The organism is Streptomyces sp. NPDC051214, assembly GCF_040682375.1.
In the GTDB taxonomy this organism is placed as follows: domain Bacteria; phylum Actinomycetota; class Actinomycetes; order Streptomycetales; family Streptomycetaceae; genus Streptomyces.
In genome coordinates, this window is the sequence record NZ_JBFBAT010000023.1 from 1 (window position 1) to 54,988 (window position 54,988).

58 protein-coding genes and 2 pseudogenes (1 of these 60 cut by a window edge) are annotated in these 54,988 nt (G+C 70.2%); 36 read left to right on the top strand and 24 right to left on the bottom strand.

Going from position 1 to position 54,988, the window contains the following annotated elements:
• Positions 1–113: 113 nt before the first annotated feature.
• Positions 114–287, bottom strand: a complete 174-nt coding sequence (locus tag AB0M70_RS39230) for a CsbD family protein (RefSeq protein ID WP_363212974.1) — start codon at positions 285–287, stop codon at positions 114–116.
• A 248-nt stretch (positions 288–535) separates the two neighbouring features.
• Between AB0M70_RS39230 and AB0M70_RS39235 the strand changes: the two genes are divergently transcribed.
• Positions 536–706, top strand: coding sequence for a hydrophobic protein (locus AB0M70_RS39235; RefSeq protein ID WP_365828114.1), 171 nt, complete (start codon positions 536–538; stop codon positions 704–706).
• 259 nt (positions 707–965) lie between these two features.
• Here AB0M70_RS39235 and AB0M70_RS39240 read toward each other — a convergent pair whose 3' ends face one another.
• Entirely contained in the window at positions 966–1,355 is a 390-nt protein-coding gene (locus AB0M70_RS39240; RefSeq protein ID WP_365828116.1) for a DUF6415 family natural product biosynthesis protein, read from the bottom strand.
• Between the two features lie 286 nt (positions 1,356–1,641).
• Between AB0M70_RS39240 and AB0M70_RS39245 the strand changes: the two genes are divergently transcribed.
• Positions 1,642–2,361, top strand: coding sequence for an XRE family transcriptional regulator (locus AB0M70_RS39245; protein ID WP_365828118.1), 720 nt, complete (start codon positions 1,642–1,644; stop codon positions 2,359–2,361).
• Positions 2,362–2,537: 176 nt separating this feature from the next.
• On the opposite strand, the gene AB0M70_RS39250 is transcribed toward AB0M70_RS39245, so the two are convergent.
• Entirely contained in the window at positions 2,538–3,287 is a 750-nt protein-coding gene (locus AB0M70_RS39250) for a class I SAM-dependent methyltransferase (RefSeq protein WP_365828120.1), read from the bottom strand.
• Between the two features lie 180 nt (positions 3,288–3,467).
• On the opposite strand from AB0M70_RS39250, the gene AB0M70_RS39255 reads away from it, so the two are divergent.
• The gene (locus AB0M70_RS39255; protein WP_365828122.1) at positions 3,468–4,007 is read left to right on the top strand and encodes a GNAT family N-acetyltransferase; all 540 of its coding nucleotides are present in this window, start codon (positions 3,468–3,470) and stop codon (positions 4,005–4,007) included.
• 74 nt (positions 4,008–4,081) lie between these two features.
• Here the strand turns inward: AB0M70_RS39255 and AB0M70_RS39260 are convergent, their stop codons facing one another.
• Both AB0M70_RS39260 and AB0M70_RS39265 read right to left on the bottom strand, forming a co-directional pair.
• Positions 4,082–4,753 carry an AIM24 family protein gene (locus tag AB0M70_RS39260; RefSeq protein WP_365828124.1) on the bottom strand — a complete coding sequence of 224 codons (672 nt, stop codon included), beginning with the start codon at positions 4,751–4,753 and terminating at the stop codon, positions 4,082–4,084.
• Between the two features lie 102 nt (positions 4,754–4,855).
• Positions 4,856–5,287, bottom strand: coding sequence for a hypothetical protein (locus AB0M70_RS39265; protein ID WP_365828126.1), 432 nt, complete (start codon positions 5,285–5,287; stop codon positions 4,856–4,858).
• 314 nt (positions 5,288–5,601) lie between these two features.
• Between AB0M70_RS39265 and AB0M70_RS39270 the strand changes: the two genes are divergently transcribed.
• Complete coding sequence (locus AB0M70_RS39270; protein ID WP_365828128.1) at positions 5,602–5,862, top strand: hypothetical protein; 261 nt, start codon at positions 5,602–5,604, stop codon at positions 5,860–5,862.
• Positions 5,863–5,978: 116 nt separating this feature from the next.
• Here AB0M70_RS39270 and AB0M70_RS39275 read toward each other — a convergent pair whose 3' ends face one another.
• Positions 5,979–6,827, bottom strand: coding sequence for a helix-turn-helix transcriptional regulator (locus tag AB0M70_RS39275; RefSeq protein ID WP_365828130.1), 849 nt, complete (start codon positions 6,825–6,827; stop codon positions 5,979–5,981).
• A 117-nt stretch (positions 6,828–6,944) separates the two neighbouring features.
• Here AB0M70_RS39275 and AB0M70_RS39280 point away from each other — a divergent pair, with 117 nt between their 5' ends.
• Positions 6,945–8,009, top strand: coding sequence for an aldo/keto reductase (locus AB0M70_RS39280; protein WP_365828132.1), 1,065 nt, complete (start codon positions 6,945–6,947; stop codon positions 8,007–8,009).
• Between the two features lie 41 nt (positions 8,010–8,050).
• Here AB0M70_RS39280 and AB0M70_RS39285 read toward each other — a convergent pair whose 3' ends face one another.
• Complete coding sequence (locus AB0M70_RS39285; RefSeq protein WP_365828134.1) at positions 8,051–8,365, bottom strand: hypothetical protein; 315 nt, start codon at positions 8,363–8,365, stop codon at positions 8,051–8,053.
• A 188-nt stretch (positions 8,366–8,553) separates the two neighbouring features.
• Between AB0M70_RS39285 and AB0M70_RS39290 the strand changes: the two genes are divergently transcribed.
• The 4 genes from AB0M70_RS39290 (at position 8,554) to AB0M70_RS39305 (ending at position 11,622) form a co-directional block, all read left to right on the top strand.
• Positions 8,554–8,874, top strand: coding sequence for a hypothetical protein (locus AB0M70_RS39290; protein ID WP_365828136.1), 321 nt, complete (start codon positions 8,554–8,556; stop codon positions 8,872–8,874).
• A gap of 53 nt (positions 8,875–8,927) precedes the next feature.
• A complete protein-coding gene (locus AB0M70_RS39295) occupies positions 8,928–10,100 on the top strand; it encodes a cupin domain-containing protein (protein WP_365828302.1) in 1,173 nt (390 codons plus the stop codon).
• Positions 10,101–10,110: 10 nt separating this feature from the next.
• The gene (locus AB0M70_RS39300; RefSeq protein ID WP_365828138.1) at positions 10,111–11,007 is read left to right on the top strand and encodes a sucrase ferredoxin; all 897 of its coding nucleotides are present in this window, start codon (positions 10,111–10,113) and stop codon (positions 11,005–11,007) included.
• A gap of 102 nt (positions 11,008–11,109) precedes the next feature.
• Positions 11,110–11,622 (top strand): hypothetical protein, encoded by a 513-nt coding sequence (locus tag AB0M70_RS39305; protein ID WP_365828140.1) that lies wholly within the window; start codon positions 11,110–11,112, stop codon positions 11,620–11,622.
• Positions 11,623–11,723: 101 nt separating this feature from the next.
• On the opposite strand, the gene AB0M70_RS39310 is transcribed toward AB0M70_RS39305, so the two are convergent.
• From AB0M70_RS39310 to AB0M70_RS39320, 3 genes are all read right to left on the bottom strand, one after another.
• On the bottom strand, positions 11,724–11,963 hold the full coding sequence (locus tag AB0M70_RS39310) for a chaplin (RefSeq protein ID WP_361834940.1): 240 nt from the start codon (positions 11,961–11,963) through the stop codon (positions 11,724–11,726).
• 167 nt (positions 11,964–12,130) lie between these two features.
• Positions 12,131–13,375 (bottom strand): cytochrome P450, encoded by a 1,245-nt coding sequence (locus AB0M70_RS39315; protein WP_365828142.1) that lies wholly within the window; start codon positions 13,373–13,375, stop codon positions 12,131–12,133.
• A gap of 11 nt (positions 13,376–13,386) precedes the next feature.
• Positions 13,387–13,566: a hypothetical protein gene (locus AB0M70_RS39320; protein WP_365828144.1), complete on the bottom strand. Its 180-nt coding sequence runs from the start codon at positions 13,564–13,566 to the stop codon at positions 13,387–13,389.
• A 341-nt stretch (positions 13,567–13,907) separates the two neighbouring features.
• Here AB0M70_RS39320 and AB0M70_RS39325 point away from each other — a divergent pair, with 341 nt between their 5' ends.
• The 5 genes from AB0M70_RS39325 (at position 13,908) to AB0M70_RS39345 (ending at position 17,481) form a co-directional block, all read left to right on the top strand.
• Positions 13,908–14,105, top strand: coding sequence for a hypothetical protein (locus AB0M70_RS39325; RefSeq protein WP_363212987.1), 198 nt, complete (start codon positions 13,908–13,910; stop codon positions 14,103–14,105).
• A gap of 281 nt (positions 14,106–14,386) precedes the next feature.
• The gene (locus tag AB0M70_RS39330) at positions 14,387–15,295 is read left to right on the top strand and encodes a phospholipase (protein ID WP_365828147.1); all 909 of its coding nucleotides are present in this window, start codon (positions 14,387–14,389) and stop codon (positions 15,293–15,295) included.
• Positions 15,296–15,370: 75 nt separating this feature from the next.
• A complete protein-coding gene (locus tag AB0M70_RS39335; RefSeq protein ID WP_365828149.1) occupies positions 15,371–15,910 on the top strand; it encodes a GNAT family N-acetyltransferase in 540 nt (179 codons plus the stop codon).
• A 90-nt stretch (positions 15,911–16,000) separates the two neighbouring features.
• A complete protein-coding gene (locus AB0M70_RS39340; protein ID WP_365828151.1) occupies positions 16,001–16,627 on the top strand; it encodes a TetR/AcrR family transcriptional regulator in 627 nt (208 codons plus the stop codon).
• Positions 16,624–17,481: an alpha/beta hydrolase gene (locus AB0M70_RS39345; protein WP_365828153.1), complete on the top strand. Its 858-nt coding sequence runs from the start codon at positions 16,624–16,626 to the stop codon at positions 17,479–17,481. Before AB0M70_RS39340 ends, AB0M70_RS39345 begins: the two co-directional genes overlap by 4 nt.
• Positions 17,482–17,577: 96 nt before the next feature.
• On the opposite strand, the pseudogene AB0M70_RS39350 reads toward AB0M70_RS39345, so the two are convergent.
• Positions 17,578–17,914 (bottom strand): annotated as a pseudogene (locus AB0M70_RS39350) (hypothetical protein).
• A gap of 134 nt (positions 17,915–18,048) precedes the next feature.
• Positions 18,049–18,576 (bottom strand): STAS domain-containing protein, encoded by a 528-nt coding sequence (locus tag AB0M70_RS39355; RefSeq protein ID WP_365828155.1) that lies wholly within the window; start codon positions 18,574–18,576, stop codon positions 18,049–18,051.
• Positions 18,577–18,704: 128 nt separating this feature from the next.
• Here AB0M70_RS39355 and AB0M70_RS39360 point away from each other — a divergent pair, with 128 nt between their 5' ends.
• The 4 genes from AB0M70_RS39360 to AB0M70_RS39375 all read left to right on the top strand — a co-directional run bounded on the left by AB0M70_RS39360 (position 18,705) and on the right by AB0M70_RS39375 (position 22,253).
• Positions 18,705–19,103, top strand: a complete 399-nt coding sequence (locus tag AB0M70_RS39360) for a helix-turn-helix domain-containing protein (protein ID WP_365828157.1) — start codon at positions 18,705–18,707, stop codon at positions 19,101–19,103.
• A 135-nt stretch (positions 19,104–19,238) separates the two neighbouring features.
• A complete protein-coding gene (locus AB0M70_RS39365) occupies positions 19,239–19,985 on the top strand; it encodes a peptidoglycan-binding protein (RefSeq protein WP_365828159.1) in 747 nt (248 codons plus the stop codon).
• Positions 19,986–20,260: 275 nt separating this feature from the next.
• The gene (locus AB0M70_RS39370; RefSeq protein ID WP_365828161.1) at positions 20,261–21,232 is read left to right on the top strand and encodes a DUF3500 domain-containing protein; all 972 of its coding nucleotides are present in this window, start codon (positions 20,261–20,263) and stop codon (positions 21,230–21,232) included.
• Positions 21,233–21,359: 127 nt separating this feature from the next.
• Entirely contained in the window at positions 21,360–22,253 is an 894-nt protein-coding gene (locus tag AB0M70_RS39375; RefSeq protein WP_365828163.1) for a hypothetical protein, read from the top strand.
• Positions 22,254–22,332: 79 nt separating this feature from the next.
• Here the strand turns inward: AB0M70_RS39375 and AB0M70_RS39380 are convergent, their stop codons facing one another.
• Complete coding sequence (locus AB0M70_RS39380; RefSeq protein WP_365828165.1) at positions 22,333–23,001, bottom strand: hypothetical protein; 669 nt, start codon at positions 22,999–23,001, stop codon at positions 22,333–22,335.
• Between the two features lie 76 nt (positions 23,002–23,077).
• Between AB0M70_RS39380 and AB0M70_RS39385 the strand changes: the two genes are divergently transcribed.
• The gene (locus AB0M70_RS39385) at positions 23,078–23,908 is read left to right on the top strand and encodes a class I SAM-dependent methyltransferase (RefSeq protein ID WP_365828167.1); all 831 of its coding nucleotides are present in this window, start codon (positions 23,078–23,080) and stop codon (positions 23,906–23,908) included.
• Here AB0M70_RS39385 and AB0M70_RS39390 read toward each other — a convergent pair.
• Positions 23,815–24,720, bottom strand: coding sequence for a helix-turn-helix domain-containing protein (locus AB0M70_RS39390; RefSeq protein ID WP_365828169.1), 906 nt, complete (start codon positions 24,718–24,720; stop codon positions 23,815–23,817). The two genes, AB0M70_RS39385 and AB0M70_RS39390, sit on opposite strands and share 94 nt — an antisense overlap.
• Before the next feature lie 378 nt (positions 24,721–25,098).
• Here AB0M70_RS39390 and AB0M70_RS39395 point away from each other — a divergent pair, with 378 nt between their 5' ends.
• Together AB0M70_RS39395 and AB0M70_RS39400 are read left to right on the top strand one after the other, a co-directional pair.
• Positions 25,099–26,397, top strand: coding sequence for a lipase family protein (locus AB0M70_RS39395; protein WP_365828171.1), 1,299 nt, complete (start codon positions 25,099–25,101; stop codon positions 26,395–26,397).
• A gap of 198 nt (positions 26,398–26,595) precedes the next feature.
• Entirely contained in the window at positions 26,596–27,411 is an 816-nt protein-coding gene (locus tag AB0M70_RS39400) for a methyltransferase (protein ID WP_365828173.1), read from the top strand.
• A 13-nt stretch (positions 27,412–27,424) separates the two neighbouring features.
• Here AB0M70_RS39400 and AB0M70_RS39405 read toward each other — a convergent pair whose 3' ends face one another.
• The 4 genes from AB0M70_RS39405 to AB0M70_RS39420 form a co-directional block, all read right to left on the bottom strand.
• Entirely contained in the window at positions 27,425–29,386 is a 1,962-nt protein-coding gene (locus tag AB0M70_RS39405) for a glycogen debranching N-terminal domain-containing protein (protein ID WP_365828175.1), read from the bottom strand.
• Positions 29,383–30,768, bottom strand: coding sequence for a trehalase family glycosidase (locus AB0M70_RS39410; RefSeq protein ID WP_365828177.1), 1,386 nt, complete (start codon positions 30,766–30,768; stop codon positions 29,383–29,385). Before AB0M70_RS39410 ends, AB0M70_RS39405 begins: the two co-directional genes overlap by 4 nt.
• Positions 30,765–31,565: a sugar phosphate isomerase/epimerase family protein gene (locus AB0M70_RS39415; RefSeq protein WP_365828179.1), complete on the bottom strand. Its 801-nt coding sequence runs from the start codon at positions 31,563–31,565 to the stop codon at positions 30,765–30,767. Before AB0M70_RS39415 ends, AB0M70_RS39410 begins: the two co-directional genes overlap by 4 nt.
• Before the next feature lie 97 nt (positions 31,566–31,662).
• Complete coding sequence (locus tag AB0M70_RS39420) at positions 31,663–32,709, bottom strand: zinc-binding alcohol dehydrogenase (RefSeq protein ID WP_365828181.1); 1,047 nt, start codon at positions 32,707–32,709, stop codon at positions 31,663–31,665.
• Positions 32,710–32,845: 136 nt separating this feature from the next.
• Here AB0M70_RS39420 and AB0M70_RS39425 point away from each other — a divergent pair, with 136 nt between their 5' ends.
• From AB0M70_RS39425 to AB0M70_RS39445, 5 genes are all read left to right on the top strand, one after another.
• Positions 32,846–34,252, top strand: a complete 1,407-nt coding sequence (locus tag AB0M70_RS39425) for an extracellular solute-binding protein (RefSeq protein WP_365828183.1) — start codon at positions 32,846–32,848, stop codon at positions 34,250–34,252.
• Positions 34,253–34,315: 63 nt separating this feature from the next.
• Entirely contained in the window at positions 34,316–35,299 is a 984-nt protein-coding gene (locus tag AB0M70_RS39430) for a sugar ABC transporter permease (protein ID WP_365828185.1), read from the top strand.
• Between the two features lie 80 nt (positions 35,300–35,379).
• Positions 35,380–36,246, top strand: a complete 867-nt coding sequence (locus tag AB0M70_RS39435) for a carbohydrate ABC transporter permease (RefSeq protein WP_365828304.1) — start codon at positions 35,380–35,382, stop codon at positions 36,244–36,246.
• Positions 36,247–36,365: 119 nt separating this feature from the next.
• Positions 36,366–37,586, top strand: a complete 1,221-nt coding sequence (locus AB0M70_RS39440; RefSeq protein WP_365828187.1) for an ROK family protein — start codon at positions 36,366–36,368, stop codon at positions 37,584–37,586.
• Positions 37,587–37,698: 112 nt separating this feature from the next.
• Entirely contained in the window at positions 37,699–38,601 is a 903-nt protein-coding gene (locus tag AB0M70_RS39445; protein WP_365828189.1) for a Gfo/Idh/MocA family oxidoreductase, read from the top strand.
• Positions 38,602–38,630: 29 nt separating this feature from the next.
• On the opposite strand, the gene AB0M70_RS39450 is transcribed toward AB0M70_RS39445, so the two are convergent.
• Together AB0M70_RS39450 and AB0M70_RS39455 are read right to left on the bottom strand one after the other, a co-directional pair.
• Positions 38,631–38,885 (bottom strand): hypothetical protein, encoded by a 255-nt coding sequence (locus AB0M70_RS39450; RefSeq protein WP_365828191.1) that lies wholly within the window; start codon positions 38,883–38,885, stop codon positions 38,631–38,633.
• Positions 38,886–38,981: 96 nt separating this feature from the next.
• Positions 38,982–39,536 (bottom strand): hypothetical protein, encoded by a 555-nt coding sequence (locus tag AB0M70_RS39455; RefSeq protein ID WP_365828193.1) that lies wholly within the window; start codon positions 39,534–39,536, stop codon positions 38,982–38,984.
• A gap of 113 nt (positions 39,537–39,649) precedes the next feature.
• On the opposite strand from AB0M70_RS39455, the gene AB0M70_RS39460 reads away from it, so the two are divergent.
• Entirely contained in the window at positions 39,650–40,333 is a 684-nt protein-coding gene (locus tag AB0M70_RS39460) for an alpha/beta hydrolase (protein WP_365828195.1), read from the top strand.
• Between the two features lie 52 nt (positions 40,334–40,385).
• Here AB0M70_RS39460 and AB0M70_RS39465 read toward each other — a convergent pair whose 3' ends face one another.
• Positions 40,386–41,297 carry a LysR family transcriptional regulator gene (locus AB0M70_RS39465; protein WP_365828197.1) on the bottom strand — a complete coding sequence of 304 codons (912 nt, stop codon included), beginning with the start codon at positions 41,295–41,297 and terminating at the stop codon, positions 40,386–40,388.
• 239 nt (positions 41,298–41,536) lie between these two features.
• Here AB0M70_RS39465 and AB0M70_RS39470 point away from each other — a divergent pair, with 239 nt between their 5' ends.
• The 7 genes and pseudogenes from AB0M70_RS39470 (at position 41,537) to AB0M70_RS39500 (ending at position 48,310) form a co-directional block, all read left to right on the top strand.
• A complete protein-coding gene (locus AB0M70_RS39470; protein ID WP_365828306.1) occupies positions 41,537–42,511 on the top strand; it encodes a fumarylacetoacetate hydrolase family protein in 975 nt (324 codons plus the stop codon).
• A complete protein-coding gene (locus tag AB0M70_RS39475; RefSeq protein ID WP_365828199.1) occupies positions 42,508–43,470 on the top strand; it encodes a cyclase family protein in 963 nt (320 codons plus the stop codon). Before AB0M70_RS39470 ends, AB0M70_RS39475 begins: the two co-directional genes overlap by 4 nt.
• A 41-nt stretch (positions 43,471–43,511) precedes the next feature.
• Positions 43,512–44,645 (top strand): FAD-dependent oxidoreductase, encoded by a 1,134-nt coding sequence (locus AB0M70_RS39480; RefSeq protein ID WP_365828201.1) that lies wholly within the window; start codon positions 43,512–43,514, stop codon positions 44,643–44,645.
• 62 nt (positions 44,646–44,707) lie between these two features.
• Complete coding sequence (locus tag AB0M70_RS39485) at positions 44,708–45,742, top strand: amidohydrolase family protein (protein ID WP_365828308.1); 1,035 nt, start codon at positions 44,708–44,710, stop codon at positions 45,740–45,742.
• Positions 45,743–45,746: 4 nt separating this feature from the next.
• Complete coding sequence (locus AB0M70_RS39490) at positions 45,747–46,682, top strand: VOC family protein (protein ID WP_365828203.1); 936 nt, start codon at positions 45,747–45,749, stop codon at positions 46,680–46,682.
• Positions 46,683–46,706: 24 nt separating this feature from the next.
• Positions 46,707–47,708 carry a fumarylacetoacetate hydrolase family protein gene (locus tag AB0M70_RS39495; RefSeq protein ID WP_365828205.1) on the top strand — a complete coding sequence of 334 codons (1,002 nt, stop codon included), beginning with the start codon at positions 46,707–46,709 and terminating at the stop codon, positions 47,706–47,708.
• Positions 47,705–48,310 (top strand): annotated as a pseudogene (locus AB0M70_RS39500) (SDR family oxidoreductase). Before AB0M70_RS39495 ends, AB0M70_RS39500 begins: the two are co-directional and overlap by 4 nt.
• Before the next feature lie 25 nt (positions 48,311–48,335).
• Here AB0M70_RS39500 and AB0M70_RS39505 read toward each other — a convergent pair.
• On the bottom strand, positions 48,336–49,346 hold the full coding sequence (locus tag AB0M70_RS39505; protein WP_365828207.1) for an NADP-dependent oxidoreductase: 1,011 nt from the start codon (positions 49,344–49,346) through the stop codon (positions 48,336–48,338).
• Between the two features lie 111 nt (positions 49,347–49,457).
• Here AB0M70_RS39505 and AB0M70_RS39510 point away from each other — a divergent pair, with 111 nt between their 5' ends.
• A complete protein-coding gene (locus tag AB0M70_RS39510) occupies positions 49,458–50,024 on the top strand; it encodes a TetR/AcrR family transcriptional regulator (protein ID WP_365828209.1) in 567 nt (188 codons plus the stop codon).
• Between the two features lie 89 nt (positions 50,025–50,113).
• Positions 50,114–50,653 carry an SMI1/KNR4 family protein gene (locus AB0M70_RS39515; RefSeq protein ID WP_365828211.1) on the top strand — a complete coding sequence of 180 codons (540 nt, stop codon included), beginning with the start codon at positions 50,114–50,116 and terminating at the stop codon, positions 50,651–50,653.
• Between the two features lie 8 nt (positions 50,654–50,661).
• On the opposite strand, the gene AB0M70_RS39520 is transcribed toward AB0M70_RS39515, so the two are convergent.
• Together AB0M70_RS39520 and AB0M70_RS39525 are read right to left on the bottom strand one after the other, a co-directional pair.
• On the bottom strand, positions 50,662–53,643 hold the full coding sequence (locus AB0M70_RS39520; RefSeq protein ID WP_365828310.1) for a BTAD domain-containing putative transcriptional regulator: 2,982 nt from the start codon (positions 53,641–53,643) through the stop codon (positions 50,662–50,664).
• Positions 53,644–54,662: 1,019 nt separating this feature from the next.
• Positions 54,663–54,988 carry the 3' end of a trypsin-like peptidase domain-containing protein gene (locus tag AB0M70_RS39525; RefSeq protein WP_365828213.1) on the bottom strand. The gene runs 505 nt beyond the window's last position, so 326 of the gene's 831 nt are visible here — the last part of the coding sequence; the start codon falls outside the window, past its right edge — the gene reads right to left on this strand; it ends in the stop codon at positions 54,663–54,665.

Sequence of the window (54,988 nt, forward strand, 5' to 3'; positions counted from 1 at the left end):
TTCCCCCCACACCGCCCGGCCCCACATTGGGGGGGGGCTCACTTCCACCCCCCCGCGGGGGGGGCGCCCCCCCGGGGGGGCCCCCCCCGACGGCGATTTCTGGCGCGGGCGTGTCAGTGCTTGCCCATGTCCTTGGTCTTCTCCTTGGCCTGGCGTGCGTCGCCCTTCATCTGCTGGGCGCGTCCCTTGGCGGCAAGGCTTTCGTTGCCCGTGGCGCGTCCGGCGGCTGCCGCGGCGGCACCGGTTGCCTGTTCGAACTTTGCCTTGGCCTTCTCGTTGGTGGCCATGCTCCGCTCACGCTCCTTGGCATCGACATCATGTGCTGTCACTTCGCCTGGCCGCTCAGCCTCCCGGCAAACATCATCACCGCGATCGGATCTCGCGGCCGTCCGGTGTCGCGGCTGTGCGCATGACCGGGGCGGAAGGGGGTACTCCGCACTGCGGACGCGTGCCCTCCATTTTGTGTGGAAAACGCAACTTTTATGTGTTTGTGGAGAAGATCTGGGAGCACCAGAGTGGCTGGAGGTTGATAACAATGGTTCCCCTGATTCTGGTGCTTCTTCTGGCTCTGCTTCTCTTCGGTGCGGGTTTCGCGCTGAAGGCGCTGTGGTGGATCGCGGTCATCGTGCTCGTGATCTGGCTGCTCGGCTTCGTGCTCAAGCCCGCCGCACGCGGCGGCCGCAGGGGCCGCTGGTACCGATGGTGACGCGAGCCTGATAACAGCACATGCCTGATGCCGACACATGCCTGACTGCGGCACAGAGCGGCACGACGCCACGGGCGGTGGCGTAGGTGCCTGAGGGTGGGCCCGACCTGGGACGGCCGGGCCCACCCTCTTGCGCGTCGCGGCGCCCATCCCGCGGGACGCGCTCTTGACCCTCACGTGGCGTCGCGCCGCATGGCCGGTGCCGTGGAACAACATCTGACAGGTCGGATAACCCGTCCTCACTGTCGGCTGTGCGACGTCACGCCCGAGCGCCCCCGAGATTCTCGGAATGATCCACCAGCGCGTTCAGCACGCGCGCGAGCCTCTGCGCGTGCGCAATGCCGGCGGGCAGTCCGGGACGGGGTTCTGTACCCAACTTCATCCGGGCTTCGCCGATGCACGCGAGAGCGCACGCACGAGGGATGTCGTCCTCGGAAAGCTTCCAGGCCGCTGACTCCACCTCCGGGATGGTCAGCATGATGTGCCCCCGGAGCGTCAGGGTCAGGGTGTCGAGTTCCTCGGGGGTCGGCACGTCGGCGTCTTCCCCGACCAGTCGGCGCGCAGTCGCGCGCATGGTCGCGACGTCGAGTGGGATCGGTCCCGAGCCCGGATGCCCCGTAGAACGGGAGGTAGCGGTACGGTGCGCCATGGTCGACTCCTGGCTAGTCGGCTAGCCGCCGGATCACGCTGCATGTGGTCCGGCGGCGCTGCGTTGGAGGCCAGGCACAGGCAGGCTACGGGGTCCGGGTAGCCTCGCGCCCGTGCGAAGGCCGCCTGCTGAGGGTCGACCCCCTGAAGGGACGTATCTCGCCCCCGAACAGCGACAGTTGAGCAGTACGGGCGCTAGCCTGAAGAAGGCCCAAATGTCGGGGGGAGAAGCCTTGAACGCAATGCTTCGTCAGGCTATGGATGCGGCTCATCAGTCGCCACGACGCTTGGCTGCACGCATCGGGGTTACGAGCAAGACGGTTGAGCGATGGTTGGCAGATGAAGATCTAGTGCCACATGCTCGGAACAGGGAAGACGCTGCCCGCGCGTTGGGAGTGGATGAAGACATGCTCTGGCCAAAAGCCATCAAGGAGAGGCTGAAAACAGGAGGCGACCTGGAGATCGTTGAGTCGTTCCCCTACCGCTCAGCGGCTCCATCTGCCCTCTGGGCTTCCTTGATCGAAGAGTCCCAGAACGATCTTTTCTTCAGCGGCTACACCAACTACTTTTTCTGGACCCATGTTCCCGCGTTCTCCCAAGTGCTCCGGCGCAAGACCAAGCAGGGTGTTCGGGTGCGCTTCCTCCTGGGGGACCCGGACGGTGAGGTCACCCGCCAGCGAGAGACCATCGAGGACGTTGCTCTGACGGTCTCTACGCGTATTCACATGACCCTTGAGGAGCTGAAGCGCGTCGGGGGCCTGGAGGGCCTGGAGGGCCTGGAAGTCCACTTCAGTGCGCCAGAGGACGCCGTGAACCATGTGAGCCTGAGCGTCTTCCGGTTCGACGAACAGGAGTTGGTCACCCCGCACCTGGCGAGGCTCGTGGGTCACGACTCCCCCCTCATGCACCTCCGGAGGGTCAAGGAAGGCGGCATGTTCGATCGCTTTGCTGAGCACGCCGAAGAGCTGTGGTCCAGGTCCAGGCCGGTGCCTGAGTCACTCAACTGAGTTCGGACGACGAAAGAGGCCTGCCGCCCTCCGGTAGGCCTCTACCTGGCGCTCGCAGATGGGCCCGTTCCGTCCCTAAGACTCCTCCCGCCACGACCTCGAGCACCTGCGGTTCAGGGTCCTGCCTCGTGGCCTGAACCGTCGCCCGGCGGTCCGGTTCTCTGCCCGTCGGGTCGTCAGGCGCGGCAGCGCAGCATTTCCAGCGGAGGGTTGGCGTGGAAGTCCGCCCAGTGGGCCGCGCCGAACGCACGCACGCCGGCTTCAGTGACGGTTAGCGACACCCAAGCCAGGTCGTTGAAGCCGGCCGCTTGCAGGCACTTCTCGTAGACCTCGCGGCGCGGCAGGTTGGCGACGAACGAGACCGGTTCCGGGTCGAGCAGCGCTGTGGTCCGCACCTGGCGCCCGGTCTCCACGACCTCGCCGGTGAGTTCGGTGCGGAAGCCGTACTTGTCGGGGCCCGGCCCGTCGAAGCGGAAGTCGGGCGACTGGTTGAGCAGGAACAGCTCGCCGCCCGGCTTCATGCTCCGGTGGATGTTGCGGCACATGCGTTCCGTCGTGGCGATGTCCGAGGCGTAGTTGAGCAACTGGACGGCCAGCGCGATGTCGAAGCGGCGGCCGGCCGGCCGCAGTTCGGCCACGTCGCCGACCTCGTAGCGCACGCCCAGCGGGTCGCGCTCCTCCAACTGCTGTGCCACCGAGACCATTTCCCCGGAGATGTCGATGCCGAGGACATCGGTGGCACCGCGCCGCTTGAGCTCGCGGCTGTAGAAGCCGGTGCCGGAGGCCAGGTCGAGGACCGCCTTGCCCCGCACGTCGCCGACCATCGCCAGGAAGCCGGGCACCACGGCGTACTGCTCGAGCGGCAGGGCCTTGAAGCCCTCGTACGCCTCACCGATCTTGTCGTACTGCTGCTGCTGCGCGCTCATGGTGCGGTCCTCCGTAGGTATGCCCGTAGACGCGGATTCCCGTCACGGGGACAAGCCGCGACTCCCTCTTGTCCGGCAGTCTCTACGGGGCCCGGCGCACCCCCGTATTGGCAAAAGCCACGAAGATCCGGGCCTCGTCCCGGCTCCGGGCACAAGTGCGCCGCTGGCTACGCTTCCGGCGTGAACGACACCACACATGGCATACGGATCAGACCGGGCGGCCTGGCCGACTCCCCGGCGGTACTGCACATGCTCGACTCCGCGGTGGGATGGATGAACGAGCGCGGCAACACCGAGCAGTGGGGCACGACGCCGTACTCGCAGAAGCCCGGCGGGGTGGCGCGGGTCGAGCGGTACCTGACCGAGAACGTCCCCTACATCGCGGAGCTGGACGGCACGCCCGTCGGAGCCCTGGTGCTGGACTCCGGGCCGAGCGCTCAGATGCCGATCGCACCGGCTGAGGAACCCGAGCGGTACGTCCGGCTGCTGGTCTCCGACCGGCGACATGCCGGTCTTGGTGTCGGGGCTGTGCTGTTGGCCCATGCCGCTGAGGAGACTCGGCGGGCGGGAGTGGAGTTGCTGCGGGTCGACTGCTGGGCGGGTGGCCGTGGCGAGTTGGTTGCCTTTTATGAACGCAACGGCTTCATCCCCACGGAGCGCTTCGTGTCCGGGGGGTCGGGGCCCTGGCCGGGGCAGGTGCTGGCGCGACGGGTCGCCTGACGGCATGGCGAAGGGGGCCGCCCCCCAAAGCGGCCCCCCTCGGCTCGTTCGAAAGCGGCGTACGGCAGGGACGCTCAGGATTGCGGGGCTGGCTTGGGCTCGCCGGGGTTGACCACCGCGATGCCTTCCCCCTCCAGCTTCAACTGCACGGCCTCGCCCGAGCCGCCCTTGATCATCGAGCCGACGCTCTGGGAACGGTGCAGCGACGCGCGCAGCGGGGGGCTCCAGGCGACGACGGCGTCGGTGTCCACGTAGACGGGCGCTTCCGGGGTGACAGGCAGTACCAGCGGGATGCCCGCACTGGTCAGTGCCAGGCGCCCGGTGCCGGTGAACGTGCAGTTGAACAGGCCGCCGCCTGCCATCCCCGCGCCCTTGACGGTGGTGATGTCATAGTTCAGCGAGGCATCGAAGCACAAGATGTTCTTGCCGTTGACCGTGAGGCCGCGGTTCTCGTCCACGTCGACGAGGAAGCAGTGCGCCGCGTCGGAGGCGAACCACGCCTCGCCCTCGCCGCTGACCGTCATCAGGGCCAGGCCCTCACCGGTCACCGCGCGCTTGAGCAAGTTGCCCACGCCCTGGCCTTGCCGCTCGAACTCCAGCGAGCCCCGCCAGGCGACCATCGTCCCCTGCCGAGCCCGTGCCTCGCCTTTGACGGTGTAGCGAACCGTCATGGGGTTGTCCTGCGTGAGCCCGGGGGCCGACGCGGGTTGGATGAGATTCTCGGGATCGAAGAGATTTCGCTGCATGCATCCTCCCGTACCCCGCCAAGTCGCCCTCAGGCGCGCGGAGTTGGGCGATAGGCCATTCCACGCAGCTCCGTGCCCGACCCGCCGTGGATCGCGGGGAGGCTACGCGCCGAGTCCCGCCTTCTTCGCGTCCTCGATACGCGTCCTGCGGCCCCAGGAAGTGAACGGGGGCCGCGCGTACAGCAGTTCGTCCCCGTCGGGACGGACGAGGACGCCGCGGCCCCCGGGACCCGGGCACCACCACACCGAGTTGTCCTGCTCCGCGACGACGTGCCTGGCTCGCTGCCGGGTCGCGAGGACGAGGAGCGGGCACAACTCGCCGGACGGGTCACGCAGGACGATTCCGGCGCCCTTCCAGCGGCTGGGCGGGAACTGATGGGCGCGCCGGGAGAGCCACGGGCCTGCCTTCAGGATCTGCCGCATGCGGGCATTGGCGTACAGGCCACTCGCCCCCAGGCAGACGCACACGACACCGCCGGCGGCCAGTCGGCTGCCCACGCCTTCGATCCAGTCGATGCCTCGGGTAGCGCCCATCCAGGTCGCGACCACGCACACGGCGGTTGCGACGACGCCTGTCACCAGCCACCGTAGGCTGTGGCCCCGGTGGCGCGCCAACGCACGGTCGGTGCGTGGAGTGTGGAGTGCGGGTGGGTCCGTCTCCGGCTTCACGCGCGTTGTCTCTCGGCCCTCTGTGCGCTCGCTCATGGTTCTCCCACCATGTGTCACTGCGGAGGCGTCCAAGTGACTCCCGGTTACCCGGTCTCGCGTGCTCCAATCGGGGTTGTGTGGTCGCGCGGTCTGCGGGTACTTGCTCGGGCCAGGACCCGAAGGGCCAAGGAGGAGACACAGTGAGCGATCGGATTCCGGCTTCCCCCGGCGAAGACGGCAGCACGCCCATCCCCCGGGACACCCCCGACCAGCAGGCGACGGGTGAGCCGGACGCCTGGGACCTTGACGTGGGCAAGGCCGCCAAGGAGGCCGAAGGCGGCGACAGTGACACAACGGCCGACGTCCCCGACACCAACGAGGGGGGCACCGCCAGGCGCGGCGAGTCCCGGGCCCTGGAGAGCCACGCGGAAGAGCCGGTGCCGGACGAGCCCACGGGGTGACGTCAGACTCCCTGAAGGGGAGGCTGCCAGACGGGGATGCTGCCTGACGGGGAGGGCTGACTGAAGGCGGAGGCTGCCCGCAGGGATGGAGCTGAGGCCCGGTCTCGACCCCGGCCTCAGCCTTCCCCGCCCCCGCAGCTGGCGAGCCGGTCCAGCGCCACCCGGCTCCCCTCGTCCGCGGCGCGGTAGATCACCAACTGCTGGTCCGGGTCCTGGAGCGGCAGCAGCGTCTCGAAGAGCACAGCGATCTCACCGACGACGGGATGCCGCATCACCTTGCGTCCGCGGCCGTTCACCTTGACGTCTCTCCGGCCCCACAACCGCGCGAACTCCTCGTCGCGAGCCATGCACTCGGCGATGAGGTCGGCCAGCACCTGATCCTGCGGATGTGCGGCCCACGCGGTGCGCAGATGGGCGATCCCTTCCCGTACGACGCGTTCGCGGTCGACGTAGAACTCCCTCATCTCCGGACGCAGTAGGCACAGCCACATCACATTGCGCCGCTCAGGCGGCAGAGTGTCGAAATCCAGCAGCAGCCGGGCCATTTGGGCGTTCCAGGCCAGGATGTCGTAGCGGTGGTTCATCACCATGGCCGGGAGCGGCGCCAGGTCGGCGACCAGTTGGGCCAGCGGCGGCGCAGCGGCGGTGGCGGGCTTGACGGTGTCACTGCGGCGCTGTCGGGTCAGGTCGAAGAGGTAGCCGCGTTCGTCGGGGCCCAGACGAAGCGCCCGGGACAGCGCCTCCACCACGTCCAGCGAGGGCCGCAGCCCGCGGCCCTGCTCCAGCCGCACGACGTAGTCGACGCTCACCCCGGCCATTTCGGCGACCTCCTCGCGGCGCAGTCCCGGTGTCCGGCGCGCCCGCCGACGCGAGGGCAGGCCGAAATCCTCGGGGTCAAGCCGTTCGCGTCGGGTCCGGAGGAACGCGGCCAGCTCCTGTGTCGCGTCCATGTCGCGGGTCGTCATGTTCGATCCAACAGCCAGGGTAGGACCGCTGTTCCCAGGACATCACGTCCCTTACCCCTGCCGCGCGGCGGTCGCAGGCTTGTCCTCCGTAACGGATCACCAGCACAGGAGGACATCATGTCGCTCACCCTCGACACCTACCGGCTCCTCGGCCGCTCAGGGCTGCGGGTCTCGCCGCTGGCGCTCGGCGCGGCGACCTTCGGCACCGAGTGGGGCTGGGGCGCCGAGCCGGACGAGGCGCGCAAACTGTTCGACCTGTACGTCGAGCGAGGCGGCAACTTCATCGACACCGCCGACACCTACACCAACGGCAGCTCCGAACGCCTCCTCGGCGAATTCACGCGCGACCACCGCGAAAGCCTGGTGCTTGCGACGAAGTACTCGACGCTGCGCCGTCCCGGTGACCCCAATTCCGGGGGAAGCCACCGCAAGAATCTGTTCGCCTCGGTGGAATCGAGTCTGCGACGGCTGAACACCCACTACATCGACGTGCTCTATCTGCACCTGTGGGATGTCACGACGCAGGTCGAGGAGGTTCTACGCGGCATGGACGATCTGGTCCGGCAGGGCAAGGTTCTCTACGTGGCCGTGTCCAACATCCCGGCCTGGCAGGTGTCGCGCATGCAGGCGGTCGCCGATCTGCGGGGCTGGTCGCCACTGGTCGCGTTGCAGATCGAGTACAACCTGATCGAGCGCACCGGGGAACGCGACCTGATCCCCATGGCACGCGAGATGGGGTTGGGAGTGATCCCGTGGTCACCGCTGGCCGGGGGAGTGCTCACCGGCAAGTACGGCCGTGAAGACCTGACCGCGACCGACGTCGCGTCCGACGACGGCACCCGCAAGAGCCTCACCGTCGCGGGTGGCGCGCTCACCGAACGGAACCACGCCATCGTGGACGTCGTGAAGGAGATCGCCACGGACATCGGCCGCACACCCGCCCAGGTGGGCCTCGCCTGGACCCTGCGGAACCCGGGCGTGACAGCGCCGATCATCGGCGCCCGCACCCTGACGCAACTGGAGGACAACCTGGGCGCCCTGGAAGTCGACTTCACCGACGCCCAACTGGAACGCCTCGACGAGGTCAGCGCGATCGCACTCGGCTTCCCGCACGACCTGCTCGCCGGCGAGAGGGTCCGCACGCTGATCCGCGGCGACCGGAAGCTGGAAAGCCGCCACTGACACGCGCACGACCGAGGGAGGGCGGGTCCGTGTGGCACGCGTCAGGAATGGCTGTCTGCCTCCAGTCGGCGCAGGCAGTCCTCCCAGCGCTCACGTCGTTCGGCGGGAGTCTGCTCCCACCAAGGCGTGCCGCGTTCTCCCAGCCCTGTCTTGGCGAGCTGCACGCGGGCTCGGGCCGCTTTTCGTGCGTCCTCGTCCTCACCTGCGGCGCCGACAGCCCTGCGGGCCGCCATGAGGTGGTGCGTCAGACGCGTTTCGATGTCGTCGGGCAGATGAGGATCAGTGGCCCGCCAGCGTCGTCCCTTGATGACGATGAAATGGCCGTCCTCGGTGTACTGCTTCTTGTCCGTCGCCACGTGGCCATCATGACCCGGAGTCGGTGCCACGTGGGCCCCGCCAAGCGGCCGTCCCGTCACTCCTTCAGGTTGCCGACCGGAATCGCGTGAGCGAGCTTGGTGAAAGCAGAGAGGGCTCTGCTTGAAGAAAGCAGAGAGGGCTCTCGAGGGTGTGCCCGATCCCAGCCGTTCGATTCTCAGGAGGAACGATGACCAACCCCGAGCAGGATCCGAACCAGAACGAGGGTCCCGCCGACGGCGGTGCGGCGGGCACGCCGGGTGTCCACGACGGTGGCGCCGACGGCGGGGCCGAGGGCCCCGCGGACGGCGGCGCCGCCGGCACGCCGGGTGTCCACGACGGTGGCGCCGACGGTGGAGCCGAGGGTCCCGCGGACGGCGGTGCGGCGGGCACGCCGGGCGTTCACGACGGTGGCGCCGACGGCGGGGCCGAGGGTCCCGCGGACGGTGGCGCCTCAGGTACGCCGGGCGTCCATGACGGAGGTGCCGACGGCGGAGCCGGCGGCTCTTGAGCATCCCCGCGACCGAGCTCCAGGACGCCGACGCCACAGCAGGCGTCGGCGTCCTGAAGCCACTTGTGAAGCCACTCCTGGAGACACGGCTGACCGGCCTGAGTCAGGACGAGTTCGCCCGCGACATCTGGGCGCGCACCGCGCTGCTCACACGCCGTGCGAGCGACTTCTCCGACCTGTTCTCCGCCGAAGCCGTGGACGAACTGATCTCGCGTCGCGGGCTGCGTACGCCCTTTCTGCGCGTTGCCAAGGACGGCGCCACGCTCCCTGAGGCGTCCTTCACCTCGTCCGCCGGTGTGGGTGCCACCGTCGGGGACCAGCTGGACGACACCGCTCTGTGGCGCCTGTTCGCCGACGGCGGCACCCTGGTCCTGCAGGCTCTGCAGCGCACCTGGGGGCCGGTCGCGGACTTCAGCGCACGGCTGAGCACGGAGCTGGGCCATCCCGTACAGGCCAACGCCTACGTCACTCCGCCGCAGAACCGCGGGTTCGACGACCACTACGACGTACACGATGTGTTCGTCCTGCAGATCGAGGGCACCAAGCGCTGGCTGATCCGCGAGCCCGTCCACCCCGACCCGCTGCGCGACCAGCCCTGGACCGACCGCCGCCGCGCCGTCGCCGAGGCGGCGAAGAGCGAGCCCTGCATCGACACCGTTCTGGAGCCCGGCGACGTCCTCTACCTGCCGCGGGGCTGGCTGCATGCCGCCCAGGCGCAGGGCGAGGTCTCGATCCACCTGACGCTGGGAATCCACAGCTGGACGCGTCATGCCCTGGCCGAGCAGCTCGCCCAGGCCGCGCTGGCCATGCTGCGCGAGGACCCCCAGATGCGCGGCACCCTGCCCCTGGGCGTGAACGGGCCGGAGGGCGAGATCGACATCGTCCGCGAACGCCTGGTCGCCGCCATCACCCGAGCCGATCCCGCTCCGCAGTTCCACCGCACCCGTCGGAGCCATGGACGACCCGCGGCGCTGGGACCGCTGGCCCAGCTCAAGGCCGTCGACGGCCTTGGACCCCTCTCGCGGGTGAGGCTGCGCGGGGAGCTGGAAGCGCGGCTGGAGGGCGGGCGGCTGTCCACGCGGGTGGGCTGGCTGGAATTCGCGGAAACGGATCTGCCGTCGGTGGCCCGCATGCTCGACGGTGAGGTCCGCACCGCCGATGATCTCGGTGTCGAACTCGTTGAGAGACTGCTGCGCGCGGGCGTACTGGTACCCGCGGAACAGTGACGTGGCCCCGGTGACAGCGGCAGAACGCTTCTTCTGCGCTGAGGCCGCGCGAAAACGCGCCGACGCACTCGCTGGCACGGCGCCGTACGGCTCCGTCTGGGTCCTCATCGAATACCGGGGCGGCTGGCCCCCCAACGGCTTTGACGGCCTCGACCTCGACCCATCCACCAAGAAGCTCGTGTTCTCCGCCGCCCAGGCGGTACGGGCGCGTGTCCTGCTCATCAGGCGGCCCGGACGCCGCAACCACGACGGCCCAAAACGCTGGGCCGTGCTGCGTCACGAGAACTCCGGTGCCCACCGCCAGAGATGGGGCACATGGAGCCACGACCAGGACCTGGCGGACATCGCCGACGCCCTCAACACCCCTGGGGAACTCGGCTGCCCCCCTGTCGTCCTCGTCTGCGCCCACGGCCAGCACGACACCTGCTGCGCCGTGCGCGGCCGCCCGGTGGGAGGTGCTCTCGCCGAGCGGTGGCCGCAGCTGGTGTGGGAGTGCACCCACGTCGGCGGCGACAGATTCGCGGCCAACGTCGTGGTCGCTCCCGACGGCGTCTACTACGGCAATCTCGACGCCGCCTCATCGGTGGCGGTGACCGAGCAACACCTGGCCGACCGGATCGACGCGAAGCATCTGCGCGGCTACACGGACCTCTTCCCGCCGCAGCAGGCTGCTCTCTCCGCCGTGCTCGAACGCTTCGGCCCGGCCGGCCGGCACGACTACGAGGTCGTCGACACGGCCCGCGAGGACAACCACTGGCGCATCCGCTTCACCGGCCGCCCACCCCATCCGACGACCATCGACGTCGAGGTCCACTCCCACCGCACACCCCCGACCCAACTCACCTGCCGCGGCCTGTCCATGAGCTCCGCCGCCGTCTATGAGGTCACTTCAATCGACGTGGGCTGAGCTGACTCCCGCCGAGGTGCCCTACTGGGCCGGTGGTGTGGCGTGATGGGGCGCCGGGGTAGGGAGGTGACGAAATAGAGGTACGGCGGTGGGGGGTTCCTGGTGGATATCGCGGCCTTGGTGGTGTCGCTGCTGGCCTTTGGGGTGTCGGGCCTGGTGTCCCTCCGACAACTGCGGCTTTCGCAGCACGCCAACGCACTGCCTGTGATCGTGGACTTGTTCCGAGAACATCGCAGCCTGCGGCTGGCTCGAGCGCGGAGCTTCGTACATGAGGACCTGCCCGCCTACGACCTCTCCCTTGGCTTGGCCGGGCTTCCGCAGGAAGGCCGTGACCTGGTGCGCGAGCTGGGCTGGTACTACGACAACCTCGGCGCCCTGGTCACCCACGGGGTGGTGGCCATAGAGCCGGTCTCCGGCTACCTGGGAGGGTCGGTGCTCTCGGTGTGGGAGCACATGGAGCCACTGGTGAGGGCGGAACGGGCTCGGCGTGCACGAAGCGCCCTGCCAGATCCCGATCGGTGGCAGGCGTACTTCGAGAATCTCTATCACCTGGTCCGCGAGATGCCCGCGGAACGAGCACGGTCACAGGCCCCGTTGTGGTGCCCGCCCAGCTGACCGGGGACGAGCAAGCGAGCGTGCCACCGAAAAGGAGGGTCGGTGGCACGCTCGCTCGGGCCGTTTCGAGCCGGTGGGCTCTTACGGTGTCACGCGGCTGGTCAGCGGTTGACGCAGGTGTTGCCGAACGCCGGGTTGAGCAGGCCGATGACGTCGACGGTGTTGCCGCACACGTTGACCGGGATGTGGACCGGGACCTGAGCCTGGTTGCCCGAGAGCACGCCCGGCGAGCCCACGGCAGCACCCTGGGCACCGGCGTCAGCGGATGCCAGACCAGCAGCGCCCATCACGAGGCCACCGGTGGCCAGCACCACGCTCATCGTCTTCTTCATGGCAGACATACTTCTTTCTCCTTGGGTTCGATCAGACACAAGGCGCCAAGCCAGCCTCAACAGACATCGCGCGGCCGGAGCACCCCGCTTCTTTGGCGCCTGCGCTGGTCAACGCCCTGACCGGACCGCGGACACGCCCATTCCCCCAAATGCCGAACCCGAGGCTGAATCGTTCGTCAGTTCCCGTCGTCGGGGCGCAGGATGACCGGCAGTTCCCGGTGGCCGTTGGAGATGAACGACTCTCCGGGGCGCAGCGTGGACGCGGGGGCGGCCAGGGCGAGATCCGGGTAGCGCGTGAACAGGGCCCGCAGCGCGGTCTCGGCCTCCATCCGCGCCAGGGCGGCCCCGAGGCACACGTGGACGCCGTGGCCGAAGGCGAGGTGGTTCTTGCTGACCCGGGTCAGATCGAAGGTGTCGGCGCTGGGGCCGTGCAGGTCGGGGTGACGGCCCGCCGCCGCGTAGGAGGCGAGGATGGCGTCGCCCTGACGGATCGTGAGTCCCTGCGTCAGCGCAATGTCCTCGACCGCGAACCGCATGGGCAGGTGTGCGACGGGCGCCTCATAGCGCAGCGTCTCCTCGACGACGTCCGTCCACGTGCTCGTGCCCTCGCGGATCAGGGCGAGCTGTTCGGGGTGGCTGAGCAGTGCCGTGATGGCCTGGTCAAGGAGGTTGACGGTGGTCTCGTAGCCCGCGCTGATCACGAGGAGGAGAGTGTCGAGGAGTTCCTGTTCGGTCAGTGCCGAACCGTCGCCGTCCTCGCTGTCGTCCCGGGTGGCGATGAGTACGGAGGTCATGTCCTCGCCGGGCTCGGCGCGCTTGGCCGCGACCAGGTCGGCCAGGATCGCGTACAGCTCCTTGGTGTTGGCGGCGGCCTGATCAGGGCTGAGCGTGGTGTCGAAGACCCCGTCGACGGTACGGCGGAAGTCCGGCTGGGAGTGGTCGGGGAGCCCCATGAGCTCGCTGATGACCCGGATGGGAAGCGGATAGGCGAAGCGGTCGCGCAGGTCGACGGGTTCTCCGGCGGGGATGGTGGCGAACTCGTCGAGCAGTGCGTGGGATATCGCCTCGATGCGCGGCTGCAGGGCGGCGATGCGGCGCGCGGTGAAGGCCGGGCTGACCAGCCGCCGCAGGCGTCGGTGGTCGCCTCCGAAGGCGGTGAACATGTTGTCGACGGCCACCCACAGCGCGAGCGGCCAGGTGCCGAGGATCTTGTCGGGGAACAGTGGCCAGTGCTGCCGGGGGTCCTTGGAGACCCGCGGATCGGTGAGCAGCTGTTTGAGCAGGGCCGGGTCGGTCACGGCCCAAGCCTCGACCCCCAGGACGTCGACGCGGGTGGCCGGGCCGCGTGAGCGTAACTCGGCGTCCTCCGCGTGCCGGTCGCTGCCGGTGGCGTCCAGGACGAGGATCTGGTGCGGGTCCATGCGGGAGCTCCTCAAGGTGTGGGGGACAGGGTGATGCGCGGCGGTCGGCGGCAGGGGATGGCTAGCTCCATCTCGGCTGGTACGTGGTGGAGTTGCTCGATGGTGGCGGCCTGACGGATCAGCTGCCGGTCGGTGGTCTGGGCCGGGCAGGAGACACAGTAGTTGTCCATCTGCGGGCGGGTGAAGGCCACTTCGGGGCGGGTGGCCTCGGGCGGTCGCGAGTGGCTCCGGAGGGCGCGGGTGGCTCGGGTGGTGGGGATGCCGCGGCGGTCCGGACCACCCCTGGCCGACGACTCGGGCGTAGCGGCCGAATGGCGGCGTCCTGCAGGTCGGTCGTGCAAGAGATCGAATCGCTGCGGCGCGTTGACCGGCGAGGGCACACGGTGCCGGTGGATCATCGGAATGTACGGCGCATGCTCGAGCCCCCTGGTCACCTGGGAGGCGCTGGTGGAGGAGCGCCACGAGAGGGAACAGGAAGAGAGCTGCGAGCGCGCCGAGCGCGACCGTCGCCGCGCGGAGGAAAGAGACTGCAATGACCGACGCCATCGTCCTGCTCGGAGTGGTCATCGGATTGTCTGTGCAGATCCAAGCGGTGTGGGACCTGAGCCGTGCCCCTCGCGAGGGGGAGGACGCGGATGCCGTGCAGGCTCAGGCGATCCTCCTGGCCATGGCGGGAGCGCTGTGCGCGGTCGTGGCGCTGGGTGTGGCGCTTTTCGTCCCGGCTTACTGAGCGCTCGGCTTCTGCCGGTGTGCTGGTGCTGTCGTGTCACGGAACGCACCCCCTGTCACCCCCTATTACCCACGGGTAACTTGACGTAAGGTGCTGCGGGCGCGGGCAGCAGGCCCGCGGGCTGTACAAAAGGCAGCCACCGCACGGCAGACGGGCTGCGCACTACGCAGCCCGGGGAACAGAAGGGACCCGTCCTCATTACCGCATCACGTCGGCTTCGCGCCGCAGCGCTCCCACTGGCCCTGGTCGTCTCCGCAGTCGCCTTGGGCACCGGAGCCGCAATGGCCGCACCGCAGGACGAGACCTCCAAGGCCGCACCGAAGACGGCCGAGCAACGCCCCACCTGGGCCATCGCCCACCGGGTGCTGACCACGGGCGGGGTGACCACGGCGCTCTCCAACGGGGCCAACGCACTGGAGATCGACGCCACGGCCTGGCGCAAGGGCTGGTGGGCTGACCACGACGGCACCCTCACCAGCGCCGGCGACACCATGTCGGACATGTTCGACCAGGTGGCGAAGGAGCACGAGGGCGGGCGTCGGGTCTCCTTCGTCTGGCTCGACATGAAGAACCCCGACTGGTGCGACAGCAGTGACCCCGAGTGGCGCCACTGTTCGGTGGCCGCGCTGCGGGACATGGCGCGCGAGAAGTTGGAGAGCAAGGGGATCCGGGTCCTCTACGGCTTCTACGGCACGGAGGGCGGCAGCGGTTGGAAGAGCCTCCTCGGTGACCTGAGGCCCAAGGAGGCGGTCAGCTACAGCGGCGACTACGCGTCGGTCCGCGACGGCTTCGCCGAGCACGGGCCCGATGTCCCCGGCAAGCAGCGCGTGATGGACAACGGCCTGTTCAACATGGCCCTGAAGTTCGGCGGCATCCGCAAGGAACTCGAGGCCGGCAGGCCGGCAAGGGATGCCGGAGACCTCGCGCAGACCGTGGGCTGGACGGTGGCGAAGGGCGACAAGGAGCGCGCCGCCACGCTGCTCGACTCCGCCGACGGCGCCGCCGCCGTGGACAGCCTGATCTACGGCAACCGGATGTCGTGCTACCCCGACGGTGTCAACGGCCCGAAGGGCTGCGGCACCGACGACAGCGCGGTGCGGGAGTCGCTCTCGTACATCACGGACTACGTCAAGGACCACCCCGACACCCGCCGCATGGCCACCCGGAAGGACATCCCCTTCGGCAGCTGACGGCGACGGGCCAAGGGGTTGCTCGGGCCGAGCAACCCCTTGGACGGCTATCGGCGGAGAGATCATCATGTGGGGATGCCTGAGAACAACGCATCCTCGACAGCGCCGACCACAGTGCGGCTCGCGCGGTACACCAAGACGGAACAGAGCGAGATCCTCGGCGACGGGGACGACCCCTTCGGCGTGGCCGAGACCGGCCTGACCTGGCTGCCCAAGGAAGAACACTTCGGGGTCAGACTCGGCGAACGGCTGGTGGCCCACACGGGCTTGTTGCGGCTGCCGATTGCGGTCGGCGACGTCCGGACGGACGTGGTGGGTGTGGGCGGCGTGGCCGTCGCGCCGGACATGCAGGGCCGGGGGCTGGCCAGACTCGTCGTCACCGCGGCGCTCGACCATGCGCGCACCATGGGCCCGCAGCACGCGCTCCTCTTCTGCCGGCCTCCCCTCGTACCGCTGTACCAGCGTCTGGGGTGGCGTCCCATCGACGAGGACGTCCTCGTCGAGCAGCCCGAAGGCCGCCTGGTGACCATGCCGTTGCGGACGATGGTGATACCGCTGCGCGAGGGCGCGTGCTGGCCGTCGGAGTCGGTGCGTCTGTTCTCGCTGCCTATGTGAACAGTCTTGCCCGCGCTTGGAGACACCCCTAAATTTAAAGACATCTCTAAGTTCGATTCGAGTGGTGTCGACTAGTGGGGGTGGGGCGGCATGGCGCCGGGGAACGACGGGGGACTGCGGGAGCGGCACAAGGCGCGGCGGCGCTCACGGATCGTGGAAGCGGTGCGTGAACTCCTGCGTGAGGGGCCGAAGTCGGGGATCAGCGTCGAGCGGATCGCCGAACGCGCGGAGGTGGCTCCGGCGACCGTCTACAACCTCATCGGGCCGCGCGAGAGGATCTGGGAGGCGCTCGCGGCCGGGTTCATGGAGGAGCTGGAGCACCGCCTTGCGGGGCAGGGGACCGGGGACCCGCATGTGGTCGTGCGTACAACGGTGCAGCTCTTCGTGGCCGATCCGGTGGTCTCGCGTCGCATGGTGCGCGCGTGGGAGGCGAGCGGGCTGGTGCTCGACCGCAGTCCGCTCACCCGGCTTCGCGACGCGATGGAGGAAGCACGGGCACGGGGAGTGTTGCGCGCGGAGGTCGACGTCGACGCGCTGGCCGCGGTGGTCGCCGCCGCATGCGTGGGCGCGCTGCATCAGTGGGTGGCCGCCCTCATCGATGACGACCGGTTCCTTTCGCGCGCCGTGTTCGCACTGGATGTCGCGCTGGCCGCGGCGGCCGCGGACCCCTGCCGCGAGGAACTGCTGGAGCCGCTGCGACGCCGGAGCACGCGGTGACGCCGGGCGCGCGGCCGCGGCCCCACAACTTCATGGGCGGCGGCGGGCTCGTGCTGACGGCGGATGTGTGGGGCGAGGAGTCCCGGCCGCCTCTGGTCCTGCTGCACGGTGGTGGCCAGACGCGGCACGCCTGGGCCCGGACCGGTCCTCGGCTGGCGGCGCTGGGCTGGCGGGTCGTCGCCCCGGATCTGCGGGGGCATGGGGACAGCGGATGGTCGCCCGACGGTGACTACGATCTGGGCCTGTTCGCGCAGGACGTACGGGCGCTGGTCGCTGCGATCGGTGGCCGACCGGTGCTGGTCGGCGCCTCGCTGGGCGGCCTGAGCGCGCTGCTAGCCGCCGGAGAAACACCTGGGGTGGCGGTACGGGCCCTCGTGCTGGTCGATGTCGCCCACCGCCCCGACCCTCGCGGCTTTCGCCGGATCGTGGAGTTCATGCGCGGCGCCCCCGAGGGTTTTTCCAGCCTGGAGGAGGCGGCTGCGGCGGTCGGCGCCCATGTGCCCCAGCGTCCGCGTTCGGTGGCCCGCCCCGGCCTGGAGAACAACTTGCGGCGCCAGGGCGATCGGTGGATCTGGCACTGGGATCCGAGGATGCTGGACAGCTTCGAGGGCCGGATGGACCCGCCGGGCATGGCGGAGCGCCTGCTGTCGGCCGGCCGCAACGCCGGTGCGCCGCTCCTGCTCGTCCGGGGCCAAGTCAGCGATGTCGTACGCGAGGACATCGCCGAGCAGTTCTGCGACCAGGTCCCGGGCGCGCGGCGCGTGGAGGTGGCAGGCGCGGGCCACATGGTGGCCGGCGACCGAAACGACCACTTCCTGGACGCGATCATCCCGTTCCTGGAGGGCGTCGGGTGAGCGTGCACCTGGGGGAGGGCGCGTGGGCAAGGGACGGCGGTGAAGGGGGCGTCGGCGAGTACCTCGGCGCTTGCACACATGGTCTGGCAGATGCGGTCACGCGGCTGCCCAGGTGCGGGAGGCGAGCTCAGGGAAGGCGTCCTCCCAGACAGTGCGCACGGTACGACCGATGAGGGTGCGCGTCGTGCAGGCCCTCGTGCAGGACAGTGCGGTAGAGGCCCCTGAGCTGGCGCGGTTTGCCCAGATCGTACGAGGTCATGCCGGACCAGGCCAGGTATAGGGGCAACTCCACGAAGCCGTGAGTCGGCCCACCTAGCTTGTCCAGTGCCTCCGGCAGGCGGCGTCGGAACTTTTCCCGGTACAGCGCGAGATCCGCCTCGTCTGAGCCCGAGAGGTCTCTCGGCCCGGGTTCGGTGTGCGGATGGGAGGCCATGCCCCCATTGTGGCGGCCGCACAGCGCTGAGGCCTGTGGCTTCGTCAATGGCCCCAATGTCACTGCCTGTTGCTGGGCTCGGCCTCGGCCACGCGGACGGCTCGTGTACCGAGCGCGTGGCCGGGGTGGACGGTTCAGGTGACGCCCGGCGGAGGTGCCGGAGGCGTCGCTGTGGTGGCCGGGCTCGGCTGCGGTACGGCGCCGGGCTGTACTGCCGGTGCCGGTCCTGGCTGGGGCGGGATGCCCGGCCCGTGGTCGGGGGGCTCGCTCGGCTCGAAGAGGTCTCGGATGGCAGTCAGTGCGAACACCCGGTCCACCGCGGGGCTGCTGGAGAGCACCGTCACGGACTTGCCCTGTCGCAGCGCCAGTCGGCGCAGCTCAAGCATCAGGTTGGTCCCCGAGCAGTCGCAGAACGCCACCTCCCGCAGATGCAGGTCGATGCCTTGGGCCGAGCGACTCAGGGCACGGAGCAGATCGGGCCGGAGCTGCTGGCAGGTATCCAGGTCAAGTTCTCCGCGCACGATCACGGTCACCCGGTGGCCGTCCGGCACGGTGTCGACCGTGGCCGGCAGCTGAAGCCGGGGCAGCAACGGATGGGTGTCCCATGCGTGCTCGGCAGCCTCCCCGCCGAGGGGCTGCTCTGAATATGCAGGCTCCGGCATGGCCTCTCCCTCTCGTCTTGCCCAGCGCCGCTCCTAGGCTGCACTCCACAGCCCAAGCACGTCAACTAATACCTGAAAAGGAGTACGTGTTTTTGAAAACGTGTACGCGCGGTCGCTAGAGTTGGCGCATGGATGAAGTGCCCGAGCCTCACACCGGATGGACGTTTCTCACCAACCATGCGCGGGTCCTGGCGGCCATCGCCGACAATCGCAACGCCCGCATCCGTGACATCGCCGCGCGCTGTCGGCTCACCGAGCGCGCCGTCCAGAAGATCATTTCCGACCTGGAGCAGGACGGATACCTCTCCCACGTCCGACGGGGACGCGGCAACACCTACCGGATCGCGCCCAGCGAGGCACTGCGCCACCCGGCCGAGTCCGGGCTGGCCGTGGCCTCGCTCCTGTCCCTGCTGCTGCGGGACGAAGACGGCCGCGCCGTGTCCTCGGACGCCGAGGAGCGGCATGAGGGGCGACACGAAGGCTGGAACGAGGGCCGGGACGAGGGCCGACGTCGCGTCAGCGCGTGACGCGGGCGACGAGCGACCAGTCATCACGGGTTCCGCTTATCCGGTCCTCAGACGGCGATCAACGCAACCTTAAGGATCACGGCCCGAGGCCGTGAACGAGGGATCGGCGGCGCGCTGACGTCTATGTTCGGTCGTGTGAGTTCCGAAGCAACCGTCCCAGACCCGTCCATGTACCCGGCGCTTTCCTCCTACCTGACGCGGACGACGGACCACCGTCCGCACACGGCGTTCGGGGTTGCGCGTGCGGCGGGCGTACCGACGTACACGACACCCTCGAGCGATGTCGCGTCGTCCCCTCCCGGCAGAGAGCGCCGAGGCCGCCATCGTGCGGCCGCCGCCACGCCGCGCCAGCCGCGCCCGCGCGCCTCCCGTCATGGCGCGCCCCGGACCCGACGGAGCATCCCACCGTTCTCGTACGGCTACGCGTCCGCGGCTCTCTTGACCCTCACCGCCGCGCTCCTGGCCCAGTCCCACGGCCCCGCCCAGGTCAGGCCGCACGCCGCGCCGCCCGCGGAGCAGCCGGAGGCTCCCAGCCACCAGCCTCCACCCGCGCCCGACAAGGCACCCACCACACCCAACCCGCCCGGCGACGCCACCCCGCACCGGAGCTCCTCGGCGGGCACCGACGCCGCGCCCCGCCACTCAAGGGCCTCGGCCAACAGCGCATCCAGCGTGCTGCGCGTGGGCAACACGGGTAGCTCCGTGCGGCAGTTGCAGGAGCAGCTGCGTCAACTGCGGCTCTACACGGGACCCGTGGACGGCTATTACAGCCACGACGTGGCAGCCGCGGTCGCGCGCATGCAACAGGCTCAAGCCATCCCCGAACCACTCGGCGTCTACGGCCCCGGCACCCGCACCGCCATCAGGACCGCGGCCATGTGAGGCTATGGCGAACGCTGCTGAACAGGGGGACCGGCGATGAGCATGTACTTCGATGTCGGTGACGAGTGGCCGACGCGCTGCACACGCGGGCAGTGCAGGTGGACCGCGCGATGGCCCGCTGAGGGTGCCTGGGGATGCCGGCGGGTGCCGGTGAGTGCTGGCGGCGGCGGGCCGGGACCCGGTGTCGCGGTGTGGCCGGATGGCGCATCATGGGCCCCAGGGGGCGACATCGCCTTGCGGGAGCGCCGGGGACGTGCCGTGGGGGAGGAGGAACGGTGGACGTATATCGGTGGGAGGCGGCGGCCGCGGAGGTACGCGAGGCCGTCCATCAGCTGTTGCGCGTGCTGGAACCGGAGCAGGTGCGTGTGCTGCGCGCCGTGCCTGCCCGCCTGGACGCACCCGAGCTGCGGGAGTGGACGTATCTGCCGGGCTCGCGCCCCGGATTGTCCACCGAGAACCTGGACAGCCATCAGCGCGCTGCCGTCGACGCCGTGCTGACCGCGGCGCACAGCGCTGCGGGGGCGGAGCTGGCGCGCGGGGCGATCGAGGTGGAGCGGTATCGCCGTGCGTCGGTCGGCGGCACGGGCGGTGACCGGTACTGGGTGCGTCTGTTGGGCGACCCGGACGACGGCGCCCCTTGGGGGTGGCGGATGAACGGCCACCACCTCGCCGTACACGTACTGATCACGGCGACGGGGATGCGGGTGACACCGCACTTCATCGGTTCGGAACCGGCACGCGTCCCGGACGGTCCGCAGGCGGGCCGCCGTCTGCTGGGGCCGGAGGAGGACCTGGCCCGACAGCTGGTGACGGACCTGGACGACGGGCGTCGGGGCAAGGCCGTCTTCGCCACCGCACCGCCGGACGACATCTTGACCCGCGATGACCCCTTCGCCGATCCGGACCGGCTGCCGACCGGCCTGACGTACGGCGACATGACCACCGGGCAGCAGGACATGCTCGAGCGCCTGGTGCGCCGATACCTGGACCGCGCGCCCGCCGCGTATGCGTGGGAGTGCTGGTCCGACACGGTGGCGCACGGACTGGACGCCCTCTCGTTCGCCTGGGCCGGAGGCCGCGAGCCCGGCGACCAGCACTATTACTGCGTGCGGGCCCCGGACTTCCTCATCGAGTACGACAACACCCAGGACGACGGCAACCACGCGCACTCGGTCTGGCGGCACATCCGCCACGACTGGGGCGCCGACCTGCTCCGCGCGCACTACACGGAGCAGCACAGGCCCTGACCGGAGCCGCCGTTCTGTCTACTGCAGGGAGCGTAGAAAGATCCACCGCATGCGTGGGGTGTCATGCACGGGGCACCTGGGCGCAGACCTGACACAGGCTCAGTACGTGTATCGAGGGGTGGATTCGATGATCAACGCTACGTCCCGTGCTTCCCGTCTGGCACTTCTCGGCTCGGCCGGACTGCTGGGCGCCACCGCTTTGACGGGCTGCGGTTCCGGAGACGACGGCGACGAAAGCTCACGATCGGCGGGTGAGGAGCGGGCGAAGTCCCCGGCGCAAGTGGTGCAGGCCACCAACGACAAGACGTCCGAGGCGGGTTCGGCCCAGGTGAAGGTGGTCACGACGGCCAGTTCGGGCGGCCGCAGCGAAACCGTCGAGGGATCGGGCGTGATGGACTTCGGTGACGGGAAGAGCCGCATCGAGCTGGGTCAGCAAGGCCAGCGGATCGAGCAGCGGATCGTCGACAAAGTCCTGTACCAGAAGCCGCCCAAGGGCAGCGGCGGGCTGCCTGGGGGCAAGACGTGGATGAAGATCGACCTCAAGCGGGTGCAGGCCGCGGGCGGGACGGGCGGAACCGAGGTCAGTGATCCCGCGGACTCCTTCGCCTACACCAAGTCGCTGTCCGAGAAGGACGTGAAGAAGGTCGGCCAAGAGCAGGTCGGCGGCGTGAAGACCACGCATTACCGGGTCGCGGTCGATGTGGAGAAGCTGGCCAAGGGCAGTCCGGAGCAGCAGAAGATGCTCCGGCAGCAGCTCGGCGACACCCTCCCGATGGACCTGTGGATCGATGGCAAGGGTCTGACCAGGCGTCAGCAGATGGAGCTCTCGATGACCGGTGAGGGCGGAGGCGGCGCATCGAAGGCGTCCTCCGGCGGGAAGGTCTCCGAGGAGAAGGTCAAGGCGAAGGTGGTCATGGACTTCAGTGACTTCGGCACCGACGTCGCCGTCAAGGCGCCCGAGGCCGCCGACACGGTGGACATGACCAGCAAGGTCATCAAGCAGGGGAAGCAGAAGGCCTGACCGGCGAGGAACCGGCGGCGAGCCAGGAGGGTGCGACCCGGTGAGGCCGGGGGTCAGTTCTGGCGTCCAGCTCTGGTGGTCAGTTCTGGTTCACCGGCCAGACCGCGGCCGGGTCGCAGTGGGCCGGACACGCCAGCAGGTAGATCTCGTTGCCCAGGAACAAGGCATCCGTGTCGCCGCCGAATTCCATGCCTTCGGGCACCTGGCAGACGTACACGAGCTCGGCTCCGCACGCACACGTGTAGTGCTCGGGTTCCTGCGCCCAGGACGGCGTACCGCCGACCTTGAACGTCTGGGATCCGAGCCCGTGGGAGTCGGGGGTGTCGACGAAGGCCGTGAGTGTCAGTGGCAGGGCGATGAGTGAGGGTTCCGTCTCGGCCACCGGCTTGGCGGCACGCTGGAGCAGTACGCGCCAGAACGGACGGGGGTGGGGCGGCTGCGGGGCGTCCCAGTACCGGGGCACGAGCCGCCCGGCGGACAGCTGGGGGTCGGACGGGTCGTTGTGCGTACGGCAGTGGAAGACCAGCAGGTGGTCTCCCGCGAAGTGCTCCACGTCCAGGGGTATGTCGAGCTGGAAGAACAACGCCATCCGCTCGCCGCAAAAGCACTCGGGCCATGGCTGGGCCTCATCGAGGAACGGTTGGCCGCCCACCGAGTTGCGTGTCGGCCGGTCCAGCGGCTCGGCGCCGACGTCGATCGCGTGGGCGGGCAGCACTGTCGGCGATGTCTTCGTGTCACTTTCAGCCATGGGGACACCTTAAAGCGAGGCGAGTGTCGTGTTCCTAGCCGCCGGTGGCCCAGGCGATCGTGCCAGGATGCTGCGTATGTCGGGTCGCGCACTGAGCTTCGGATCGATGGCGGAGGCGTACGAGCGGTTTCGGCCGGGGTATCCCCTGGAGCTGTTCGACGCGGTGCTGGCGTACGCGGACGGGCCGGTGCGCACCGCCCTCGAGATCGGCGCGGGGACAGGCAAGGCGACCCGTCTGTTCGCCCAGCGGGGCGTCGCGGTCACCGCGAGCGACCCCGATGCCGAGATGCTCGCCGAGCTGCGCAAGCACGTCCCGGCACATGTCCGAACGGTGCGGGCCGCGTTCGAGGACTTGCGACCGGGCGGCACATACGGGCTGGTGTACGCGGCAGCGGCCCTGCACTGGACGCACCCGGAGGGTCGCTGGTCACGCGTGGCCGCGTTCCTGGAGCCGGGTGGCGTGTTCGCCTCGTTCGGCGGGCCGATCCGGGTGGCGGACCCAGCCGTGAGGGAGGCCGTCCGGGTGGCGCGAGCGCCCTTCCTGGAGAGCGAGGAGGTTCCGTCCCCGGACGGGACGCCTCCGGAGCAGGACATGCAGTGGCCGGGTACGGAGCTCCAGCACACCGAGTTGTTCACCGACGTACGGCAGTCCACCCTCCGCAGGCGCATGACGATGAGTGCTCGCGACTACGTCGGCCAACTCTCCACCGTCTCGGCTTATCTGATGCTGTCGCCCTTGGAGCGCAAGCAGGTCCTGCGGCACATCGCACGGGTTTTGCCCGAGACGGTCGAGGTCGCCGCCGACCTCACTGTTCATCTCGCCCGTCGGTGCTCCGGGCAGCCCGCCGCCGGCAGCGGTTCGAAGACGAGGAAGAAGAAGCGTGCTCCGGGCGAGGCGTCGGGCTGAGCCGTGCACATCGTCACGTTGCCCAGTTGTGAGGGAGCGTGTCGGTCGCAGCAGGGGTCCCGCAGGTCGGTGGAGCCTTCCGGGGCGGTGAAGCCGGCGTGCCGCATGGGTCGTTCGGCCCCGTCGTGCTGAACGTAAGTGATGTTGTGATCGTGGTAGATCGGACCCGCGACCGGGTCGTCGCTGACCTCTTGGGCAAGGCGCCGGAGGTTTTCGTTGCCGGGGTGTGCGGCCACCGTCGTGCGCAGCTTCGCGGCCACCGGTTTGGCCCACCGCTCCTCCCAGTCCACCAGGTGGTGCTCGCGTGCTTCCTCGCGCAGCAGCATCCACCGCATGAGGTTGCGTTCCGGCAGGCGGGGCGGCTTGCCCGGTTCCTGCGGGAACATCCGCATGAAGTCGTCGTTGGCCGCCAGAATGTTCCACGCGATGTCGTTGATGTAGCAGGGCTGCCCGGTCACCTTGCGCACGGCCTTCTGCCAGGCGCTCGGCACGCTCGTGCCCGCCGCGGGGTCCATGGAGGTCGGCGGCTCGTGCCCCAGGGCATAGACGTACAGGGCCGACCGCTCGCGGTCCTCCATGCGCAGCACGCGCGCCACGGAGTCCAGGAGCTCCGGAGTGGGGGAGGCGATGGTGCCGCGTTCGAGAGCCGCGTACGTACGCTCCGACACATGCAGGGCCTGCGCGACCTGGACCTGCGAGAGACCCTTGGCGCGGCGTCCTCGTCCGGCCCGCTGTGGCCAGCCGAGCTCGACTGGGTCTATCGCTTCGCGTCTGCGGCGCAGCAGGTGCTGCTGGGCCTCTCTGTTGTTCACTGCGAACCCTTCCCCCATGGTGTCCGTGCGGCAAGTGGCCCACCTCGCAACCCACCTCGCGATGCCGACAGACCACCCTCGGGCGCGCCCGCGACGTGCCCGGGGCGCCGAAAGGTCCAGAGAGCGTATAGCCGCGTACACCCGATTTCCTAGATCTTTTGTGCTCCGGAGTGGGCGGAGGCACCGCGGCGAAGGCCGTTCTCAGGGGCCGGATCACCGCTACCATCAGGCGATATGCCGCAGGCCGCGATGGGTTTGGGGCAGTCGCGGGCGTCACGGTCGGTGTCGCCGTGCCCTGCACATCTATGGCCGTATTACTGACGGGTCAGTACGGTGCTGGCCAACCCCCCTTGCCCACAGGAGAGTTGGGAGAGCTGCATGATGTCAGCCCTACGCAGACGACCGGTGGCCGCGAGCGCCGTCCTCGCGGTGGCGGTGCTCGGGCTTCCCGGGTCCGCCGCCGCGGAGAGCGCGCACGCGCCGGCCGCCGCCCCCGCGGCCGACTCGGCGGCGCAGGCCGCCGGGAAAGCCCCCAGCGCCGCGAAGCACGGCAAGGACAGACACCACGGCCATGGGCGGGCCGGGAAGCACCTCGGCAAGAAGAAGACCCCCGGCAAGATCCTCAGCTCGAAGCCGTCCTCGTTCCAGTACACCCCGGGTGTTCCGACCCCCACCAAGGCCTGGAAGATCACCTACCGGTCGACCACCGCCGCCGGACGGCCCAACACGGTCTCCGGCACCGTGATCGTCCCCGATGACGGCAAAGCGACCCCACGCCCGCTGATCACCTACGCCGTCGGCACGGTCGGCCTCGGCGACAAGTGCGCGCCCTCCGCCGGTTTCCCGGGCGGTACGACGGCCGAGGCGCCGCTCGTCAACGCCGCGCTTGTCAGGGGCTACGCCGTCGTCGTCACCGACTACGAGGGCCTCGGCACCCCCGGCGACCACACCTACATGGTCGCCAAGGCGCAGGGCAGCGCCGTCCTCGACGCGGCGCGCGCGGCGCAGCGGCACCCGGGAGCGGCGAAGTACGGCGTCTCCAAGGGCGCGCCCGTCGGGATCATGGGCTACTCGCAGGGCGGCGGCGCCAGCGCGAAGGCCGCCGAGATGGCAGCGACGTACGCTCCCGAACTGAAGGTCAAGGGAACGGCGAGCGGCGGAGTTCCCGCCGACCTCGCCAAGGTCGCCGATTCGCTCGAAGGCGGGGACAGCGCCGGCTATCTGCTGATGTCCGCCGTCGGCCAGAACGCCGCCGACCCGTCCCTGAAACTCGACAAGTACCTCACCAAGGAAGGCCGCAGGCTCGCCAAGGTGGTGCGCAACGAATGTGTCGGCACGGTCCTGGAGGCCGGGCGCGGCAAGACCATCGAGGACGTCACCACCTCCAACCCGCTGGACCAGCCCAAGTGGCAGAAGGCCATCGCCAGGCAACTGATCGGCAGCAAGCGCCCGTCGGCGCCGACCTTCGTCTACCACGGCGACGCGGACGAGACGATCCCCTACGCGGTCGGGCAGAAACTGCGGGCCGACTGGTGCGCGAAGGGCAACGCCGTGGAGTGGCGGTCCTTCGCCGCGCAGTCCCATGTGGGAACGGCGATCCAGGGCAACGGCCCGGCGCTTGAATGGCTGGGCCGACGCTTCGCCGGCGAGCCGGCATCGGGCAACTGCGGGACCTGATCCGGCAGCCCACTTCCGCAGTCCGGCCACCGCCGTCCACGGAGGGCGGTGGCCGGACCGCGACACAGGGGAAGGTGGGCCGGATTCGGCAATTCGGCGGCACCGGGCGGGAGTTGGGCCGTTTCCTGCGCACCGTCGCTTCGTTGGCCAAGCTGTCCCGGCACGAGACGCGCCCCCGCCCCAGATTCAGAGACCCCCATGATCAATTCCTGGACCACGCCTGACCGTCCCGGCGAACCGCTCGACGAAAAGCTCGCCGACCGCTATGCCCGCCGCAGCAGCACGCTTCGCGGCGCTGTCCGCCACCGGCTCGTCGATCGCGCGTTGGGCGAGCACCTGCCGGACGCGCGACCGCAGCAGGTGCTCGATGTCGGCGGCGGCACCGGCGTGCAGGCCCGGATGCTGGCCGAGCGCGGTCACCACGTCACCGTGCTCGACCCCGACGAAGCCATGCTGGCCAAAGCCCGCTCCTCCTGGCTGCCGCACGCCCACGACGCACCGGGCAGCATCACCTTCTACCACGGCTTCGGCGAGCAGGCCCCGCGGCTGGTCGGCACGGGGTGGGACGCGGTGCTGTGCCACGGCGTCCTGATGTACCTCGAGGACCCGGCCCCGCTGCTGCGCGTACTGGCCCAGTGCCTGCGGCCCGGCGGCATCATCTCCGTCCTCGCCTACCAGGCCGACGCCCTGGCCATACGGCGGGGACTGGCCCGCGACTGGAGCGGCGCGCTGAATGCGCTGCACAGCCCGGTCGAGGACAACAGCATCGGCACGGTCAGCCGCGGCGTGGACCGCGCGCTGGTCCTGCGGATCTTCGCCGAACACGACCTGGAGCTTGTGCGGTGGTACGGGGTGCGGGTGTTCACCGACCACCTCGAGGACGAGAGCTCCGGGGACGACTTCGACCAGGTGCTGCAGGCGGAGTGGGAGGCCGGCCGGATCGACCCCTACCGGCGCATCGCCCGCCACTTCCACCTCATCTCCCGGGCCGGGCAGACACAGACGGCGAGGTGATCGGGGCAGGCCGCTAGGACACCGCGTTCAGGGCGGTGAGGACGGCCAGCGGTGTTGCCGCGGCCCAGGCCTGCGGAGAGCAGGAGTGGGGGTAGGGGACCGGCTGCTGGTGCCGGGTGCGGTCGTAACCTGCCATGACCTCGGGCAGCCGGTGGTTTTGGTGTGTGGAGGCGGCCACCAGTCCGTGGGCGATGGTGCGTGCCTCGTGGGTGAGGCCGCAGCGGGCGAGACCGAGCAGGATCACCGCGTTGTCGTGCGGCCAACAGGTGCCGCGGTGGTAGGAGAGCGGGTGATATCCCGGTTGCCCCGAGGCCAGCGTACGGATGGCCCACCCGGTGAAGAAGTCGGGCTCCAGGAGACGTTGGCCCACGCGGCGGGCCTGTGCTGCGTCGAGGATGCCGGACCACAGGAGGTGACCGGCGTCCGAAGCCAGGGAGTCGACGTGCCTGCCCTCGCCGTCCAGTGCGAGAGCCGGGAAGTCGGGGCCGGCCATCCAGAAGTCGCGTGCGAAGCGCGCTCGCAGCTCGGTGGCTGCCTCGTCGAGCCGGTCAGCGTAGGGGGCGTCGCCCCACAGTGAACGGGCGAGCCGCGCGGTCCGTACGAGCGCGTCGTAGGCGTAGCCCTGTGCTTCGGCGACGGCGATCGGCCCTTCGGCCTGCGTGCCGTCGAGGAAGCAGATCGCGCCGGCGGAGTCTTTCCAGTTCTGGTTGACCAGACCCTGCGGATCGGGCGAGTAGACGAGGTAGCCGCGGTCGTCCAGACCGCCGTCGTCGAACATCCAGGCCACGGCGGCTCGTGCCTGCTTCTCCAGGCTCAGGGCGAGGTCGTGGTCGCCGGTTGCCTGCGTGTAGCTGTCCAGAAGCACCAGGAAGAGCGGGGTGGAGTCCACCGAGCCGTAGTAACGGCCGTAGGGCACCTGGTGGAAGTGGGCCAGCTCGCCGTGCCGGATCTCGTGAACGATGCGGCCCGGCTGCTCGTTGCGGAAGGCGTCGTACTCGGTGCCCTGTGTCGCGGCGAGGGCGCTGAGCGTGCCCGCCGCCAACTGTGGCCGGTAGGGGAGCGCGAAGAGCGAGGTGAGCAGCGAGTCCCGCCCGTAGAGCGACAGGAACCAAGGGACCCCGGCGCCCGGCACGCGCACGCTCTCCCCGTCCGGGCCGTGAGCGGAGACCCGCAGCGACGCCAGGTCGCTCAGCCCGCGGGCGCACGCGGCGGCCAGTCCGTCGGGGGCGTCGGGTGGCATCGGCAGCGGGGCGCCGACGAAGTCCGCGCGGTCGGCGGCCAGATCGTCGGCGGCCTGGGAAGGTGTGCCGGCCGGGGCGGTCACCGGTGCGCCGGGGGCGTGGGCCGTGGCGGTCAGCAGCAGTTGGGCGGTGCCGTGGGCCGGCAGTTCGATGTGCCACTCCAGCCGGTGAGCGGTGCTCTCATCCGTGCCCACCGTTTCCACTGGCTTCACGGCGGTCGGCGCGGGGGCAGCCGACACCGTGGTGCGTGCGACCCAGGTGTCGCGCTCGTAGGTGAAGGTGATGCCGTCGGGGCGGACCGTCGCGGTGCGCCGGGCGCCGTTCTTGGCGTAGTGCCGCTTGTCGGAGCGCAGTTCGAGCTGGTCGGCGAAGTCGGCGTCCACGGTCAGGCCAAGGACGGCGGTGGTCGCGGCGGGGCGGTTGTTGACCAGCTGGATGGTTTCCGTCAAGGCCCCTTCCGCGAGGGCCTGTTCGCGGAAGACGGTGTAGGCCGGGGGTTCGTCGCGGGTGCCCGGCGGGGTGAGCGCACACTGGGCGGACACCTCACCGGCGGAGGGGACGAGCACGAGGGGCGCGGTGCCGTCGACCGTCAGTGTCCACCGGCTGAGATGGCGTGCGTCGCGGTGGAAGAGGCCGTCGGGTGCGGCGCCGCGGCGGCCGGTCAGTCCTCCGTCGGCGCCCAGGACGGCGAAGGTGCCGCCGTGGATCAGGGTGGTGTCCGCTGCGCCGTTCACGTACGCGCTCCGTTCGAGGGGCTTGGGTGGCCGGGGCCCGCGGGTCGCTGACCGGCCAGCAGATCGAGGGTGAGGGCGGCGGTCCAGCCGAAGTCGCGGGTGCCGCGGGCTTGGGCGGTGACGGGGTCCACGTACTCGGCGAAGCCACTGGCGCCCGCGGCGTGAAGCATGGCCGTGCGCAGCGCGTTTGCCGTGCGGGCCTGCCCGTACTGGCGCAGGCCGTGCTCCAGGAGCCAGTTGGTGTTGAACCAGGCAGGTCCGCGCCAGTAGCGCGAGGGGTCGAAGGCGGGCCCGTCGAAGGCGTAGCTGGGCACCATGGGCACCGAGCCGAGCCGGAATCCGGGTCCTGCCGCTGTGGTGAGCAGGGCTTCGACGATGTTCTGCGGAAGTTCGGGGACGATGAGCGGCACCAGGCCCGCGATGCTGCGTTCGGCGATGAGTGCGCCGCTGACCAGGTCGCGGTTGAGGAACATGCCGTCGGCGGGCGACCAGAGGCGCTCGACCAGCGCGGTCGTCAGGCGGGCGGCCCGCTCTTCGTGCGGGGCCGGGTCCGCGCCGATCTCGGCGGCGATCTTGGCGAGGGCGTGTTCCGAGACGATTAGCAGGGCGTTGACGCAGGGGTCCTCGACGGCGAAGGCATGGTGGCCGCCCGCGTCCGTGTAACCGCTGTCGCGGTAGTCGGTGGCCAGCCGCACATAGCGGCCGTAGTCCAGGTCGGTGGGGCGCTCGGCGGGCTGCCCGTGGTCGAGGTCGGCGCGTCGGTAGGAGCCAGGGGGCACGGGGTCGATGCGTGCCAACGGGCCGTCCCAGCAGGGGCTGTTGTCCATGCCGGGCTCCCACGGGTGGACCATGGCGGCCAGTCCGCCGCGGCCGAGGTCGCGTGGGCCGGTGAGGTAGTCGTGCCAGGCGGCGAGCCGGCCGTACAGGCGGGGCAGGAAGCCCCGGCGGTGCGAGGCCTGCGGGTCGGCCTCGTGCACGAGCCAGGCGGCCAGGGCGTGGACCGGCGGCTGCACGATGCCGGAGGTCTCGGTGTGGGCGGGCGCTCCGGCGGCGGCGCCGGCCGTGGAGGAGCGCCAGAAGTCGGGGCTGGGGAAGTAGGCGTCCAGCGGCACCAGCGGGTTGAAGACGATGTGGGGGACGCGGCCGTCGGCCCACTGGGCGCCCAGCAGACTCTCCAGCTCGCGCTGGGCCCTGCGTACGGAGAGATGACGCAGGCCGATCGCGATGAAGGCCGAGTCCCAGCTCCACTGGTGGGGGTACAGGCCGCGGGAGGGAACGGTGGAGATACCGGTCCAGTTGCGGAGCAGGACCCGTGCCGCGCCGCGCCGAAGGGTCAGGTCATCGGCTGCGGCGGGCACGGGGGTTTCGAGCAGCGAGGTCACGCGCCGGACCTCCGCAGGAACGCGGGGACGGAGCGCACCGCCTCGACGGGGTCGCCGGTCAGTCGGCACTCGGCGGCGAGGTACCCCTCGAAGCCGATGGTGTGCAGGGCGCCGAGCCAGGCGGGCCAGTCGAGGTGACCGGCTCCCGGCTGGAACCGGTTGGAGTCGCTGACCTGGGCGTGCCCGATGTAGGGGGCGGCGGCGACGATGGCGGCGGCCGGGTCGGCTTCCTCGATGTTCATGTGGTAGCTGTCGATGCCGATGCGCACGGAGTCGAGGCCCACGGTGCGGATCAACTCGGCCGCCTGGTCCAGGCGGTTGACCATGTGGTCCTCGTAGCGGTTGAGCGGCTCCAGGTAGAGGGTGACGCCTTCGGCGCGGGCGTGCTCGCCCAGTGCGGCCAGTCCTTCGAGGAGCACCTCGCGGTCCTGCTGCTCGGAGCGCGGCGGCTCGAACGGCGGCAGCCTGCGGGAGAACATGCCGTACGAGGCCGGGGTCTGCACGCCGAGCGCGCCGATCTCGGCTGCCACGCTGAGCTGTGACTTCATCTGCTCCAGTGCGTCGTGGCGCAGGTCGTCGTCGAACGCGGCGAAGAAGTGGAGCATGTCGACGCAGACGGTCGGCATGACCACACCGTCGGCGGCGGCCTGCTTCAGTTCGGGAAGGCGGTCGCGGAAGTGGAAGTCACCCTTGGAGCGCAGTTCGACGGCGTCGTAGCCGGCGTCCTGTGCGAACGCCCACTTGTCCTGGAGCGTGTCGCCCGGGAGGAGCTGTTCCTGGCAGGCGGTTTTCAGCATGGTGAAGCCTTTCAGCGCTGAGGGTCAGCGATCTGGTGTGTCTGGGTGACTGCCCGGGGGCGAACCGGTGGGCGGGGCTCAGAACTGTGGGCCTGGCTCAGAACTCCAGCACGATCTGCAGGGCGTCGGCGGGGCGTTCGTCGAGCAGCACGTAGGCGTCCGCGGCGTCCGCCACCGGGACGACGTGGCTGACCAGGGACTTCACGTCGACCTGGCCTTCGGCGACCAGCGAGAGGAAGGTCTGCTGGAGCCGCTCGACGGTCCACCGTCCGGCCAGCTGCGGGGGGACCCCGCCGATCTGGGAGCAGATCAGCTGTACCCGGTTGTGGTGGAACTCGTCGCCCAGGCGCAGGCCTGCGCCGTCGCCCTGGTAGAAGCCGGAGGCCACCACGCGGCCGCCGACGGTGACCGACCGCAGGGCTTCGTGCAGGGCCGGGTAGACGCCGCTGATCTCGATGGCGACATCGGCGCCCGTGCCGCCGGTGGCCTCGCGGATGCGTTCGGCGACGGTGTCGGTGCGGGCGTTGAGGGTGTGCCGTGCGCCGTACTCACGGGCCGTGGCGAGCCGTCCGTCCAGGGCGTCCACCGCGGTGACGCGGGCGCCGTTGAGCTGGGCGAGGCGGGTGGTGAGCAGGCCGATGACGCCCTGGCCGAAGACCGCCACGTCCTCGCCGAGGTGGATGTCGGCGGCGAGCACGGCGTTGTACGCGATGGCGCCGACTCGGGCGAAGGCTCCGGCCAGCGGTTCGAGGCCGGCGGGCAGGGTGTGGCCGATCATGCGTTCGGCCGGGACGATGCCCTCGCTGCGGTGGCCCCAGATGCCCCAGACCAGGTCGCCGGGGGCGGGCATGCCCGGCGTGCCCACGAGTTCGGGGGAGACCTCGGTGACCTCGCCGACCTCGGAGTAGCCCCAGCCGGCGACCGGGTACTCGATGCCCGCCGCGCCGTCGCGGAAGAGCCGCGCCTCGGCGTCCCAGGTGCGCGTCAGATAGGGGTTCGTGCCCCGGTAGGCGGTGAGTTCGGTGCCCGCGGAGATGCCGGAGTAGCGGGTGCGCACCCGCAGATGTCCGGTGGGCAGCGCGGCACTCTCGTGCTCGGCTACTTCGACCTGGCGGGGGCCGGTGAACTGGACGACGCGTTCCACGGGAGCTCCGGAAGTGCTGGGAATGGCTGTTTCTCGATGACTTACGTCGAAGATATCTCAGAGTTATGTCTTGTCAACACGCAAAAGTGGTGCTGAGATGCTCGGGAAAAGTGCATGAGTGGCGTGAGGACACAGCATGTTGATGAAAACCCGGCGGTCGAGGGCGGCCCGCCTCGGGCTCGCCGCGACCTTGGCCGCGGGCCTGCTCGCCGGCTGCTCCGGCAGTTCCACCGCCGAGCGGCAGGCGGACAACACGATCACGGTGTGGTCGCAGGAGAACCTGCCTCCCCGGATGGCGGCGACCGAGAAGATCGTCAGCCGTTTCGAGAAGGAGACGGGCGTCAAGGTCGACCTGGTTGGCGTGGACGAGGCGCAGCTCCCGCAGCTGATCATGTCGGCGGCCGCGTCCGGCAAGCTTCCCGACGTCATCGGCGCCGTCCCCATGGGGCAGGTCTGGCAGATGTACGGCAACGGCCTGCTGAACACCAAGGTCGCCGACCAGATCGTCAAGGACCTGGACCCCGGCACGTTCAACGCGAACGCCCTGTCCCTCACCGAGGACCACGGCACCCGCCTCGGTGTCCCCTCCGACGCCTGGCTCCAACTGCTGGTCTACCGCAAGGACCTCTTCGCCGACGCGGGCCTGAAGGCGCCGGACAGCTATGCGACGGCCATGAAGGCCGCGGCCGCCCTCGACAAGGACGGCAGGGCGGGCATGTCGGCCGCCACCGACCCTTCGGACGTCTTCACTCAGCAGAGCTTCGAGGACATCGCCCTGGCCAACGACTGCCGCCTGGTCGACCCGGCGGGCAAACCCGCCCTCGACTCACCCCAGTGCCGCACGGCCTTCGCCGCGTACGACGACCTCGCACGCGAACACGGCGCCTCCGGCACCCAGAGCGTGGACACCACCCGCGCCACCTACTTCGCCGGCAAGTCCTCGATGATGATCTGGTCGTCCTTCCTGCTCGACGAGATGGCCGGCCTGCGCTCGGACGCACTGCCCAGCTGCCCGCAGTGCAAGAAGGACCCCAAGTTCCTCGCCCGCAACACCAAGGTGATCACCGCCCTGCAGGGCCCCGACGGCAAACAACCCGCCCAGTTCGGCGAGATCACCTCCTGGGCCGTCACCAAGACCGCCGAGAGCGGCGCCTCGCGCACGTTCATCCAGTACATGATGAGCAAGGGCTACGAGGACTGGTTCGGCATGGCCCCCGAGGGCAAGATCCCGGTCCGTACCGGCACCAAGAGCGAGCCCGGCTCCTTCGACCGGGCCTGGCGCTCCAGCGTCATGGGCGTCGACCGCCGCGCCTCCATGCAGAAGGCCTACCCGCCCGAGCTCCTGGACCGGCTCGTCGCGGGCGTGGGCGACATGAAGCGCTGGGGCCTCACCGAGGGGCAGGGCGCGCTGGTGGGCGCGACCAACGGAGAGCTGCCCGTGGCCAAGGCCATCGGCGCGATGACCAGCGGCCAGATCTCGCCGGACGAAGCCGCCGAAGAGGCCAACGACGAGGTGGCCGCGCTCCAGAAGTCCCTCCAGTAGCCAGCCGCACAAGCGCCCCTCTCCGCGTTCCCCCAGGCGCTCCTTCTCCGAGGTAACCCATCCATGAGCACACTCCAGAGCGGCGCGAAGAAGCGCCGTGACCCTCAACCCCCGTCCGCAAGCACGCGTGAGAACCGCGCCGGACTCGCCTTCGTGACCCCCACCTTCCTGGTGGTCCTGGTCGTGGTGATCCTGCCGATCCTGTGGACCGTCCTGCTCGCCTTCCAGCACGCCAAGCTCGTCAACATCCAGGACAACGGCCTCTTCGGACGCTGGACCCTGGCCAACTTCGAGCAGGTATTCGGCTCGCCCGGATTCTGGAGCAGCCTGGGCACCACGCTGGTCTACACCGTCGGCGCCACCGCGGGCTCCGTCGTCCTCGGCCTCATCGCGGCCCTCGCCCTGCGCAAACCCTTCCGCGGCCGGGGCATCCTGCGCGCGGCGATGCTCCTGCCGTACGTCGCGCCCGTGGTCGCCGTCGCCTTCGTCTGGGAAGTGGCTCTCAGCCCCCAGTTCGGCATCGTCAACGAATGGGGCCACAAGCTCTTCGGCTGGGACGACCCGATCGCCTTCCTCTCCACCCGCTCCTACGAAGTGGGCGTGTTCGGATTCCACTTCGACATCCCACTGGCGCTGCTCACCGTCATCGCCTTCGAGACCTGGCGCTACTTCCCCTTCGCCTTCCTCTTCATGCTCGCCCGCCTCCAGGCCGTGCCCAGCAGCCTGGAAGAGGCCGCGGAGGTCGACGGCGCCACCCTGACCCAGCGCTTCCGGCACATCCTGCTGCCGCAACTGATGCCCGTCATCGCGCTGCTGTCCGTCCTGCGCTTCATCATGACGTTCAACAAGTTCGACGACATCTACCTGCTCACCGGCGGCGGCTCCGGCACCGACGTCGTGGCCGTACGCGTCTACGACTTCCTCACCTCACGCTTCGACGTCGGCGCCGCGTCCGCACAGGCACTGGTCCTGGCCGTCTCCCTCATGGCCCTCCTGGGCATCTACTTCAAGTTCTTCGGCAAGAAGGTTCAGGAGGAATCGGCATGACCCGGACCCAGACGATCACCCGCGAACGGACCGAACAGCCGGAGCGTCCCCTGCCCCCACTCCGCCGCAGTGCGAGGGGCCTGACCCGCGCACAGTTCGAGGAGCGCCTCTTCGGAGTCCTGCGCTGGGTCGTGATCGCCTTCCTGGCCGCGATCACGATCGTGCCCTTCTACTACATGCTCATGCTGTCGGTGAAGCCCATCGACGCGCTGCTCCTGGACCCGGGCAACCTCTGGGTCTCGGCCAAGGACTTCACCCTCAGCACCTACGAGAACGTGCTCAAGCCGTCCTCCGAGGGCGGCCAGGGATTCCTCGGCATGCTGCTCAACTCGGCACTCGTCGCCATCGCCACGGTCCTGCTCACCCTGGCCGCCGCGGTGCCCGGCGCCTACGCCGTCAGCCGACTCAAGTTCTTCGGCAACCGGCACGTCAGCGCCCTCTTCCTGGCCGTCTACCTCTTTCCCGCGACGCTGCTCGCCGTGCCCCTCTTCGTCATGTTCGCCAAAATGGGGCTCTCCGGCAGCCTGGTCGGTCTGGCCATCGTCTACATCGCCCAGACGGTTCCCGTCTCGATCTACATGCTCAAGAACTACTTCGTCACCATCCCGTACAGCATCGAGGAAGCAGCGGCCATCGACGGGGCCTCACGCCTGCAGACCGTCCGCAAGATCATCCTGCCGCTCGCCACACCGACCCTGATGGCCACCGGGCTCTACGTATTCATGATCGCCTGGAACGAATTCCTCTTCGCGCTCCTCTTCCTGGCCGCCGAGCCCGACAAGTGGACGGTCTCGCTGGGACTGCAGCAACTGGCCAACGGCATCGAGGTGTCCAAGACCGTACTGATGGCCGGGTCGGTCATCCTCACCATCCCCGTGGTACTCCTGTTCTTCGCCGCCGAACGGCTCCTCACCGAGGGCCTGACCAGCGGCGCCGACAAGGGCTGACACCGGCTCAGCGCGGCGGCAGCACACAGCCGTACGGCTCGACCGGCCGGCGGCACGCACCACACGCACCCTCACGCTTCACACGCACAGATCGACAGAACAGGACGGGGACAGCGGGCATGGCAGGAAACCAGGCCAGCGCAGGGCACCTGCTGCAGCTCATCCGCAGCGGCGAGGCCACCACGCGCGGAGCGCTCCAGCAAGCGACGGGACTCTCCCGCTCCACGGTGGGCCACCGGCTCGATCAGCTCTTCGCGGCCGGCTGGCTGCGCGACGCGACGGGCGCCTCGACCGGCGGCCGACCCTCCGTCCGCCTGGAATTCGACCCGACGCACGCCGCGGTCATCGCAGCGGACCTGGAGACGCGGCACGCGCGGGTCGCCGTGCTCGACCTGGCGGGCAACGTCCTCGCCGAGCACAGCGGCGCCCTCCTCATCGGCGACGGACCCGACCGCGTCCTGGACGAACTGGCGCGCTGGTTCGCCCCGCTGCTCGCCGAGGCCGGTGTCGACGCCGCACGCATCTGCGGCATCGGCCTGTCCGTACCCGGCCCCGTCGACTGGGAGACCGCCCAGATCGTGCAGCCGCCGATCATGCCGGGCTGGGACCGCTTCCCCGTACGCGAACGCCTGCGCGAGGCATGGTCCGAGCACGTCGTCCCGGGGGGTGCCGCGGGGCCGGTGCCTCCTCCCGTCTACGTCGACAACGACGCCAACCTGATGGCCCTGGCGGAGCAACGGGCCGGCCACCCCGACTGCAGCGCCTTCGTCCTCATCAAGGCATCCACGGGCATCGGCGCGGGCGTCATCGTCGGCGGCGAGGTCTATCGCGGCATCGACGGCGGCGCGGGCGACATCGGCCACATCCGCCTGCACGACCGCCCCGACGCCCTGTGCATGTGCGGCTCCTACGGCTGCCTCGCCGCGGTCGCCTCGGGTGGCGCCATCGCCAGACAGCTCACCGCCGCCGGCGTGCCCACCGCCTCCGGCTCCGACGTCCGCGCCCACCTCGCCACCGGTCACCCCGACGCCGTGCGCTTCGCCCGGGAGGCCGGCCAGCGCGTGGGCGAAGTCCTGGTCACCGTCGTCACCCTGCTGAACCCCGGTGTCCTGGTGCTCACCGGCGACCTGGCCGGCACTCCCTTCCTCACCGGCGTACGCGAACTCCTGTATCAGCGCGCCATGCCCCGCACCACCTCCCACCTCCAGGTCGTCACCTCCGAACTGGGTGACCACGCCGCCCTGATGGGAGCCACCCTGATGGTCGTCGAACACCTCTACTCCCCGGCCACGGCGGACGCGCGCCTCGCGGAGCTCTTGGCGCCGGACGCGACGGGGTGAACCGGCTTAGCGCGTCGCGGCCGGACGCCGCCTCCGCGCGGCGCGAGGGGTAGGACCCACCGCCCGGTACACCGCCCCGACGACGACACCCGCTCACCCACGGAGAAGCACCATGCCCCACAGCACCGCCGCCCCGGCCACCGCCTGGACCCACCCGCCTGTCCGCGTCGGGCTGGTGGGCGCCGGCCCCTGGGCCCGCGCCATGCACGCCCGCATGCTGGCCGCCGGTCCCGAGACGACGCTCGCCGGGGTCTGGGCGCGCAGGCCCGAGGCAGCCGCCGAAGTCGCCGCGGCGTACGGCGCCCCCGCCGCCGCCTCCTTCGAGGAACTCCTCGACACGTGCGAGGCGGTGGCCTTCGCGGTACCACCCGCCGTGCAGGCCGCTCTGGCCCCGCGTGCCGCGGCGGCGGGCCGCGCCCTGCTCCTGGAGAAGCCGCTCGGCACCGACCTGGAAACCGCCCGCGCCGTCGCGGACGCCGTCGCCGAACACCAGGTGATCTCGCAACTGGTCCTTACGAAGCGATACCACCCGGCCACCCGTGCCTTCCTCGCCGAAGCGGCGACGCGGGAGGTGACCGGCGCACGCTCGTGCTACCTCCACGGAGCCTTCCTGGAGGGCGACTTCGCCACCGCCTGGCGGCTCGAACACGGCGCCCTGCTCGACCTCGGCCCGCACCTTCTGGACCTGCTCGACACCGCGGTCGCACCGATCGTTTCCGTACGCGCCACGGGCGACCCCACGCGCTGGATCGAGCTGACCTGCGAGCACGAGAACGGCGCGGTCAGTCAGGCGTCCCTGTCCGGCAGCGTGAACCTCCCACGCGCCAGGACCCGCGTGGAGCTCTTCGGACCCGGCGAAGAACTGGTCTACGACACCGCCGACATCGACCACGAGGAGTGCTGGCCCATCCTGCGCCGCGAGTTCGCCACGGCGGTCCGCACCGGCCAGGGCACGGGAATCGACGCCGCCCACGGCCTGCACATCCAACGGCTGCTGGCCAGCGCCCGGCCGTAGACGCGGGTCGTGGCGGCCCTCGACTGTCGCTACCTGGGCGGTACGTGGGTGAAGTGCTGCCGGATGCCGTCCTTGACGTCATGGTCGAGGAGGAGGCGCCATTCCAGGCGTCCGCAGTTCGCGCAGACCAGCGCCGATGTCGGCACGGTCTCTCCGCGGAGAGCTCCGAACTTCAGCCGCACCTTCGGCAGTGCCTGTCCGTAGTAGGCCTGGCCTTCATACACCTCGTTGCTCCCGCAGCCGGTGCATACCCCGTGTGCCATGCCCGTCCCCTCATCACTCATGGCCCCACCTTAGGGCCACAGTTGGAAACTACTTGCGGTGTCGTCCGGTCGCCCGATATCCAGCGTCGTGACCGTGTCACGCCGTGCTGTACGAGTTCAGATCTGCGGGGCCCAGGTATCGGGTGACGGGCCCTCGGCCGCTGACCGGGGGACCTTCGCGCACGGGGTGTAGCCCGACAGGAAGAGGGAGGTGGTCGAGTCGTTCCAGTCCAGGTCGAACGTATCGCCCGTCTTCGGGTCCTGGACGCGGAAACCGAACTCGACGAAGGTCTTGCCCCGGCGGTTGCCGTCGTGGGTCACGGTCCAACCCGCCGAGGCGAACTGTTTGCGCAGGCGCGCTTCCGCGGTACGCGCGATGTCGACCGGGACATCCTCGACCGTCCAGCTGAGGTCGAAGGTGACGACGTCGGGCAGGGTCTTCTCGATGCTGAGGCCTCCCGCGGAGCAGCTGTGGCCGGGAATCACCCGGACCGGCGTCACGGTCTCGTGGCGCGGCAGTGCCATCCCCTCGTACGCCCACTGCGCGCGGTCCGTCAGGCGCTGCCTGAGTGCCGCCGGTTCGGCGGAGGGGTACTCCCGCTCCACCGCGGAGCAACCCGTGGTCGACAGGGCGGCAAGCAGCAGGGTCAGGGAGATGGCGGCTTTCCTCATGAGGCGACCGTACGAACGAGTCGACGTCGACCGCATGAGTAGCGGTACTCAATGCCGTCCCCGGCAGGTATGTTTTGCCCGGTCGTCGCCGCCCTCAGGACGGGAGCCCTGTTGTGAGTACGTTCGTGTTGATCCACGGTGCCGGAGACGTCGGCTGGTCCTGGCATCTGGTCGAGGCGGAGCTTCGGGCGCGCGGTCATGACGTGGTGGCTCCGGATCTTCCGGGCGACGACGACTCGCTGACGCTCGACGACTATGCGGATGCCGTGGTCGAGGCGGTCGGTGACCGTCGCGATCTCGTGGTCGTGGGTCATTCGTACGGCGCGTTCACCGCGCCCCTGATCGCCGCCCGTCGTCAGGTCGATGCGCTGATCCTGGTCGCCGGGATGGTGCCCGAGCCTGGTGAGACACCGGACGCGTGGTGGAGCAACACCGGCTACGCCGAGGCCGTGCGGCGTCAGGCCGAGCGGGACGGCGGCCTCACCGGCAGCGATGACCCGCACGTCTCCTTCTACCACGATGTCCCGCGCGCGCTGGCCGAGGAGGCGATGAGCAAGGAACGAGCCCATCCGTCCTCGGCCGCGTCAGCCCAACCGTGGCCACTCGATGCCTGGCCGCGCGTGCCGACCAGGTTCGTGGTGTGCACCGAGGACCGTTTCCTTCCGCCGGAGTTCCAGCGCCGGCTCGCGCGGGAACGACTCGACGTGACCCCCGACGAGATCGCGGCGAGCCACTGTGCGGCACTCAGCCGCCCCAGAGAACTGGCGGACGTTCTGACGGCGGCGGCCAAGGGCTGACGTCACTCCTTCTGCGCGGCCGGACGGGCCGTGGGTCGTGCGGCCGGACTGGTCAGGCGCCCCGCGCCAGCTCATCGCCGACGCGCGCCGCGGTGGAGCGCAGCCACATGTGGGCGGCGTCGCGTGTGTGTACCGGGTGCCACCACAGGGCTTCTCGCAGCGGGACCGCGTCGTAGGGCGGCCGCATGAGGCGCACCGGCGCGATGCCGGCGAGGAGCCGGGCCAGGCGTTCCTGCATGAGGGCGATCCGGCGGGTGCCTGCGACAAGGAGGGGGAGTGACTGGAAGGTGTCGACCGACACCTCCACCCGTGGCTCGACTCCCAGCATCGCCAACTGGCGTACGGCCGGGGCGTCGTAGGTGCGTTGGTAGGTCACCCACGGCAGCCGGGCCAGGTCCTGCTGGGTCAGCTGCTCGCCGACCTCGTCGTTGTCGTCGGCGACGATAAAGACCCAACTGTCCTCGTAGAGGTCGGTGTAGGGAAGGTCGCTGACGACGCCGTGCGGCATCAGCAGCCCGTCGTGCGCGCTCAGCAGCGTTCCGGTCTCCTCGATCACGGTGGGCGGCGTCCGGGTGAACCTGAGCCGGATTCCGGGTGCCTCGCGGTGGACGACCCGCGCGAGCGCGGACCCGAAGACGGCCACCGCGTAGTCGGACGCAAGGAGCGTGAACTCCCGCTCCTCCTCGGCCGGTTCGAAGACGGCCTGACTGCTGAACAGGCGCTCCAGGAGGTCGTAGGCCGTGCCCGTGCGGTCGAGGAGTACCTGCCCCAGGGCCGTGAGTTCGTACTGGCCGCCCGAGCGCACCAGCAGCTCGTCGCCGAAGTGTTTGCGCAGCCGGGAGAGCGCGGCGCTCATCGCGGGCTGGCTGAGGCCCACGCGCTGCCCGGCGCGGGTGACGTTGCGTTCCTCCAGGAGTGCGTGCAGGGCGACGACGAGGTTGAGGTCGAGGCGGGCCAGGTTCACCGGTGCGTTCTCCCTGCGCGAATGGGGGCGTGACTGTCTGACCACTGACTATAAACACGGCGGATGATCAGTATCCACAGAATCGATTTCCATGATCGTGGGTGTCGGCGTCAGATTGGTGGCATCGCCATCAGGAGGACACCTTCGTGAACCCCGCACCCGCCCCCACGCCCGCACCCACTCCCGCATCCGGATCCGGATCCGCTCCCGCCTTCGCCCCCTTCGCCGGGCCTTTCGCCCTGGCTACGCTCTCCGGCTCCGACGGGGTCGCCTTTCCTGCCCTCGTCACGCCCGATCAGCAGGTGCTCGACCTCGGGGCGGCGCTGGGCGATCCGGCGGCGACGACTCGTACGGTGCTGGAGCGCTGGGCCGAACTGCTGCCCCTCCTGCACCAGTTGGCCATCTCTGGTGCCGCCGCCGACGCGGCGGCGACCGATACCGGACGCCGGCCGCTGGCGGACTTCCAGGTGCATGCTCCGGTCGAGCCGCGCCAGGTGTTCCAGTCCGGTGCCAACTACCGGCAGCACGTGATCGATCTGCACGTGGCGCACCGCGACCCGGCCGACGGACGCTCCGTGGAGGAGGCCCGCGCCGAGGCCGCGGAGATCATGGACCGGCGCGCGGTCGAGGACCTGCCGTACGTCTTCATCGGTCTGCCGAGTGCCATCACGGGCCCGTACGACGACGTGGTGCTGCCCCTCTGGGCCGAAAAGCCGGACTGGGAGCTGGAGTTGGCGGCTGTCATCGGTCGCCCTGCCCACCGGCTCACCGTGGGGGAGGCGCTGGAGCACGTCGCCGGATACACCATCGCCAACGACCTCACCGACCGCGCGACCGTCTTCCGCCGGGACATGCCGCAGATCGGCACCGACTGGCTGCGCAGCAAGAACGCGCCCGGCTTCACCCCGCTCGGCCCGTGGATCGTGCCCGCCGACTCAATCGCGAACCCCGACGACCTGCGGCTGACCCTGAAGCTGAACGACCGGACGATGCAGGACGAGTCCACCGAGGACATGATCTTCAACGTCGCCCGCATGGTGTCGTACGCCTCCCACACCGCCCGGCTCCTGCCCGGGGACCTGGTGCTGACAGGGTCTCCCGCCGGCAACGGCATGCACTGGGGGCGCCTGCTGCGCGACGGCGACGTCATGGACGGCTCGATCACCGGGCTCGGCGCGCAGCGCACCCGATGTGTGGCGGAGGGCGCGGCGTGAGCCTGGATCGCACCGACCCGGAGCGTGAGATAGCCGAAGCCGCCAAGTCGTACTCGAACTGGGGGCGTTGGGGTGCGGATGATGTGCTGGGTACGCTGAACTTCCTCGACGAGGCCAAGCGACGCGAGGGCGCCGCGCTCGCCCGCCGGGGCGCCAGCTTCTCCCTGTCGCAACGGTTCGGCATGGACGGTCCGCAGAAGGGATGGCGGCGCCGCACGAACCCGGTGCACACCATGCTGGACACCGGGACCGACGCGGCCCTGGGCCATCAGGGCTTCCCGCACGGCCTCGGCGGCGCCGACGACGTGATCGCCATGCCGTTGCAGTGCTCCACCCAGTGGGACGGCCTCGGCCACATCTTCGACCACGGCAAGGCGTGGAACGGCCGCCCGGCCGAGGAAGTGGTGACCTCCGAAGGGGACCTGGTCACCGGCATCGAGCACATGGCCGCGCACGTCGCCGGGCGCGGCGTCCTCCTCGACGTGGGCCATGTGGTCGGCGACGATGGCGAGTTGCCCGACGGCTTCGCCATCACCGAGGAGCACCTGACCGCGACCGCCGCGGCCCACGGCGTGCGGGTGGGCCGCGGCGACATCGTCGTGGTGCGTACCGGACGGCTCACCCGGGCGCGGCGTGAGGGGTGGGGCGAGTACGCGGGGGGTGACGCGCCCGGCCTGTCCTTTACGACCGCCGGCTGGCTGTACCGCACCGAGATCGCCGCCATCGCCACGGACACCTGGGGCTTTGAGGTCCGGCCGAACGAGTTCGAGCACGCCTTCCAGCCCCTGCACCAGGTCGCCATCCCCAACATGGGCCTGCTCATCGGCGAGATGTGGGACCTGGACGCCCTGGCCGAGGACTGTGCGGCCGACGGCGTGTACGAGTTCTGGCTCACCGCCGCGCCGCTGCCCGTCACCGGCGCCGTCGGCTCCCCGGTGAACCCGATCGCCGCCAAGTAGCCCGTGGGATCAAGTAGCCCGTGGAACAGAGGAGTTCCCTCATGCTGAATCAGACCCGCAAGGTCCTCGTGATCGGCGGCGGCGCGGCCGGAAACGCCGTGACGATCCTGCTGCGCCGCGCCGGCGTGGCCGTCGACCTGATCGAGGCCCAGCCCGGCTGGAACGCCAGTGCCGGATCCGGTATCACCCTCCAGGGCAACGCCCTGCGCGTGCTGTGCGAACTCGGCGTGTGGGAGGACGTCGAGGCGTCCGGCTTCGGATTCGACGCCGTCGGCATCACGGCCCCCGACGGCACGGTGCTGCACGTCTCCGAAGACCTCCGCAGCGGTGGCGACGACCTGCCCGCCACCGTCGGCATGCAGCGCCCCCAACTGCAACGCGTCTTGATGCGGGCCGTCCGTGCGAGCGGCGCGACGGTGCGCCTCGGTGTCACGGCCACCTCGCTCGAGCAGGACGCGCACGGCGTCGACGTCCGGTTCAGCGATGGCGCCCGGGGCCGCTACGACCTGGTGGTCGCCGCCGACGGTCTCGGCTCCGGCACGCGGTCCGCGATCGGCATCGCCACGAAGCCGGAGCCGACCGGCATGGCCATCTGGCGCGTCGCCGCCCCGCGCCCCGAGGGGGTGAGCCGGGCCGACCTCGCCTACGGCGGTCCCGCCTACATCGCCGGTTACTGCCCCACGAGCGCCACCACGCTCTACGCGTTCGTCGTCGAGGCCGCCCGTGATCGCGCCTCCATCCCGTCACAGTCGTACGCGGACGAGATGACCCGCCTCGCCACGGCCTATGGCGGCCACTGGCCGGAGATCACCGCACACATCACGGACCCGACCCAGGTCAACTACACCTGGTTCGACCAGATGCTGGTGGAGGGCTCCTGGCACCGCGGCCGCGTGGTCCTCGTCGGGGACGCCGCGCACTGCTGCCCGCCCACCCTCGCGCAAGGAGCCGCCCTGTCCCTGGAGGACGCGCTCGTCCTCGCCGAACTCCTTACGGGCTCCGACACCTGGGACGACGCCTTGCTCCAGGCGTACTACGAGCGGCGCATCCCGCGGGTGCGGGCCGTGGTCGAGGCCTCCGTACAGATCGGGCAGTGGCAGTTGGACGGCGTGCGCAACGCGGATGTGCCCGGCCTGATGGGCCGCACCCTGGCCATGCTGACGGAGAGGCCGTGACCGCGGCGGCCGGGGCAGCGGCCCTGACCGCGCGCACCGGGGGAGCGGCGGCGCCCGCTGCCGTGGCCGCGCCCACCGTGGACGTGCACGCGCACGTTCTGCTGCCCGAGGTGGACGCGCTGGTGAGCGGCCTGCCGGGCCACCTCGAAGCCCGCGCCCTGGACGCCCGGCGCAACGGCCCCGCGGCCCTGGCCGTCAACGGGCCGATGATCGGCGAACGCATCACGCGCCTGACCGACCCCTCGGCCCGGCTCGCCGCGATGGACGCCCAAGGCGTCGATGTACAGCTGGTCAGCCCGTCGCCCTCGCACTACCACTACTGGACCGACGAGCAGACGGCCGAGAACGTCTACCGTCTGGCCAACGAGGCCACCGCGACCCACTGCGCGGCCGCCCCCGAACGGCTGCGCGGCCTGGGCCTGGCACCGCTCCAGCATCCGGATCTCGCTGTCCACGCTCTCGAACATGCCGTGGAACAAGGCTTGTTGGGCGTGGAGATATCCAGCCACGCCCCCAACCAAGCTCCCAGCCACACCCCCGGCCGCGGGCTGTTCCGCGAGCTGTCGGATCCCGCGTACGAGCCGCTGTGGACGCGGGCGGAGGAGACGGGAGCGATCCTCTTCCTGCACCCCTTCGGCTGCACGCTCGACGAGCGCCTCGACCAGTGGTACCTGTCCAACACCGTCGGCCAGCCCACCGAGAACGCCGTCGCCCTCTCCCACCTGATCTTCTCCGGAGTCCTCGACCGGCATCCGGCCCTGAAGGTGCTTGCCGCGCACGGCGGCGGCTATCTGCCCACGCACATCGGCCGATCCGACCACGCCTGGTCGGCACGGTCGGACGCGAGCATCGCCTGCGCACACCCGCCCAGCAGCTATCTCAACCGCCTCTACTTCGACTCCCTCGTCCATGACCCGTACGTACTACGGGAGTTGATCCGCGTCGTCGGCTCGGACCGGGTCCTGCTCGGCTCCGACTTCCCCTTCGACATGGGCACCCAGGACCCCGTCGGCGCCCTGCGCGCCGCGCACCTGTCCGACGCCGACTTCCACGCCGTACGGGGCGCCAACGCCGCCGCTCTCCTCCGGAAGGACTGACATCATGACCCGCCTGCTCACCCACCTGCGCCACGTCGACCTCGCCGTGCCCGACTACGACCGGCAGCTCGACTTCTACTCCGGCGTCTGGGGCCTCACGAAGGTCGCCGAGGACTCCGGGATCTCCTTCCTCGCGGCCGAAGGCTCACCGGAGCAGTACGTGGTCCGGCTGCGCAAGGCCGCCGAGAAGCGCCTCGACCTCATCTCGTACGGGGCCTCGACCCCTGCCGACGTGAACACCCTCGCCGAACAACTCCTCTCCGACGCCGTGCAGTTGATAACACGGCCCGGAAGCATCGACACCCCGGGCGGCGGCTACGGCTTCCGCTTCTTCGATGTCGACGGCCGCACCATCGAGGTCTCCACCGACGTGGAGGTGCGCAGGCACCGGAGGATCGAGGAGAAGGAGGCCGTCCCGGTCAAGCTCTCCCACGTCGTCCTCAACGCCCCCGACCTGAACACGACCCGCGCCTGGTACGAGCGGCACCTCGGCTTCAAGCTCTCCGACACGCTCATGCACCCGAACATGGGCGAGGCGATGCACTTCATGCGCATCTCCAACCAGCACCACTCCATGGCCATCGCCCAAGGCCCGCACGCGGCCCTGCACCACATCTCGTTCGAGCTGCGCGGCATCGACGAGTACATGCGCGGATCGGGCCGCGTCATCCGCGCCGGACACCACAAGATCTGGGGCCCCGGTCGCCACGTCGCGGGAGACAACACCTTCACGTACTTCCTCGACCCGAACGGCAACACCGTCGAGTACACCACCGAACTGGAGATGCTCGACGAGGACACCTGGCACCCCCATGTGTACGACTTCTCCAACCCCGAGGTCACCGACCAGTGGGGCACAGCGAACGCGATGAACGAGTTCGTCGCCAAGGAGTCGTTCAACGACGTCGACCGCGGCTGCTTCGTCGCCCCGCCGGTCTGAGCCCTGTGCCTGGAGGAAACCCCTATGCGCCTCGCAGCGTATGAACACCCACACCCACACCCACACCAATACCAGCACCAACATCAACGCCGCGTCGCCGTCGTCGAGGACGACGGCACCCTCTACCCCCTGCCCGGGGTCAGCTCCCTCACCGACCTGCTCGCCCCTGGCGACGGGCTGCGCGGCTGCCTCGACCGCGGCGCCGCGGCACTCGACGGGCCGGCCGGCCCCCACGCCTCCCAGGTGCGGCTGCTGGCGCCCTTGCAGCCCACCTCCGTGCGGGACTTCGTCGCGTTCGAGGAGCACGTGGAGGGCGTACGCCGCTCCGTGGAGGGCACCGCCGGTGTCCCCGAGCAGTGGTACGCGGCCCCGACCTTCTACTTCGGCAATCCCCACGCCATTTACGGTCCGCACGACGACATTCCGGCGGCGCCCGGAGCCGGGGTCCTCGACTTCGAACTCGAAGTGGCGGCTGTCATCGGACGCGAGGGCAGCGATCTCAGCCCCGAGCAGGCCCGTGAGCACATCGTCGGCTACACGATCTTCAATGACTGGTCGGCGCGTGACCTCCAGTCGGCCGAGATGCGGGTGGGCCTTGGCCCCTGCAAGGGCAAGGACACCGCCACCACTCTTGGCCCCTACCTCGTCACCGCCGACGAATTGGAGCCCTACCGCGACGGCGACGGGTTCCTGCGGCTCGCCATGACCGCCGCGATCAACGGTGAGGTGGTCGGCAGGGACCTGCTGTCCAACATGAGCTGGACCTTCGAGGAGATGGCCGCCTACGCCTCGCGCGGCACCCGCGTCGTTCCCGGCGATGTCCTCGGCTCCGGGACCTGCGGCAACGGAGGCTGCCTCGCCGAACTCTGGGGGCTGCGCGGCCGCCAGGACCCGCCGCCCCTCAAGCCCGGCGACACCGTCACCCTCACCGTCGAAGGCATCGGCACCGTCTCCAACACCGTGGTGCCCGGCCCCGAACCCCTCCCGATCCCCGCGGCCCGGCGCCGCACCCGGGAGCGGCCATGACCGACCCACAGGCCGTGCCCGATGTGCGCCACAGGCGACTCCTCGGCAAGGTCGTGATCGTCACCGCCGCGACCGGTGGCCAGGGCGCCGCCGAAGCCGAGGCGCTCAGTACGACTGCCCGAGTTCGGCGGGCAGTTGGGCCCAGTCCGTGTCGCTGGTGACGTCGAGACGGCGGACAACGCCGGAATCACCTGGCGCGCACGGATCGATGACGTACGCGCCGATGACATGGCCCGCGTTCACGCGGTCAACGTCACCGGGCAGCTCCTGGGCATCCAGCACCTCACCTCGCTGATGGCGCCGGGCGCCTCCATCGTCAACGTCGGCTCCTCGGCGGCGCTGACCGCCCACTATCCGGTCGCGTACACCACCAGCAAGTGGGCCCTGTGCGGTCGGCCACCGCGCCGGCCGCCTTCCGTGACACGACCCTGCGCGACACCCCGCTGGGTCGCACCGGCACGGTCGACGACATCACGCCGCTGGTCACGTTCCTGCTCAGCGACGACGCGTCGTTCATCACCGGTGCCGACATCCCCGTGGACGGCGGCTACACCGCGCACGGTGGCGCCAAGGCGGTGTCCGACGCCCTGCGCCGGACCTGACCCGGGTCGGTGCAATCGGTCGTCGCTATGCGACCGTGAGCACGATCTTGCCGCGGATATGGCCTTGGGCGGCGCGTTCGTGCGCGGCTCGGGCTTCCGCGAGGGGGAACGTGCTGTCGATCGCCACGCGGACCGTGCCGGCCTCGAGCAGACGCCCCAGTTCGGCGAGCTGCGCCCCGTTCGAGCGGACCTGGGTGCCCGTGACCGTGACGCCCAGCTTCGCGGTCTCCTCTTCGTCGAACTCGCCGAAGAACACGGGGAACTGGGAGCCGCCGCGCTTGAGTGTACGCAGGAAACGCCTGCTGTCGGGGCCGCCGACGGCGTCGAGAACGAGGTCCACGTCTCGCACGACGTCCTCGGGGCGAGTCTTGGTGTAGTCGATGAACTGATCGGCGCCGAGCTCGCGCAGGAACGCTTCATGTGCGCCCGAGGCCACCGCGATGACCCGTGCGCCCTTCCATTTCGCCAGTTGGAGCGCGAAGTGCCCCACGCCGCCCGCGGCGCCGTTGACGAGCACCGTCGTGTCGGCGTCGAGCGCTGTGGGGCGGTGCCGCGCCGCCTGGAAGGGCGAGGGGTGATCGTGTCCGAGGTCGATCAGGAACTGCCACGCGGTGAGGCCGGCCATGGGCGCCCCCGCGGCGTGCACGTGATCGATGCCGGACGGCTTGAGTGCCAGGTCGGAGGCGGGCGCGGCCACGTACTCGGCATAGGTGCTGCCGTCGAAGCTGGGGAAGCGCAGGAGACCGAAGACCTCGTCACCGACGGAGAAGCCGTCCACATCCGCGGCCACGGCCTCGACGACGCCCGACAGGTCCGTCCCCGGGATCACGGGCAGGGCGAACTTCGGCCTCGTCTCGGGAGGCAGGTTGGACATGCCGTCGCGCAGATACCAGTCGGGCGGGTTGATGCCGGCCGCGTGGACGCGGACGAGTACCTCGCCCGGCCCCGGTTCGGGGATCGGCACCTCCTCGTACCGCAGAACTTCCGGGCCTCCGTGGTCATGGAGGCGGATGGCCCTCATCGTGCGTGTCGACATCGTTCTTCTCCTGCCCGCGCCGCGAGTTACGCTGATTCGGATCAGCGATCCACATAAGTGGACCACTGATCCGAATATATGGACCAGTGATCCGGATAGTCAAGGGGACCCATGCGGGCCGATGCCAGGAAGAACCGCGACCACCTGCTCGCCGTAGCGGGCACCGCCCTTGCCGAGCAAGGCGTCGACGTGTCCCTGCGCGACATCGCGCGCAGGGCGGACGTCGGGCTCGCGACACTGCTGCGGCACTTCCCGACGCGCGAGGCGCTGCTCGATGCCCTGCTCCGCACGAGCTTCGACGAACTGACGGCGAAGGCGTGCGCGCTGGAGACGTCGAGTCCGCCCGAGGTCGCTCTGGTCTCCTGGCTGCGCGACTGCGTCGCCTGGACCACCGAGTACCGGGGTGTGACCGTGCTGATGGCAGCCGCCATCGAGGACACCGAATCCGCACTCCACGCCTCGTGCGTGACCTTGCGCGCGGCCGGTGCGCGGCTCCTCACGCGCGCGCAGACGGCGGGCCTGGCGCGGAAGGACGTCGACGGCGCCGATCTGTTCGCGCTGGTGGCCATGCTCGCCTGGACCGGCGATCAACCCTCACTCGCGCCAAGCGCCGATCACCTCTTCGAGGTGGTGGTGAGCGCGATCCTGACGACGACGCGGGGCAGCGAAGCCGGGTAGAAACGCAGCCCGCGTCCGCACCCCCGACCACCACCCGGCCGTGGCCACGCGCCCGCACTCAACCTCGACCCGCCCACGCAGGAGCCCGGATGCAGCCCGCCGTCGCACGCCTCACCGCACTCGTTCCGCCCCCGGGCCCCCGCCGCTCACGGGACTGGGCCGCCGTGGAGCAGCAGCTCGGCACCGCCCTGCCACCGGACTACAAGGAACTCGTCGAGGTCTACGGCGGCGGAATCTTCGACGAGGAGATCCGGCTCCTGGACCCCGCATGCCCCGACAAGGACTACAACCTCCTCGACGAGGCCCGGGAGCGCGCGGAGATCCTCGCCTCCTTGTGGGAATTCGAGCCCAAGCCGCCGCAACTCCTGGCAGGCGACGGGGCCCAGGTGCTGCCCTGGGCCTACATCGAGGGCAGCGGCGCCATGCTGTACTGGCTGCGCCGACCGGGGCAGCAGCCGGAGCAGTGGACCACCCTGTTCAACGAAGGCCGGGGCCCGGAGTGGGAGCACCACCCCCACTCCTGCGCACAGTTCCTGCTCCTGGTGCTCACCGGCGAAGCCGACACCGTCTACTTCGACGCTCTTCCCTCACGGCAGCACCAGTTCGACTCCAACGACGACGTCCTTTGAGGGACGGCTCAGGGTTCCCCGGACCACCTGGTCGTGCCCGCCCCGTGCAGGTGAGCCGCCGCCTGGCGACGCCATGCCACCGTCTCCTCGGTCGCCGCGGAGCCCAGCTGGTCGAACAGGGTCAGTGCCTCCTCCCAGCAGGCGCGGGCCCGGTCCGTATGCCCGATGCCGTTGAGCGCGCGGCCCAGGAGGGTGAGCACGCCGGCGCGGTGCCGGGCTCTTCCGGGGCCGGTCAGGAGGGAGAGCGCCAGCTCCGCGTCGGCCGCGGCGTCCGCGAAGCGGCCCCTGGCCATGTGCACCTCGGCGAGCCGGAAGAGGGTCTGCCCCTCCCAGGTCTGCTCGTGCTGAGCCCTGAACACCTCCAGGGCCAGCCGGAGTTCGAACGTGGCGTCGTCGTACTGTCCGGTCCTGGTGTAGGCCAGGCCGAGTACGTAGCGGGCGTGGGCGCCGCGCACCCGGAGCCCCATGTCGTCGTGCATGGCGAGAGCGCGCCGAGCGAGTTCGACGGCGCCGGCGGAGTGCCCCGTGGCCAGGTGCACGCGGGCCAGGTTGCCCAGGGCGTCGGCCTCGCCGGCCCGGTTTCCGAGCGCGCGGAAGGTGTCGACGGCTTGCCGCAGATACCGTTCCCCTTCGGCGTGCCGGCCCGCGTGCATCGCGATGAGCCCGAGGTCGTGGGTGGCCCAGCACTGGGGCAGCGGGTCGCCGCTCTCCTCGGCGAGCCGCACGGCGCGCCGAGCCTCCTCGTCCGCCTCCTCCAGGCGGCCGGACAGCAGCAGTACACCGGCCAGCGCCGTTCTGGCCCGCCCCTCGGCCCGCACGTCCCCGGCGTCGCGGGCGGCGGTACACACGGCGGCCGCCACGGATTCGTACAGTCCGGGGTTGGCGCCCGGCTCGGCAAGTTCCTTGGCCGCGAGGAGCAGGTCCACGCTGCGGCCCAGGGAATCGGGCGTCAGGGACTGCTGGACGCAGGCGAGGACGCAGTCGGACTCCGAATGCAGCCAGGCGCGGGCGGTGGCATCGTCACCGAAGCTCAGGCCCGCGTTGTACGTGGGTGCGAAGTACCCGACCGTCGTGTCGCCCGGGTGGGCCCGTGCGTAGGCCTGCGACGCCGACGCGAGGTGGAAGTCGAGCAGCCGGGAGAGTGCGGCGGCCCGTTGGCTGGGCGGCAGTTCGTCGCGCTCCGCGCACGCACGGGCGTACAACCGCACGAGGTCGTGGTAGCGGTAGCGGCCGGGTGCCGCCGACTCCAGCAACGACGTGTCGACGAGCGACTCCAGGAGGTCTTCCGTCGGTTCCAGCGGCAGGTCGAGCATCGCGGCCGCAGAGGACAGTGAGATGTCCGGGCCGTCGGCCAGGCCCAGGAGTCGAAATGCCCGGGCCTGCGCGGGCTCGAGCGCCCCGTAGTCGAGTTCGAAGGTCGCCTTGACCGCGAGGTCGCCGGCCTGGAGCTCGTCGAGCCGCCGCCGCTTGTCCGCCAGTTTCGCGGCGAGCACGGAGACCGTCCAGGTCCTGCGGGCGGCCAGGCGGGAGGCCGCGATCCTGATCGCCAGGGGCAGGAACCCGCACGCCGCGACCACATCGAGCGCCGCGTGCCGTTCGGGGGCCACGCGTTCCGCACCCACGATGCGCTTGAAGAGCAACAGCGCTTCCTCGGGGGACATCACATCCAGGTCGACCAGATGGGCCGCGGGCAGGTCCACCATGCGCACCCGCGAGGTGATCAGCGCCGCGCACTTGCCGAAGCCCGGCAGCAGTGGCTTGACCTGCGCCACGTCCCGCGCGTTGTCCAGGAGTACGAGGATCCGGCGGTCGGCGAGGATGGAGCGGTACAGGGCTTGGCGTTCCTCCAGCGTGTCCGGGATCGCCGAGTCGGGGGTGCCGAGGGCGCGCAGGAACGTGCCCAGGACCGCTTCGGGGTCGGCTGCCCGTGCTCCGGTGCCCTGCAGGTCCACGAAGAGCTGACCGTCCGGGAAGGACGCTCTGAGCCCGTGCGCCACGTGGACCGCGAGTGTCGTCTTTCCCGCTCCGCCGATACCGGCCAGGGCCGAGACGGTCATGCCGCGGCGTTCGGTGGAGGACAACGCCTGACTCAGCTCGGCCACCAAGGCGTCCTTGCCGGTGAAGTCGGGGACGGTGGCGGGGAGTTGATCCAGGCGCACCGCCATCGTCGTGGACTCGCGCGCGGGCGCCACGGGCCCGGCCAGGTCCGTGTCGGCCTGCAGGATGCGCATCTGCAGCTCGCGCAGTTCGGGGCGCGGGTCGATGCCCAGTTCGGTGGTGAGCAGGCGCCGGGTGTCGGCGTACACGGCGAGGGCTTCGGCCTGGCGTCCGGCGCGGTAGAGCGCCAGCATCAGCAGCTCCCGCAGCCGCTCCCGCAGGGGGTGCTGCGCTGTCAGTGCGGTGAGCTCGGAGACCACGGCCCCGTGGTGTCCGAGCTCGAGGTCCAGGTCCATGCGTGTCTCCAGGAGCTGCAACCGCCACTCCTCAAGGCGTGTGCGCTGTGTCTCCGCGTAGGGGCCGGGAACGTTGGCCAGCGGCTCGCCGTCCCACAGCGACAAGGCGGTGTCCAGCAGCGAGCGGGCCCTGCTGCGCTCACCCGCCGTGCGCGCCTTCTGGGTCTCGGACCACAGGTGCTCGGCCGCCGCGAGGTCCAATGCCTCGGCGGGAACGGGAAGCCTGATCGCGTAGCCGCCCGAGATGCTCGCGAGCAGCCCTGGAGGAAAGGCCTTGCGCAGGCGCGAGGCATACGTGCGTACCGCTGCCAGGGCCGGAGAGGGGGGAGAGTCGCCCCAGATCGCGTCGATGAGTTCGGAAGCGGTCGCTACCCGCCCGTCGCGCAGCAACAACGCGGCCAGGAGCGCGCGTTGCTGTGGAGAGCCGGTCGGCAGCTGTTCCGTGCCGCGCCAGGCCCGTACGGGGCCGAGCACGGAGAAGCGCACGGTGTCGGCGGGGTGTCCGCGCTCGTGCACCCGGGGCGGTTCGAACTGGATGGGGCCCCTCTGCACCACGGGCGCGGGCGGCGGGGTGGCCCGCTGTTCGGCGACGCGGGTGAGCGGCGTGCGCAGGCTTCGTCGCGGTTCGACGGAGGGGGCGGTCTGGGTGCGTTCGCTCAGTGTGGCGGTGGCCCGGACCATGGCGCCGGCGTCCTCGACTCTCTGTGCGGGCCCCAGGACCTGCGCCGCCTCGAACTCGGTGCCGGTCAGGGTGCGCAGGGAGGACAGTGACTGCGGGTGGTGGGTGCCGAGCGTCGCCGAGGTCTTCTGGGCCATGACGGCAAGGACGTCGGCTGCCCTTTCCATCCGCTGCCGTGCGCCGGCTGAGCGTGCCGACTCGAATTCGGCCGACGCCAGGGCCACCACGGCGGACAGCGATCTGGGATGGCTCTCGCCGAGAACGCCCACCAACTGACGTACCGCTTGCTCCAGTTCACGGAGCAGTTCGTCCGCATCGGCGATCGCGCCCTGCTGACGTACACCCTCGGTGAGGATCGTGAGCGCCAGCACCCGCACGTTGAGCCGGGCCTCGGGGCCCTCGTCCCCGGTTGCCGTGTCCAGCGCGTGCCGGGCGGCGGCGATGGCCTCTTCGTGATCCCCCTTGCGCATCTTGACCGCTGCCAGGTTCGCCAGCGTACGAGCGGCCGCGATCCCGGTGGTCGCGCGCGAGCCCAGGTCGTGGTCGAAGGCCAGCAACACCGAGGCCGCCGACAGCTTTCCCCGGTTCGCCAGGGTGACGGCGAGCTGATTGCGCACGGTGCTGTCCAGACGCCGCAGCTCGGGATCCCGCAGAGCGCTGTTCGCCACCTGATCCACCAGCGTCGAGGACTGGTCCCCGAGATCCAGCGCGTCGAGCAGGGCGCAGAGGTAGGCGAAGTGTTTGCCCGCCGCCGGGGCGAACAGCGCACGAGGATCGCTGCGCAGGTCGTCCACCGCACCGGTGATCTCGGTGAGGGGCGCGGTCCCTCCTGCCAGGGCGCTCTCCGCCCGTGAGATGGCCGACTGCCACGCCGTGCTCACCGGCCACCCCCTTCGAAGTCGCTCTCGATGGCGCGCCGCGCCGCGATGAACTTCAGCTCGGCTATCTGGGACGCGTCCATCTCTCCCGCTTCGGCCCACTGCTGGAGCCGGTGGAACCACTCCTCGACCTTGGCACCGTTGGTGACGGCGACGTCCTTGACCGCCTCGGCCCGCTGCTCGCCCGATGGGCCGGGCGGGCGCAGCACGTCGATCAGGTGGGACAGCTGCAGATGGTCGAAGCGGGAGACGGCCTCGGCGATGGTCGCGGCGAACAGGACGTTGGCCGCGCGCCGGCCGTCGGCCCGGTCGAGGCTCTGCTCCA

Excerpts from the sequence above, each read along its gene's own strand:
- AB0M70_RS39230 (WP_363212974.1), bottom strand. The coding sequence starts at position 287 with ATGGCCACCAACGAGAAGGCCAAGGCAAAGTTCGAACAGGCAACCGGT.
- AB0M70_RS39235 (WP_365828114.1), top strand. The coding sequence starts at position 536 with ATGGTTCCCCTGATTCTGGTGCTTCTTCTGGCTCTGCTTCTCTTCGGT.
- AB0M70_RS39240 (WP_365828116.1), bottom strand. The coding sequence starts at position 1,355 with ATGGCGCACCGTACCGCTACCTCCCGTTCTACGGGGCATCCGGGCTCG.
- AB0M70_RS39250 (WP_365828120.1), bottom strand. The coding sequence starts at position 3,287 with ATGAGCGCGCAGCAGCAGCAGTACGACAAGATCGGTGAGGCGTACGAG.
- AB0M70_RS39260 (WP_365828124.1), bottom strand. The coding sequence starts at position 4,753 with ATGCAGCGAAATCTCTTCGATCCCGAGAATCTCATCCAACCCGCGTCG.
- AB0M70_RS39265 (WP_365828126.1), bottom strand. The coding sequence starts at position 5,287 with ATGGGCGCTACCCGAGGCATCGACTGGATCGAAGGCGTGGGCAGCCGA.
- AB0M70_RS39275 (WP_365828130.1), bottom strand. The coding sequence starts at position 6,827 with ATGACGACCCGCGACATGGACGCGACACAGGAGCTGGCCGCGTTCCTC.
- AB0M70_RS39280 (WP_365828132.1), top strand. The coding sequence starts at position 6,945 with ATGTCGCTCACCCTCGACACCTACCGGCTCCTCGGCCGCTCAGGGCTG.
- AB0M70_RS39290 (WP_365828136.1), top strand. The coding sequence starts at position 8,554 with ATGACCAACCCCGAGCAGGATCCGAACCAGAACGAGGGTCCCGCCGAC.
- AB0M70_RS39310 (WP_361834940.1), bottom strand. The coding sequence starts at position 11,963 with ATGTCTGCCATGAAGAAGACGATGAGCGTGGTGCTGGCCACCGGTGGC.
- AB0M70_RS39315 (WP_365828142.1), bottom strand. The coding sequence starts at position 13,375 with ATGGACCCGCACCAGATCCTCGTCCTGGACGCCACCGGCAGCGACCGG.
- AB0M70_RS39325 (WP_363212987.1), top strand. The coding sequence starts at position 13,908 with ATGACCGACGCCATCGTCCTGCTCGGAGTGGTCATCGGATTGTCTGTG.
- AB0M70_RS39330 (WP_365828147.1), top strand. The coding sequence starts at position 14,387 with ATGGCCGCACCGCAGGACGAGACCTCCAAGGCCGCACCGAAGACGGCC.
- AB0M70_RS39335 (WP_365828149.1), top strand. The coding sequence starts at position 15,371 with ATGCCTGAGAACAACGCATCCTCGACAGCGCCGACCACAGTGCGGCTC.
- AB0M70_RS39340 (WP_365828151.1), top strand. The coding sequence starts at position 16,001 with ATGGCGCCGGGGAACGACGGGGGACTGCGGGAGCGGCACAAGGCGCGG.
- AB0M70_RS39355 (WP_365828155.1), bottom strand. The coding sequence starts at position 18,576 with ATGCCGGAGCCTGCATATTCAGAGCAGCCCCTCGGCGGGGAGGCTGCC.
- AB0M70_RS39360 (WP_365828157.1), top strand. The coding sequence starts at position 18,705 with ATGGATGAAGTGCCCGAGCCTCACACCGGATGGACGTTTCTCACCAAC.
- AB0M70_RS39375 (WP_365828163.1), top strand. The coding sequence starts at position 21,360 with ATGATCAACGCTACGTCCCGTGCTTCCCGTCTGGCACTTCTCGGCTCG.
- AB0M70_RS39380 (WP_365828165.1), bottom strand. The coding sequence starts at position 23,001 with ATGGCTGAAAGTGACACGAAGACATCGCCGACAGTGCTGCCCGCCCAC.
- AB0M70_RS39385 (WP_365828167.1), top strand. The coding sequence starts at position 23,078 with ATGTCGGGTCGCGCACTGAGCTTCGGATCGATGGCGGAGGCGTACGAG.
- AB0M70_RS39395 (WP_365828171.1), top strand. The coding sequence starts at position 25,099 with ATGATGTCAGCCCTACGCAGACGACCGGTGGCCGCGAGCGCCGTCCTC.
- AB0M70_RS39400 (WP_365828173.1), top strand. The coding sequence starts at position 26,596 with ATGATCAATTCCTGGACCACGCCTGACCGTCCCGGCGAACCGCTCGAC.
- AB0M70_RS39415 (WP_365828179.1), bottom strand. The coding sequence starts at position 31,565 with ATGCTGAAAACCGCCTGCCAGGAACAGCTCCTCCCGGGCGACACGCTC.
- AB0M70_RS39425 (WP_365828183.1), top strand. The coding sequence starts at position 32,846 with ATGTTGATGAAAACCCGGCGGTCGAGGGCGGCCCGCCTCGGGCTCGCC.
- AB0M70_RS39430 (WP_365828185.1), top strand. The coding sequence starts at position 34,316 with ATGAGCACACTCCAGAGCGGCGCGAAGAAGCGCCGTGACCCTCAACCC.
- AB0M70_RS39440 (WP_365828187.1), top strand. The coding sequence starts at position 36,366 with ATGGCAGGAAACCAGGCCAGCGCAGGGCACCTGCTGCAGCTCATCCGC.
- AB0M70_RS39445 (WP_365828189.1), top strand. The coding sequence starts at position 37,699 with ATGCCCCACAGCACCGCCGCCCCGGCCACCGCCTGGACCCACCCGCCT.
- AB0M70_RS39450 (WP_365828191.1), bottom strand. The coding sequence starts at position 38,885 with ATGAGTGATGAGGGGACGGGCATGGCACACGGGGTATGCACCGGCTGC.
- AB0M70_RS39455 (WP_365828193.1), bottom strand. The coding sequence starts at position 39,536 with ATGAGGAAAGCCGCCATCTCCCTGACCCTGCTGCTTGCCGCCCTGTCG.
- AB0M70_RS39480 (WP_365828201.1), top strand. The coding sequence starts at position 43,512 with ATGCTGAATCAGACCCGCAAGGTCCTCGTGATCGGCGGCGGCGCGGCC.
- AB0M70_RS39490 (WP_365828203.1), top strand. The coding sequence starts at position 45,747 with ATGACCCGCCTGCTCACCCACCTGCGCCACGTCGACCTCGCCGTGCCC.
- AB0M70_RS39495 (WP_365828205.1), top strand. The coding sequence starts at position 46,707 with ATGCGCCTCGCAGCGTATGAACACCCACACCCACACCCACACCAATAC.
- AB0M70_RS39505 (WP_365828207.1), bottom strand. The coding sequence starts at position 49,346 with ATGTCGACACGCACGATGAGGGCCATCCGCCTCCATGACCACGGAGGC.
- AB0M70_RS39510 (WP_365828209.1), top strand. The coding sequence starts at position 49,458 with ATGCGGGCCGATGCCAGGAAGAACCGCGACCACCTGCTCGCCGTAGCG.
- AB0M70_RS39515 (WP_365828211.1), top strand. The coding sequence starts at position 50,114 with ATGCAGCCCGCCGTCGCACGCCTCACCGCACTCGTTCCGCCCCCGGGC.